The sequence below is a fragment of the Cupriavidus basilensis genome (assembly GCF_000876015.1).
Classification (GTDB): Bacteria; Pseudomonadota; Gammaproteobacteria; order Burkholderiales; family Burkholderiaceae; genus Cupriavidus; species Cupriavidus basilensis_B.
This window is the reverse complement of record NZ_BBQM01000020.1, coordinates 225931-282226: the sequence shown is the minus strand read 5'-3', so window position 1 is coordinate 282226 and position 56296 is coordinate 225931. Positions and strand designations below refer to the sequence as shown.

The following is a 56296-nucleotide window of genomic DNA, read 5'->3' as shown; positions in this document are numbered from 1 at the left end:
GCCGGGAACGTGCTGACAAGGACATAGTAGGCCAGGCCCGCCGGTAGTCAATCGCGCGGCCGCGCGCGCAGCGCGGCTATTTCGCGTCCTGCTGCGACACCTGCCGCGGTCCGTCGCCGGGCGCGTTGGCCACGGCCACGCTGGGCCACCCGCCGCCGAGCGCCTTGTAGAGGGTGACAGTGTCGGCGAGGATCTGTTGGTGATTGGCCAACAACTCGAGCTGCGCGCCGAGCAGCGAACGCTCGGCCTCGAACACGTCGAGCTGCGACACCACGCCCTCCTTGAGCTGCGCCTCGATCTGCGCCGAGACCACGCGCAACTGCGCCACCTGCTGCTGCAGTTCCACGCGCTGCTTCCTGTGCGCCTCCACGTTGACCAGCGCATTCTCCACTTCCTCGAACGCGGTGATGACGGTGCGGCCGTATTCGCTCTCGGCCACCTTGGTCTGCGCCTCGGAGGTCTTCACGCGGGCGCGCACGCCCGGGTCCAGCATCGGCAGGTTGATGCTCGGCATGAAGCCGAAGGTGAAGGACTTGAGCAGGTCGGTCAGCGCGAAGCTGGAGGTGCCGCCGCGCCCCGTGAGGCTCAGGCTGGGCAGTTGCGCCAGCCGCGCCTGGCCGACCAGGTTGTACGACTCGAGCACGCGGTACTCCGCCGCCACGATATCCGGGCGGCGCGACAGCAGCTGCGACGGCAGCCCGGCCGGCACCGGCGGCAGCTGCACGCGCTCCTGCAAGCGCCCGGCCGGCACCTTGAACACGCCCGCCGGCACGCCCACCAGCGTGCCCAGCGCGTTCTCGGAGAGATCGCGCCCGCGGCGCAGCTCCAGCAGGTCCTTGGTCAGGCGGTTGATCTCGGCCTGCTGCTGCATCACGCGGACCTGGGGAATCAGGCCGTTCTGGAACATGGCCTGGTAGGTGACGAGGATCTGCTTGTTGCGGGCCAGCGTGCGCGCCTGCTGCTCGCTCTGCTCGTCGAACTGCAGGATCTGGAAATAGGTGGTCGACACGGCCGACACCAGGGTGAGGTAGCCCGCACGCCAGTCCGCCTCGGTGGCGTTGAACTCCGCCTTCTGGGCCTGCACGCCCTTCTCGACCTTGCCCCAGATGTCGATGTCCCAGTTGACCTGGGTGCCGAGGTTGTAGGTCCGGCTCAGCGACTGCCCGGTGGTCTTGTCGAAACTCACGCCGGCGCCCACGTCGAAGACCGGCAGCGCGCCCGCCCTGACTTCGGCGATCTGCGCGCCCGCCACCTTGATGCGCGCGGCCAGCACCTTGATGTCGTAGTTGCCGGCGATGGCCTTGTCGACCAGGCCGTCGAGATACGGATCGCGGAAGGCCTGCCACCAGTTCGGCACGATGGTGTCCGCCGGCGACACCGTGATCGCGCCCTGGCGCGACCATTCGGGCTTGGCCGGGGTGTCGGGGCGCTGGTACACGGGCGGGCGGAAATCGGCGCAGCCGGCCAGCGCCAGTACCAGCCCCAGCGCCGTCAGCAGGGTGGCGCGCGCGGCGCGCGCGACGAACGGAGTAGGCAAGCAAGGCACGATCGTCTCCCGCGAGGAACCAGGCTGGTCTCGCCATACGCTGTGCATTCATTGTGTATCCGCCCGCGGCGCGATCCAACCCGAAATTGCAGGCTGGCGGCCTTGCCCGGCGGCGGCGCGAAACGCCTTGCGCGCGTCCCGCCCGACATGGCGGGCGGGACGCGGCGGCATTCAGCGATAGATGTTGTTGGTGGCGTTCTGGGTGCTGTCGACGTGCGAGCGGATGCCGTCGGCGAAGGCCGTGTTGTTGCCGTTCATGTTGACCACGTTCTGGGTCTGGCCGATCAGTTGCGAGGCATTGAAGGTCGAGTCGATCTTGACCGCGCTGAACACGGGCAGGACGGGCAGGAAGACCGTGCCGCCGCGCACCGGCGCGCATGGCGCGGGCATCGAGTTGTTCGGTGACGGACAGGTCCTTGATGGCGAGGGATGGTAGTCATGGCAGTGCTCCTGGGTTCGGTGAGAGTGCGTGCGCGTGGGCCGGGACTGGCTTAGCGGTAGATGTTGTTGGTGGCGTTCTGCGTGCTGTCGACATGCGAGCGGATGCCGTCGACGAAAGCGGCGTTGTTGCCGTTCATGTTGACCACGTTCTGGGTCTGGCCGATCAGTTGCGAGGCGTTGAAGGTGGAGTCGACCTTGACCGCGCTGAACACGGGCAGGAAGGGGACGAAGCCGCCGCGCACGGCGCGCATGGCGCGGGCGTCGAGTTGTTCGGTGACGGACAGGTCCTTGATGACGAGAGTGGTTTGCATGGTGGTTCTCCTGAGAGCGGTTGGCTGGTTGGGCCGTTGGTGATTGGGACTTCGGTTCGTTTGGTGTTGAGCATCGTTGCTGCGCTCGGGAGGTACAAACGCATGGAGTGTGCCAAGGCGGGCCGGGCCGATGCGGATTGCCCACAAAGCCAGGCAGCATGTGGGTTTGCGGTTCGGCGCCGCACATCGCGGGGGCTGGCACGCACTGCCGCGCTGACGGGTGCGGACCAACACCATCGCGCCACGGTGTCTGCCGCCGGCAGACAAGTGCGCGCGGCGCGCGCTTGCGCAAGAAGACAGGGGAAAAAGCGCGGGAGGAAAATGACGCCGCCGGACGCGGCGGTCCGGTCATGGCGCGCGCGGCGCGGGCCGCGCGCTCACTTCACGTAGATCGTGATCTTCCGGGAATAGATCGGCGGGTTGTGCGGGATGTGCTTGTCGTCGGCCATCAGCAACTGCAGCGTGTGCTTGCCCGGCGGCAGTTCGATCGTGGTCTCGGTCTCGCCCGCGCCGAAGTGCAGGTGGTTGCGGTCGTTGGGGATTTCCTTGTCCATCGGCGGCAGGTCGGTGTCGATCAGCAGGTGGTGATGGCCGCTGTTGGGAAACGTCACGCCGCGCGGCGCCACTCCCATGCCGCGCAGGCCGAACCACACCTTGATCGGCTTGCCGGCCGGCAGCACCTGGTTGTTGTTGGGGAAGCCGATGTACAGGTAGGCATTGGGCGGCGCCGGCGTGGGGCCCGCCGCCACCGCATGGCCCGGCATGCCGCCGTTCAGAAGCAGGCTGGCTGCGAGCGCCGCGCCCAGGATGAGCTTACGCATGGACTTTCTCCCGACTTTCTTCCGCCGTGTTCCGCCAGCGGCCTATCGGACGGTGATGGTGATCTTCTTCGAATACACCGGCGGATCGTGCGGCTTGTGGTTGGCATCGCCAAGCAGCAGTTGCAGCGTGTGCTTGCCCGGCGGCAGCTCGATGCGCGCCTCGGTCTCGCCCGCGCCGAAGTGCAGGTGGTTGCGGTCGTTGGGGATTTCCTTGTCCATCGGCGGCAGGTCGGTATCGATCAGCAGGTGATGATGGCCGACGTTCGGCATGTCCACGCCCTTGGGCGCGACGCCCATGTTGCGCAGCCCCATGCGCACCCAGAACTTGCCGCCGTCGATCACGGCGCCGTCGGGCGGCCAGATGATGTAGACCTCGGCATTGGGCGGGGCGGGCGTGGAGAAGGAGATCGAGGGCAGCGGAGCCAGCAGCGCTGCTGCCACGGTGCCGAGCACGGTTCGCCTGTGCATCTGAAAGCCCTCCCCTACGACGATCCGTGCCGCGTGTGCGGTGTGGATTTTTTTCTTGCTCCTGACCGGCGCCCGAGCATTTTCGTCCTCCAGCTTAGAACGGAAAAACGCAAAAAGATACTCGGCGCACCCGGCCGCGCGGCACGCGCGGCAAGCGGTGGGCTCGCGGCGCCACCCGGCGCTGCAAAGCACCTCCGGATTCACAATCGCTGTGCTATGGTGGATTGAGCCGGCCGGTGCCGCCCGCGCTGCATGCTGCCGTTGCGCCCGCAGCGCGGCCCCGCCGTACCGGCCGGGCATCATCGCGTTTCGCGCGGCACGGCCGGTACAACTGGCACAGCCGGCGCGCGGCGCGGCGATGACCTTCCGCGCGGTACGAACAAGGCCTGCATATGTGGCGAACCCTCCTTGTCGTGTGCCTGGTCGGCCTGGCCGCGGTCGTGCGCGCCGAAGCCGCGACCACGCAGATTCCCGGCGAGCCGGCGCGCGTGGCGCTGGTGATCGGCAACGCCGCCTATGCCGGCGCCCCGCTGCCGAACGCGCGCGGCGACGCGCGCGCGATGCGCGACACGCTGGCCGCGCTCGGCTTCGACGTCATGCTGCGCGAGGACCTCGACCACGCGGGCATGGCGCGCGCGCTGGCCGAGTTGCGCGGGCGGCTCGCGGGCGGCGGCGTGGGCCTGTTCTATTTCGCCGGGCACGGCCTCGCGGCCGGTGCCACGCCGGTGCTGCTGCCGGTCGATGCCGACGGCAGCGCGCCGCACCGCCTGCTGACGGCGGGCACGGCGCTGGACGCGGTGCTGGCCAGCATGCCGGCGGCGCGGCCCGGCGCGCGCAATGTGCTGATCCTCGACACCTGCCTGGACGATCCCTATCGTGGCGCCGCCGTCACGCCGCCCGCCGCGCCCGCGGGCACCGTGATCGCCTATGCCGCCGCGCCGGGCGCCACCGCCAGCGACGGCGCGCGGCATGGCGTCTTCACCGCGGCGCTGCTGCGCACGCTGGCCGCGCCCGGCGCCGACGCCGAGTCCGCGCTGCGCGAGGCCGGCCGCATCGTCGGCGCGCGGACCGCACACGCCCAGCAGCCGTGGATATCGTCGGCGCTGGCGGCGCCGTTGCCGCTCGGCGCGGCAACGCACGCAACCACCGGCGCGGCAGCCGGCCTTGCCGCGGCCGGCGCCGCCGAGCCGGCACGGGTCTCGCCGGCGCTGTACGCGCAGCGCGGCATCCTGCCCAAGGACAGCGACGAGCAATACGAGCTGACCTTCTGGGAATCGATCAAGAACAGCAATTTCGCCAGCGACTACGAGGCCTACCTGAAGGCCTATCCCAACGGCCGCTTCGCGCCGCTGGCGCGCGCGCGCATCGAGCGCCTGCGCGCCAGCGCGCCGAAGACCGATGCGGGGACTGCCGCCGAGCGGCCGCGCGCCGCGCCGGCGCCGTCCACCGCGCAGGGTACCGTCGCGCCGCCGCCGGCACGCGCGCAGAGCGGCAAGGTGCAGCCGGCGCCCGCCGCCGGCACATCCGCATCCGCATCCGCATCCGCATCCGCGCCCTCGTCCGCGTCCTCTGCGTCGTCCGCGTCAATCAGGCAGCGCGAAGTGGCCAGCGGCGCCGTCACGGTCGACGTCAAGCCCGGCGAGCTCAAGGACTGCCCGGCCTGCCCGGTGCTGCACAGCGTGCCGGCGGGCACCTTCACGATGGGCAGCAACGGCGGCGACCCGACCGAGAAGCCGCCCCATCACGTGGCCATCGGCCAGCCGTTCGCGATCGGCAAGTACGAGGTCACGGTCGAGCAATGGAATGCCTGCGCCGACGGCGGCGGCTGCCCGCGCATCGCCACCGTGGCCGGCGCGGCGCGCAACGCGCCCATGCGCGACGTCAGCTGGGACGATGCCCAGCAGTACGCGGCGTGGCTGAGCAAGGCCAGCGGCAAGCGCTACCGCCTGCCCACCGAGGCCGAATGGGAATACGCGGCGCGCGGCGGCACCGCCACGCTCTACTGGTGGGGCGACCAGATGCGCAAGGGCACCGCCAACTGCAAGGACTGCGGCGAGCCCTGGAGCGCCGACGCGCCGGCCAACGCCGGCTCGTTCGCCGCCAACGGCTTCGGCCTGCACGACGTGAACGGCAGCGTGTGGGAATGGGTGGCCGACTGCTGGCACGTCTCCTACAAGGGCGCGCCGGCCGACGGACGGGCCTGGGACGAGCCGGGCTGCAGCGTGCGCGTGATCCGCGGCGGCTCGTGGCAGGAGGGCGCCAGCTACATGCTGTCCTCCACCCGCTTCAAGTACAGCGCCAGCGTGCGCCAGTCGCAGAACGGCTTCCGCGTCGCGCGCGACCTGAAGTAGCCGCCGCGCGCGCTCAGCGCGCGTGCGTGGAGATCTGGGCCATGTCGGCGCCGATATGGTCCTCGCCGTACTTCGCGGCCATCGGCCCGAGCTGGCGGTCGAGCGCGCGCAGGTAGTCCTGCCGCGGCTCCGCCTCGGGCCGCAGCGTGTCGAACAGCGGCGCCGGCGTGGCGAGCAGCACGATCAGCTCCGTGCCGAACGGCCTGCCCACCACCCAGTCGCCCATGCTGCCCACGCTCGCGCTGTAGCCGGCCGGCGCCTGGTTGGCGCGCGAGCGGCTGCTCGGCACCATGTGCACGACGCGGCCGTCGGCCATGTAGTAGTCCACGTAGACGTAGGTGTCGAACGGCGGCGTGGTGATGTCCACCACCAGCGGCGTGCCTTCGCCGAGCTGCCCGTTGCGCGCGCGCGTGCGGATGGTGGCGAGCGCGTCGCCGGCGCGGCGCCCGGACCAGTACGGCGACACCAGCCGCGCCACGTCGCATTTGTCGTCGCCGAGCGGCTGCACGTCGAGGTTCACCGCCTGCACGCCGGGCACCGCGCCGAGGTCTTCCTGCAGCCGCCTGGTGCCGACGCGCTCGGCCACGAAACCGCGCACCTGCAGCGCGTGCTCGCCGCGCGCCGAGGCGGCCAGCAGCGAGCACGGCTGGCGCGCCAGCACCGCCGCCACCGCCTGCATCGACATGGCCCGCGGCGCCGGGGCCTGCGCTGGCGCCGCGGGCGCGCCGGCGGCGGCCTGCTCAGGCGGCGGCCGGGTGTCGGCGCCGCGCATGCGCCACGCGAAGTAGCCGAGGCCGCCGGCCACCAGCACGCCGGCGAGCGCCGCCGCGCCGACGCGCGCCAGCGGCGGCATGCCGCCGCGCGCGGCGCCGAGGTCAGCCAGGAAGCGCGCCACGGTGGGCGTGCGCGTGGCGCGGTCGAACGACAGCGCGGCGCGCAGCGCGCGCCACTGGCCGCGCGTGAGCAGTTTCGGCCGCTGCAGCTTGAGGCCGCCGCTGCGCGCCTGGTTGGCCGAGAGCCGCTCGTAGGGATGGCGCCCGGTGAGCAGTTCGTAGGTCACGCAGGCCAGCGCGTAGATGTCGTCGCGCGGGTCCGGCTCGCGGTGCTCGAACATCTCGGGGCTGGCATAGGCCGGCGTCATGCCGCCGAGCGTGCCGGGGTCGAACACGGTGGGATCGGCGTCGTCGGCCGGCTGCTGGAACACGCGCGCGATGCCGAAGTCGATCACCTTCACTTCGCCGGCATCGGTGATGAAGACGTTGGCGGGCTTGAAGTCGCAGTGGACGAAACCGCGCTCGTGCGCGTAGGACAGCGCGCGCGCCATGCCGGTGATGATGGGCAGCGCCTTGGCATAGGGCATGCCGGTGAAGTCCGGCGCGCGCAGGATGCGGTTGAGCGACTTGCCCTGCAGGTACTCCATCGTCAGGTAGACCACCGAGCCGTCGCGGTCGAAGTCGTAGACGGTGACGATGTTCCGGTGCGCCAGCGTCTGCGCCTTGCGCGCCTCGCGCTGCAGCGCGATCAGCGATTTGGGGTGGCCGCGGAACTGTACGTTGAGGACCTTGATGGCGATGTAGGGCCGGCGGTCGGAGGCTTCCAGCTTGCGCAGGTCGAGCGCCTTGTAGACCGTGCCCATGCCACCCACGCCGAGGCACTCCTCCAGCACGAAGCGGCCGTTGAGCGTATCGCCCACGCCCTTGGCCGGCTCGCCCGCGGGCAGCGCCTGGCCCGCGCCCTCGGCGGACGCCGGGGACGATGAAGGAGACGAAGGAGACGACGCGGGCGGGGACGACATGAAAGGCGCGCCCGCCGGCCCGGTCTCCATGCGGGTTTCTTCGCCGCCTTCCTCGAACTGCGTGGCGCCGCGGCGCTCGATGCGGCGCAGCACTTCCTCGTAGACGCCGGGCGGCAGCGGCACGCGCGTGTTTTCCTCGCTGAGCATGTCCGCCAACTGCCGCGCGCTGGCGTGGTCCGCGGCCAGGGTGCGGTCGATGCGGGCAAACAGCTCTTCGTGCGAAAGACCACCGCTCTGGAAGGTTCGTATCAGATCCGGAATGCTAGCCATCGGTGCAGCCGCGACGTGGTAGCGCGAAGTCGCGCATTGAGCGCCTACCCGCCGTCCGCCGGCGAGTACCTGCCCACGATGGATACTAGTGCGCACTCATGCCAATCGCAAACCTCGCGTGCATCGCCTGGGCGACGCACGGGCGACGCAGAGGCGGCACAAGCGCCGCGCGGCGCGCGCGGGCGTGGCGAGGTGTCGCGCGCCAACGAACACATGGCGCCGCGGTGTTGGCCGCAGCCCGCCAGCGGCCGGGGCCATCGCATCGCGCGGCCCCGCGCCGGATGTGCGGCGCCAAACCGCAAACCCGCATGCTGCCTGGCTTTGTGGGCAATCCGCATCGACCCGGCCCGCCTTGGCACACTCCATGCGTTTGTACCTCCCGAGCGCAGCAACGATGCTCAACACCAAACGAACCGAAGTCCCAATCACCAACGGCCCAACCAGCCAACCGCTCTCAGGAGAACCACCATGCAAACCACCCTCGTCATCAAGGACCTGTCCGTCACCGAACAACTCGACGCCCGCGCCATGCGCGCCGTGCGCGGCGGCTTCGTCCCCTTCCTGCCCGTGTTCAGCGCGGTCAAGGTCGACTCCACCTTCAACGCCTCGCAGCTGATCGGCCAGACCCAGAACGTGGTCAACATGAACGGCAACAACGCCGCTTTCGTCGACGGCATCCGCTCGCATGTCGACAGCACGCAGAACGCCACCAACAACATCTACCGCTAAGCCAGTCCCGGCCCACGCGCACGCACTCTCACCGAACCCAGGAGCACTGCCATGACTACCATCCTCGCCATCAAGGACCTGTCGTCACCGAACAACTCGATGCCCGCGCCATGCGCGCGGTGCGCGGCGGCACGGTCTTCCTGCCCGTCCTGCCCGTGTTCAGCGCGGTCAAGATCGACTCGACCTTCAATGCCTCGCAACTGATCGGCCAGACCCAGAACGTGGTCAACATGAACGGCAACAACACGGCCTTCGCCGACGGCATCCGCTCGCACGTCGACAGCACCCAGAACGCCACCAACAACATCTATCGCTGAACGGCGCCGCGCGGCGGGCCGGGGACACGCCCCGCCGCCGCGCCACCGGACACCACCACCATCAAGGAGCAAACATCATGTCATCCATCATCGTGCGCGACCTCGCGCTGACCCAGGATCTCGACGGCAAGTCCCTGGCCAGGGTGCGCGGCGGCGCCAACAACTGGCTGCAAGGACTGGGCCCGGTGGCCAACGTCAATGTCAACGTCAGCCAGAACATCGCCCAGCTGCAGAGCATCAACGTCAACACGCTCAACAACGTCGGCGTGATCGGCTCCGGCCTCGGACTGGCGATCAACGTCAATCCGGCGCAATGGGCGGCCACGCACGCCGCGGTCTGAGCGGCACACCAGCGGTCCCGGAGCATAGGCCCGTGACCTATACTGACCAGGGCGGCGCCGCGGCCACGCGGCCGCCCGTCAGGCGCATGCAGGAGGAAGTCATGGCCGTTATCGTCATCAAGGATTTGCCGGACAGCGTGGATCTCGACAGGGAAGCCATGACGGCGATCACCGGCGGCGCGAGGACCGGCGCCCGCCATGCATGGCCGTTGCGCAGGGCCGTCGCGGGCCTGCGCATCATCAGCTATCCGGAGGGCTTTCCAGGCCAGCCGCCGGCAGGCACGCGCGAGCGGCCGGCCGGGGACCTCAAGCGCGGGAAATAGAACCACAAGCACCACGACACGCGCGCGGCAGCGATAACCTGCCCTCCCGCCCGCTGCCCTTGCGACAGCGGGCGTCAACGTTTGCGCGCGATGCTCAGCGCGGCGCGTTGCGCTCGATCCAGCCGGCGAAGGTGTTCAGGTACTTGTCGAGAAAACCGCGCGTGGACTCGCTGGCGATGCCGCCGTGCTCGTCGAACAGCTTGTCGACGCCGCTGAGATAGGCCTCGGGCTGCTGCAGCACCGGGATGTTGAGGAACACCAGCGACTGGCGCAGGTGGTGGTTGGCGCCGAAGCCGCCGATCGCGGCCGGCGATGCACTGATGACGCCGCCCGGCTTGCCGTCCCACGCGCTCTGCCCGTAGGGGCGCGAGCCCACGTCGATGGCGTTCTTGAGCGCGGCCGGCACCGAGCGGTTGTATTCGGGCGTCACGAACAGCACCGCGTCGGCGCGGCGGATGCGGTCGCGGAACGCGACCCACGGCGCGGGCGGGCTGCCGTCTTCGTCCTGGTTGTACAGCGGCAGCTGGCCGATCTCCACGATCTCCAGCTTGAGGCCGGCGGGAGCCCGCGCGGCCAGCGCAAGCGCGAGCTTGCGGTTGAAGGATTCCTTGCGCAGGCTGCCTACCAGTACGGCTACGTCACGGGGATGGCTCATCGCGATTCCTTTCACGTTCACTGCAGGATGGATGTCGGAGTGATGCGGACCGGCCGCGGCCGGTCCAGCCGTCACTTTAATCCAATTGCGTGAAAGAAAACCGCGGGCACCGGGCGGGAACAGGCCCGCCCCATCCGGCCTACAGCGCCGCGAGCGGATGCTCGCCGTGCGCCCACGGGCTGTCGAAGAAGGCGCGCACGCGCTCGCGCGACACCTCGTCCAGGCGCGGCGGCTGCCACTTCGGCGCGTGGTCCTTGTCGACCGCCAGCGCGCGGATGCCTTCCACGCCGTCGCCGTGGCGGAACACGTAGTACATCATGTCGAGTTCCATGCGCAGCTCGTCCTCGAGCGTCATGGTGCGCGCGCGGCGGATCTGCTCGAGCGTGACGTTGAGCATCAGCGGCGAGCGCCCGCGCAGCATGGCGGCGGTCTGCGCGGCCCAGTCGGTGCCGGCGTCGCTGACCGCGGCCACGATGTCGGTCACGGTGGCGCCGGCGAACAGGCGGTCGATGTCGTCCCGCAGCGCGGCCAGCTGGCTTTGCGCGGGCACGCAGGCGCCGCGGTGCGCGGCGGTGGCGGCGTCGATGCAGGCCAGCACCGCGTCGCCGTCGGCGAACGCGCGCGAGCGCAGCGTGTCGACCAGTTCGGCCATCGCGTTGCCGGGCAGGTAGGCGTCGGCGAGGCCGGCGTGCAGCGCGTCGGCGGCATGGATCACGGCGCCGGTCAGGCCCAGGTACTCGCCGAGGCGGCCCGGCGTGCGCGACAGGAACCAGCCGCCGCCCACGTCGGGGAACAGGCCGATATTGGTTTCCGGCATGGCCATCCTGGTGCGGTCCGTCACCAGGCGGCGGCGCGCGCCCTGCGAGATGCCCATGCCGCCGCCCATCACCACGCCGTCCATCAGCGCGATGTAGGGCTTGGCGTAGCGGTGGATCAGGTGGTTGAGCGCGTATTCCTCGACGAAGAACTGGTCGAGCGTGGCGAGGTCGCCGGCCAGCGCGGCCTGGTGGAAGAAGCGGATGTCGCCGCCCGCGCAGAAGGCCTTGCCGCCGGCGCCGGCGACCACCACGGCCGCGACTTCGGGCGCCGCGGCCCAGTCGTTGAGCGTCTCGGTGATGGCGCGAATCATCTCGAGCGAGAGCGCGTTGAGCGCCTGCGGGCGGTTCAGCGTGAGGTAGCCGATACCGCCGTGGATCTCGCTGGTGACCAGGTCTGTCATTGTCTCTTTCTCCTCGGAAGCAGCCCTCGACTTTACACCAGCGGGACCGCGCGGCGGGCACCGCGGCGGCATGGCGCGGGCCGGCGCGCGTCTAGAGGGCGGCCTCCAGGCATGAACGCCGGAAACCGGCAACACTTGGCGCCATGACACAGTCGACCCTCGATCCCGGCCTGATCCTGCTGGCGTTCGCGCCGGTGTTCCTGCTCACCATCGGCGCGGAGGCGTGGTACTGGGCGCGCCGCGACCCGGGCGTGTACAGCCTGCGCGATTCGGCCTCGAACGCCGCGCTGGCGCTGATGCACCAGGCCTCGGACGCCTTCTTCCTGTGGCTGATGGTGCGCACCGTCTACGACTGGTGCTACCGGCACGGCTGGCAGGCGGTGCCGCAGGCGTGGTGGTCGTTCCTGCTCCTGCTGCTGTTGCAGGACTTCCTCTATTACTGGTTCCACCGCGCCAGCCATCGCGTGCGCTGGCTGTGGGCCTCGCACGTCACGCACCATTCGTCGGAGGGCATGAATTTCTCGACGGCGTTCCGCCAGAGCCTGACCTACCCGCTCTCGGGCATGTGGCTGTTCTGGATCCCACTGGCGCTGGCCGGCTTCACGCCGGACTGGGTGATCCTCGCGGTCGGCCTGAACCTGGCGTTCCAGTTTTTCGTGCATACGCGCCTGGGCAGGCGCTGGCGCCGCGTGGAATGGCTGTTCAACACGCCCTCGGTCCACCGCGTGCACCACGCCCGCAACCCGCGCTACATCGACCGCAACTACGCCGGCGTGCTGACCGTGTGGGACCGCCTGTTCGGCTCGTTCGTGCCGGAGCGGGAGGCGCCCGAGTACGGCATCACGCGCCGCATCGACAGCCACAACCCGCTCACCCTCACCTTCCACGAATGGCGCGACATGTTCGCCGACGCGTGGCGCCACCGCGACCCGCGCCACCTGTGGATGCCGCCGGAATGGCGCAGCCCGCGCGCGGCGGCGCCGGCGGCGGAGCGGATGCCGGACGCCTGACGGCGCCGCCGTGGCCCGGACGACAAAAAACCGCGCACGGGGCGCGGTTTTTCGTTGCTGCCGGACTGCGGCGAAAGGCGCTTACGCGTTTTCGCGCGAAGCGCGCTTGCGCTCGTGTTCCTTCAGGTGGCGCTTGCGCAGGCGGATGCTCTTCGGCGTGATTTCCACCAGTTCGTCGTCGGCGATGAATTCCACCGCGTATTCGAGCGACATCTGGATCGGCGGCACCAGGCGCACGGCTTCGTCGGTGCCCGAGGCGCGCACGTTGGTGAGCTGCTTGCCCTTGATCGGGTTGACAACGAGGTCGTTGTCGCGGCTGTGGATGCCGATGATCATGCCTTCGTACAGCGCATCGCCCGGCTTGACGAACATGCGGCCGCGGTCCTGCAGCTTCCACAGCGCGTAGGCCACGGCGTCGCCGTCGTCCTGCGAGATCAGCACGCCGTTGTGGCGCTCGCCCAGGCCGCCTTCGCGCAGCGGCGCGTAGTCGTCGAAGATGTGGCTGATCAGGCCGGTGCCGCGCGTCATGGTCAGGAACTCGCCCTGGAAGCCGATCAGGCCACGCGCCGGGACGCGGTATTCCAGGCGGGTGCGGCCCTTGCCGTCGGACGCCATGTCGAGCAGTTCGCCCTTGCGGCGGCCCAGCTCTTCCATCACGCCGCCCTGGTGGCCGTCTTCGACGTCCACGGTCAGCAGCTCGAACGGCTCGTGCTTGACGCCGTCGATTTCCTTGAACACCACGCGCGGGCGCGACACGGCCAGCTCGTAGCCTTCGCGGCGCATGTTTTCCAGCAGGATGGTCAGGTGCAGCTCGCCGCGGCCCGACACTTCGAAGATGGTGTCGTCGCCGGTCTCGGCCACGCGCAGCGCCACGTTCGACTTCAGTTCGCGGTCCAGGCGCTCGCGCAGCTGGCGGCTGGTCACGAACTTGCCTTCGCGGCCGGCCAGCGGCGAGGTGTTGACGCAGAAGTTCATCGTCAGCGTGGGCTCGTCCACCTTGAGCATCGGCAGCGCGTCCTGGGCGTCCGGCGCGCACACGGTGCAGCCGATGCCCAGTTCCTCGATGCCGTTGATCAGCACGATGTCGCCGGCTTCGGCTTCGGGCACGATCTCGCGCTCGAGGCCCTGGAACTTCAGCACCTGGTTGATGCGGCCCTTGATCGGGTTGCCTTCGGGGCCGAACTTGACCACCACGTCCTGCAGCGGGCGCGCGCGGCCGCGCGAAATGCGGCCGACGCCGATCTTGCCGACGTAGCTGGAGTAGTCCAGCGAGATGATCTGCAGTTGCAGCGGGCCGTCGGGGTTGTCGTCGCGCACCGGCACCTTGGCCAGCACGGTCTCGAACAGCGGCTTCATGTCGCCTTCGCGCACGTCGTCGGTCAGGCCGGCGTAGCCGTTCAGGCCGGAGGCGTAGATCACCGGGAAGTCGAGCTGCTCGTCGGTGGCGCCGAGCTTGTCGAACAGGTCGAAGGTCTGGTTGATCACCCATTCCGGACGCGCGCCGGGGCGGTCCACCTTGTTGATCACCACGATCGGCTTCAGGCCCAGCGCCAGCGCCTTGCGCGTGACGAAGCGGGTCTGCGGCATCGGGCCTTCGACGGCGTCGACCAGCAGCAGCACGCCGTCGACCATCGACAGCACGCGCTCCACTTCACCGCCGAAGTCGGCGTGGCCCGGGGTATCGACGATGTTGATATGGGTACCGTTGTATTCGACAGCGCAATTCTTCGCCAGGATGGTGATCCCGCGTTCCTTTTCGATGTCGTTCGAATCCATCACGCGCTCTACCACTTGCTGGTTGTCGCGGAAGGTCCCTGCCTGGCGCAGGAGTTGGTCGACCAGAGTGGTCTTGCCATGATCGACGTGGGCGATGATGGCGATATTGCGGATGGCGCGGGTCATTGCAGCGTCTCGCTTGTGGGGCTGAGCATCAAAAGATAACCCGACATTATAGCATGTTGCGGCGCAAAACCCGAAGCGCGACCGGAAGGCATGGCGACGGGCCGGGAACGGGTGGCCGGCGCGATCACCTTGCCGATCACAGTTATTCAATTATTGCGTATATCGCAATAGCAAGTTGCCGTCCTTGCGGATCTTCATTCGTGAACATATAGTTGCCACGGCAAACATTGCAGCGACAAGCACCTGACAAGCACCTGACAGACATGCCCGAGCAGCCCTCGCCCCAGCCGCACGACCCGTCCGCCTTCGACGACACCCATCCTTTCGACCCGGCCCAGTACCGCATGGGCGAAAGCGTGGGCTACCTGATGGCGCGCGCCAAGAACCTGCTGTCGCACGAGGTGGAGCTGGAAGTCAACGACCTGGACATCACCCATGCCCAGGCCACCTGCCTGATGATGCTGGCCGCGGGGCGCGGCAACACCGTGACCGACCTGGGCCGCGAGCTCAATACCGACATGGGCTCGGTCACGCGCCTGCTCGGCCGCATGGAAAAGCGCGGCCTGATCGAGCGCCAGCGCAGCGACGCGGACCGCCGCGTGGTGGACGTGTCGATCACCGCCGCCGGCCGCACGCTGCTCGAGGCGCTGCCGCGCATCTACTGCCGCGTGCTGAACCGGCATTTCCGCGGCTTCTCCGAGGCCGAGCTGCAGACGTTCCGCTCGATGCTGCACCGGATCATCGGCAACAACAGCGGATAGGCGCGACACCGGCCGGCAAGCCGGATCGATTGACGTTCTTCACCGATGACAAAAGCAACATTGACGCTCTCGCGCAGGGCACCGAGATGAACCAAGCTCCCAATTCCCAATCCGCACTGTCGCCGCGCGCCGGCGCGGCCGGCCGCCGTGCCGCCACGCTGGCGCTGAGCGCGCTGGCGGCCGCGGTGCTGGCCGGCTGCGCCGCCTTCGGCAACTCGCACAGCACGCAGACGGTGACCGACCCGGCCGCCCTGGCCAGCGCCAGGACCCTGCCCGGCGAGCATGGCCAGTGGCCCTCGCTCGACTGGGTCGACCAGTTCAACGACCCGCAGCTGCGCAGCCTCGTCGACGAGGCGGTCAAGGACAGCCCCGACCTGCAGGCCGCGTTCGCGCGCGTGGAAGCCTCGCGCGCGATGGCCGACATCACGCGCAGCGCGCTCTACCCGAGCGTGGACTTCGAGGGCAGCCTGGTGCGCCAGCGCTTTTCCTCGACCGACCTGTTCGCGGGCACGCCGCTGGCCGGCTCCTGGCAGAACCAGTCGCGACTGCAGGCCGGCCTGTCGTACGACTTCGACTTCTGGGGCAAGAACCGCGCCGCGCTCGAGGCCGCGCTGTCCGACGACCGCGCGATGGAGGCCGAGAGCCAGGCCTCGCGCCTGATCCTGACCACCGCCGTGGCGCGCACCTACGCCCGCCTGGCCGCGCTGTACGCGCAGCGCGACGTGGCCGAGCGCGCCATCGCCCAGCGCCGCGACCTGACCCAGCTGTCCAGCGACCGCCTGCGCGCGGGGCTCGACACGCAGGTGGAAACCACCCAGGCGCGCGGCACCGTGGCTTCGGCGCAGACCGACCTGCTGCGCGTGGACGAGGACATCCTGCTGGCGCGCAACCAGATCGCCGCGCTGCTGGGCAAGGGGCCGGACCGCGGCCAGGAAATCCAGCGCCCGACCGTGCTCGCGCACGACACGCCGCAGTTGCCCGACAACCTCACCATCGAGCTGCTCGGCCGCCGCCCCGACCTGGTGGCCGCGCGCTGGCGCGTGGAGGCTTCCGGCAAGGACATCGCGGTGGCCAAGGCCGAGTTCCTGCCCGCGATCAGCCTGACGGCCTTCGCCGGCGTGGCCTCGCTGGACACCTCCAACCTGCTGATGGGCATCAGCCGCACGTTCGGCGTCGGCCCGGCCGTGACCCTGCCGATCTTCGAAGGCGGCAAGCTGCGCGCCAACCTGCGCGGCAAGTACGCGCAGTACGACCTCGCCGTGGCCAACTACAACCAGGCACTGGTCGACGCCTTGCGCGAGACCGCCGACACCGTGACCAGCATCCGCAGCGTGGACACGCAGATCACCGCGCAGCGCGAGGCGCTGGCGCTGGCCGAGCGCGCCTACTCGCTCGCCACCATCCGCTACAAGGCCGGCCTCGGCACGCAGCTCACGGTGCTCAATGCCGAGAGCAACGTGCTGCAGCAGCGCCGCCTCGCCACCGACCTGCAGGCCCGCCGGCTGGACCTGCAGATGGGCCTGATGAAGGCGCTCGGCGGCGGCTACCAGGAACCGGCCGGCGGCGTGGCGGGGGAAAAGCCCGGCGGCGCGCAGGGCTGAGAGCGCCACGCACCAACGAGGCGGACGGCCGCGGCCGCCGCACAGCACCGAGACAGCATTCTTAAGACACCATCATGAGCGACAACAAGCAAGCGTCCCAGACCGCCGCCGCGCCCGCGCCCGCGGCCTCCGCCAACAACAACGGCAAGCGCAAGCGCCTGCTGCTTTCCCTGACCGCCGCGGTGGTGGTGGCGGGCGTGGCCTACGGCATCTACTGGGGCCTGTACGCGCGCCACTTCGAGAACACCGACGACGCCTACGTCGCCGGCAACGTGGTGCAGGTCACGCCGCTGGTCAGCGGCACCGTGATCTCGATCGCGGCCGACGACACCCAGCTGGTCACGGCCGGCCAGCCGCTGATCCAGCTCGACCGCGCCGACTCGCAGGTCAACCTGGAACAGGCCGAGGCGCAGCTCGCGCAGGCCGTGCGCGAAGTGCGCACGCTCTACGTCAACAACGGCTCGCTGGCCGCCAACGTGGCGATGCGCGAGGCCGACGTGGCCCGGGCGCGCGAAGACCTCCGGCGCCGCCAGGCCATCGCCGGCTCCGGCGCGGTCTCGGGCGAGGAAATCTCGCACGCGCAGACCGCGCTGCAGGCGGCGCTGTCGGCGCTCTCCTCCACGCGCGAGCAGCTCGCCTCCAACAAGGTGCTGACCGACCAGACCACGGTGGAGAAGCATCCCAACGTGCAGCGCGCCGCCGCCAACCTGCGCTCGGCCTATCTCGCCTTCGCGCGCTCCACGCTGCCGGCGCCGGTGACCGGCTACGTGGCCAAGCGCTCGGTGCAGGTGGGCCAGCGCGTGGCGCCGGGCACGCCGCTGATGGCGGTGGTGCCGCTGGAGCAGGTGTGGGTCGACGCCAACTTCAAGGAAGTGCAGATCACGCATATGCGCGTGGGCCAGCCGGTCAGGCTCGAAGCCGACGTGTACGGCTCCAAGGTGGCCTACGACGGCAAGGTGGAAGGGTTCTCGGCCGGCACCGGCTCCGCCTTCTCGCTGCTGCCGGCGCAGAACGCCACCGGCAACTGGATCAAGGTGGTGCAGCGCCTGCCGGTGCGCATCGCGCTGGACCCGCGGCAGCTCAAGGACCATCCGCTGCGCGTGGGGCTGTCGATGAACGTGACGGTCGACGTGCGCAAGGAGGAAGGCGCCTCGATGACCCAGACCACGGCGTCGCGCCCGATGCAGACCGACGTCTATGACAAGGTCGCGCAGGACGCCGACGCGCTGATCGCCCGCATCATCTCGCTGAACAACGGCGGGCGCCAGGCTGCCGAGCCGATGGCGGCTCCGATGGCGGCGCCGGTCGCGGCACCGGCGGCGAAACCGGCCAACACCTGAACATGGCGACCTCCCTTCCCGCGCGCGACGGCGCCGCGCCCGCCCCGCGCGCGCCGGCACCCCGCTCCGCCCTGCCGGTGCCGCTGAGCGGCGGCAAGCTGGTGGTCGGCACCATCGCGCTGTCGCTGGCCACGTTCATGAACGTGCTGGACTCGTCCATCGCCAACGTGTCGATCCCGGCCATCTCGGGCGACCTGGGCGTGGCGCCCAACCAGGGCACCTGGGTGATCACCTCGTTCGCGGTGGCCAACGCCATCTCGGTGCCGCTCACCGGCTGGATGACCACACGCTTCGGCGCGGTGCGGCTGTTCGTCACCTCGATCCTGCTGTTCGTGCTGTCGTCGTGGCTGTGCGGCGTGGCGCCCAACCTGGAGGTACTGCTGGCCGCGCGCGTGCTGCAGGGCGCGGTGGCCGGGCCGATGATCCCGCTGTCGCAGGCGCTGCTGCTGTCGAGCTACCCGCCGCAGAAAAGCACGATGGCGCTGGCGCTGTGGGGCATGACCACGCTGGTGGCGCCCATCATGGGCCCGCTGCTGGGCGGCTGGATCTCGGACAACATGACGTGGCCGTGGATCTTCTACATCAACATCCCGGTCGGGCTCGGCGCGGCCTATGCCACCTGGGCGATCTACCGCGAGCGCGAGACGCCCACCCGGATCCTGCCGATCGACCGCATCGGGCTGGCGCTGCTGGTGATCTGGGTCGGCTCGATGCAGCTGATGCTCGACAAGGGCAAGGAGCTGGACTGGTTCCACTCCACCGCGATCGTGGTGCTGGCCGTGGTGGCGGTGGTCGGGTTCCTGTTCTTCGTGGTGTGGGAGAACTACGAAAAGCACCCCGTGGTGGACATCCACCTGTTCAGGGGGCGCAACTTCAGCGCCGGCGTGGTGGCCATCTCGGTGGCCTACGGGCTCTTCTTCGGCAACCTGGTGATCCTGCCGCTGTGGCTGCAGACCATCGTCGGCTACACCGCGACCGACGCCGGCATCGTGATGGCGCCGGTGGGCATCTTCGCCATCCTGCTGTCGCCGCTGATCGGCAAGAACCTGCCGCGGATGGACGCGCGCTGGGTCGCCACGCTGGCCTTCGTCACCTTCGGCGTGGTCAGCCTGATGCGCTCGGGCTTCACGCTGCAGGTGGACAGCCGCACGCTGATGATCCCCACGCTGATCCAGGGCGCGGCGATGGCGATGTTCTTCATCCCGCTGACCTCGATCATCCTGTCGGGCCAGCCGCCGGAGAAGATGCCGTCGGCCTCGGGCGTGTCGAACTTCGTGCGGATCACCTTTGGCGCGATCGGCGCCTCGATCTCGACCACCGTGTGGGACAACCGCTCGGCGCTGCATCACGCGCAGCTGGTGGAGCAGGTCAACCCGTTCAACCCGGTCTATGTCGACCAGATCAACCACCTGATGCAGATGGGCATGACGCGCGCGCAGGCCGACGGCTTCATCGAGCGCGGCATCTCGCAGCAGGCGGCCATGCTCGGCGCCAACGACATCTTCTGGATCTCGGGGGTGCTGTTCTTCGTGCTGATCGTCTTCGTCTGGCTGACCAAGCCGAAGAAAGGCGGCGACATGGATGCGTCGGCGGCCGGGGCGCATTAGCGTCGTTCCAAGAAGGTCCTGGCGCCGTTGCGCGGCACGGCAAATGCCAGTTTCCTCTCGCGCTAACCGCGAGGCCGAAACATCACGGTCAATGCCGTGGCGCCCGGCCCCACCGCGGCCGAGTTGTTCTCAGTGGCCGCGCCGGCGGCAAGGCCAGTCACAACCATTCGTCGAGACATGGATACGTCTTCATTCATGGTGTTTCCCGGTAGTTTGCCGGCCGTGGTCGGCCGTGATTGATCATCTGGTGCCGGCATCCTGCGACGCCTTCCGTCCTTCTTCGTCTAGAGCGAGGAAATCTTCATCCGAAAGCGCTATCGCCGCGGCGGCAACGTTTTGCGCTAGATGCGTGACCTTCGACGTACCCGGGATCGGCAGCATGTTCTGGCTTCGCTTCAAGAGCCAAGCAAGCGCAAGTTGCCCGGGTGTAGCGTGGTACCGCCGAGCCAGGTTATCGAGCAAGGCGCCTGGCTTGGCGAGATCACCTGCGGCCAGCGGAAACCAAGGAATAAAGCCGATACCGAGGGAGGAGCAGTAATCAAGCACTTGCTCGCTGAAATGTGCCGGACTGTTCGGCACCCAAGGACGAACTAGCCATCCTCTTACTCCTTATCTAAAATGTCTCCGCGGCGCCGATTGCGCGCTGCGGAGTATTCATTGGGGTCAAGGCAGCAGTTATATCTAGCTATGGAATCAGGATTTCCATCTCGGCGCGCCGAATGCCGAGGCAACTTCTTAGCAACGGTCTGAGTCCAGAACTCACCAGTCGAAGCTGATCGCAATTTTTCCGAAGTGGCCGCCTTGCGCCATCAGCTCGTAAGCCTTCTTCAAGTCATCAAGGCCGAAAGTGCGGTCGATGACCGCCTCGATGCGATGCGCGGCCATCGCCGCCACCGCTCCCGCCAGGTCCGCCACCGAGCCGCCGTTGCTGCCTTGTACGCGCACCTCCCTGAAGATGACCGACAGCAAATCCAGCGGCGTGGCACCGCCGCCGAGGAAGCCGATGGCGGCCACGGTGCCGCCGTGCCGTGCAGCGGTCACGGAGCGGTTGAAGCCTTCGCCGCCGACCGGGTCGATGACCAGATCGGCACCGACGCCACCCGTGCGTTCCAGAACGGAAGCATCCCAGTTGGCATCCTGGCGATAGTTGAAGACCTCATCGGCGCCCAAGGCGCGAGCGCGGGCCAACTTCTCGTCGGACGAGGAGGTGATGATGACTCGCGCCCCGCGTGCCTTGGCCAGTTGCAGCGCAAAGATCGACACCCCGCCCGTGCCCAGCAGCGCGACGGTGGATGCCGGGCCGATCTGCGCCGATTCCAGCGCACGCCATGCCGTCATCGCCGCGATGGGGAGCGTGCCTGCGGCTTCCCAGCTCAAATGGTCCGGCAGCTTGACGACGCTGGCCGCATCGAGTTCGGCGATTTCGACCAGCGAGCCGGGCAGCGTCGCACCACGCATCGGATTGGCCAGTTCCGCGCTAGGCCGGCCAGCGATCCAGTGCGCCTTGACGTGGATGGCGACGCGATCGCCAACGGCAACTTGCCAGACATCTTCTCCGACAGCGATGACCTCCCCCGCACCGTCGGACAGGGGAATGTTGGGATACAAGGCACCGGGGTAATGGCCGGAAGCCACGGCGAGATCGGCGAAGTTGACGCTGCCAGCCTTCATGCGAACAAGGATGCGTCCCTTGCCAGGTTGAGTGGGTTCGGGCAGCTCTACCCGCCGGAATGCATCGAACGAAGGTGCGGTGATTTGAATGGATTGCACGAGTCTTTCTCCTAAAGGTATGTCACTTTAAATCGCGGCGTTTTTATGTAGAATACGGAGACGACGCATTTCATACCTGCGAAAAATGCAGCAATCTCTATTCTCCGATCTGAACGAGCTAGCGGCTTTCGTAGCTCTGGCCGATACAGGATCGTTCGCTGCGGCTGGCAGGCAGCTCGGACGGGATCCCACTGCGGTTTCTCGCCGCTTGAGTGCGATGGAAGCGCGCCTGGGTGTCCGGCTGGCCGAACGAAGCACGCGCAAGGTGGCTCTCACCGAGGCCGGTCGAACCTATCTCGACCGGATTCGGCCATTGCTGCACGACCTGCAGGCGGCCGGACGCGAAGCAGTCGCGTTCGCTGATGGCGAGGCGCGCGGCCATCTGCGCATCACCTTGCCGGGCAACTTCGGTCGCATGTGGTTGACACCGCTGATCGTGGAGTTCCTGCGTAAGCATCCGCGCGTCACCATCGAGGCGGACACCAGCAATCGCTTCGTTGACCTGATCGGGGAACGCTTCGACCTCGCCATCCGCTTGGGTGAGCTTCCCGACTCGCGCTTGGTCGCCCGCAAGGTTGCAGAGCGTCGTCGGATGATCTGCGCATCCCCGGATTTCATCGCCCGGCATCCGGCTATTCAGACGCCGCAAGACCTAGCCAACTATCCATGTCTTTGTTTCACCGGCCGACACGATCCCTACCGATGGAATTTCACCAAGCCCAGCGGGGGGACACTCGGCGTCACCGTGTCTGGCCCCCTGGCGTCGGATGACGCCGAACTGTTGATCGAAGCGGCTGTCAGCGGGCTAGGTATCCTGTACACGTCGGACTGGTATGCCTGCCGCGATCTGGCCGCGGGCAAGCTGGTCGAAGTCCTTCCTGACTGGGCACTGCTCGATCGCGGCGCCGTCTATGTGGTCACACCGGCAGCGGCCGGCACTCCGTCCAAGACTCGCGCCTTTTCCAACTGGATCACCGAAAAGCTGGCGGCTCCCCCCTGGGTTGTGCAACGAACGGCCACTTCCACGCAGACAGTAAAGCGGGCTGGCCGTTGAGGCGCAACTCCACGCTGCCGTCCCATATCCCACGACACACCGCCGCCGCGCACTGTCCAGGCCAGCGCAGCGAGGCCGATGGCGGCAAAGCCCCCCAGCACGATGCGAGCGCGCACGCTTTCGCACAACCTGCCGCGGCAAACTGGGGCGTAGCGCCACAAGCCTCGCCCATTGCGGCGGGGTGCCATCAAGATCTTGCCCGCGCTAGCGGGCGCCGATCCGAGTCAGCGATGCACACGCATGTATGCCTCGATTGATGCCACCGCAGCACGAACATGCGGTTGCTTTCGCAAATCGCGGTGATAAACGAGGTAGAAAGACTGGGACGGCCCATCCGTATCCGTTTCGACACGGATCAGGCCCGCGCTTCGTGGATCTCTTTCAAGGAATGCCGCAAGACCTACGCCGTAGCGAACGGCTTCTTCGATGGCATCCATTGAACTGGAGCGGAATGCAAATCGCGTCGCGCCCAGCGTCCGCATCCATTGCTCGTGCGGCAGCTCCTTCCATCGTTCATCAAGTCCGACGAATGAATGCGCCGCTGCCTCGCCCTTACTGAGCCGCCGCGTTGGAAGATGGCGTCGAACATAGTCCGCAGATGCGAACAGCGCGAACCGAAACGTCGCCAAGTGCTTTTCGACGAGCACATTGGAAGTGGAGCGCGCCAGACGAACGGCAATGTCCGCCTCACGCGCGGCCACATCCACCATCCGATTCTCTCCTACCAGCTCAAGATCAACGTCGGGGTACTCTTGGCAGAACGCGAGCAGCGATCGGGTCAGTGTTTGAGCCATTCCATCCGGCACACTGACCCGCAATGTCCCAGCAAGAACGGTTTGATCGCGGCGCAACGCATCCAGACCATGCTCAAGCCCTTCGGCTAGCTGCACCATGCGCAACGCCTCTGGTTTCAACTCAGTGCCCGACTGGCTGCGGTACACCAATTGCCGTCCTACGGCGGCCTCCAGGGCATCCAGACGCCGCGCGGTCGTGGAGGTTGAAAGGCCAAGTGCTTTGCCTGCACCCAGCAAGCTCCTGGCCCGATGCACAGCCAGAAGAATGCGCAGATCATCCCAAGAAAGTTTTTCCATATATGGGAACCAGATTACCGTAATTTTCCGTATCCGGGAATTTCCGTCGCGCCTAGACTGATTCCATGAAAATCATTCTGATTGGAACTGGTCGAATCGGCAGCGCCGTCGCCTTCTGTCTCGCCAAGGCTGGTCACGACATCACCGTCATGGCACGCGGCGCACGCTTCGACACGTTGAGCCGCGAGGGAGCCATTATTACCGTTGACGGGCAACGCATGCCGGTCAAGGTAGTGCAGACGCTTGATCCAGCCGCCCCCTACGATCTGGCTATCGTCACTGTTCCCGAACACCAAGTCGCGCCCCTATTGCCAGCGTTGTCGGCAAGCAGCGCGAGCACCATCCTTCTAATGTTCAATACGTTTCAAGGAACCGAACCCTATCGAGCAGCCATAGGCATCGAACGCTTCGCATTCGGGTTCCCGAAAATGTCGGCTTTTCTGGTGGACCAACGGCTGCGCTTTCGCGTGGATGGCCCCGGCATGGTGACAACGCTGACGAATCCGGCTCTCGCCACGTTGTTCAGGGAGGCGGGTATGCCAAGCGAAGTTGAAGACGATATGGATGCCTTCCTCCGAAGCCATGTCGCGTTCGTGGTGCCGTCATTCCTCGCCGCTCTGCTCACTTGGAAACGAGCTACTTCCCTCACATGGGCAGAGGCGAGACAGCTTGATGTTGCATGGGTGGAAGGGTTCGAACTGGTTCAAAGCCTGGGCCACGCACTGAAGCCTCGTCTGCTCGGGACGCTTGCAGGCCTGCCTTCGATCGTGCGTACGGGCCTGCTATGGATTCTGAGCCGTACGCGCCCCATCAAGGATCTCGGTGAGTTTGGCCCGACGGAAACGCGCGCGCTGATTGATGCGATGGCGGTAGCGGCCTCCGGAAATATTCCTCACTTATTGGCGCTTCGGCCTTAGCTTCCAAAGGGATATCTTGGGTTCGCAAAAGTCCATTGCGCGCGCTGCCGCCGCCTAGTCAAAGGTGGCGACGGGGCGATTTTCTGTGGGCATTGAAACCGGGCGCGGCAGACTTGCTGCGCCCGGTCTCATGTTTGCGTGGTGCGTTTGATAGCGAAAGCCGCGATTGTCAGCTCAATGTTGTCAGCTCAATGCATCCCGATGCCGTCAAGGAACATATCCACCAAGTGCGCGACTCGCGCTTTCCCGGCACGGCCTTGCTCGACGGCAAGGGAGATCGCCGTGACCATGCACAAGAGATCGTCGAGGGAAACATCCTTGCGAACGACTCCCGCTTTCTGCGCGCGCTGGAGCAGCCGCAATCCTTCTTCGCTCCCTGCGTGACAACCGGGAGTGCCACTCTGGAGTACCGCCCCCAGCGACGCCGCCAACCCGCGATAGTGGCTGGCGTGCATCACCAGTTCCCGGACGAAGGCGCGTATGGAGGCCTTCGGTTCGAGCGTGTCGTCCGCGGCCCGGCTCGCCGTAGCGAGCGACAGCAAGCGCTCATCGCTTAATGCAGCAAGCAGGGCCTCGCGCGTCGGAAAGCGGCGATAGAGCGTCCCGATGCCGACCTTGGCGCGCTTGGCGACATCGTCGAGCGAGGCATCGGCGCCACGTTCAAGAAACACCTCTTCCGCCGCTGCAAGGATGCGTTCCCTGTTGCGCGCAGCGTCGGCGCGCAGCGGCGCTTCGTCAGTTGCAGAATGCGCTTTCATCTTCGACCTCATTTACAAAGTGGATGATGCCTCCATATAATAAGTGGAGCAACACTCCACTTATAGATGAGGCACATATGAACAAGCGATTCGAGAACAAGGTTGTGGCGATCACCGGCGGCAGCGAGGGCATCGGCCTGGCGACTGCCAAGCTCTTTGCGGCCGAAGGCGCGCAGGTCTACGTCACCGGACGCAGACAGGATCGACTCGACGAAGCCGTGCGGGAAATCGGCAATGGCGCTATTGGCGTGCAGGGAGACGCCGCGAACCTCGCGGATCTTGATCGACTCTATGAGCGCATCCAGCGCGAGCACGGCAAGCTGGATGTCGTTTTTGCCAACGCCGGCATCGCCGAGGGCGAGCCGCGACCGCTGGGCACGATCGCCGCAGAGGACTTCGACCGCCTCTTCGGCCTGAATGTGCGTGGCCTGCTTTTCACTGTGCAGAAGGCCTTGCCACTGCTGACTGCGGGCGGCGCAGTAATCCTCAACGGCTCGGTCGCCGGCAGCAAAGGCTTTCCCGACCAGTCGCTCTACAACGCGAGCAAGGCGGCGGTGCGTTCGTTCGCGCGAAGCTGGACGACCGACCTGAAGGAGCGTGGCATCCGCGTGAACGTGGTCTCGCCGGGCGGCACCGAAACACGCCTGATGCGCAGCTACCTCGACACGCGTCCGGGAGTCGAAGACATGCTGAAGCAGATCGTGCCGCTCGGCCGCCTGGGGCAGCCGGACGAAGTCGCGCGCGCCGTGCTCTTCCTGGCATCCGGCGAGAGCAGCTACATCGCGGGCGTCGAACTCTTCGTGGACGGTGGCTCACTCGCTGTTTGAGCCTCGCTTCGCCCGAGATTTCCAGCAAGGAGCGCAACGCCACGACTACGGCAGCAGGCGATTCCGGCACGTGACCAGGCAGCGCAACTTGCGATGGAAGAACAGCAGATCGCCCACTTTGTGGGAGAGGAGAGCAAACCGTTGATGACGGAATGAACTTGGTCAGCCAGTTCCCCGCGTTGCGGACCGGCTCAAAGCCTGACCAGCCGCTCCGGCCGCAGCGCCCCTTCGCGCATGCGCGCCACGCCCAGCAGGCGTTGCGGCTCGCCGCCATAGACGCGCGCGAGTTCGCCCTCGGCCAGCGCGGTGCCCGCCGGCAGGTCGCGCTGCGCGATGCGCTGGCCCTGCAGGAAGCGGCCCGCCGCGGCTTCGTCCAGCGTCACCGGCGCGCAGCGCTGCAGCAGCGCGTCGACCGGCGCCAGCATCGCGGGGCGCGCGGCGTCGTCATGGGCGTCGATCTGTTCCAGCGTGACCGCGCCGTCCAGGCTCAGGTCGCCCACGGCCGTGCGGCGCAGGCCGGTGAGGTGCGCGCCGCAGCCCAGCGCTTCGCCGATGTCCTCGGCCAGCGTGCGGATATAGGTGCCCTTGCTGCAGGTCACGCGCATGGTGAAGGTGGGCGCCTGCGGCAGGCCGCAGTCGAGCAGCGCGATCTCGTGAATGGTCACGCGGCGCGCGGCGCGCTCCACGGTCTGGCCCGCGCGGGCGTATTCGTAGAGCGGCTTGCCGTCTTTCTTGAGCGCCGAGTGCATCGGCGGCACCTGCTCGATCTCGCCGGTGAAGCGCGCGATGGCCGTGCGCAGCGCGTCGGCGTCGCACGTCACCGCGCGCTCGGCGATCACCTCGCCTTCGGCGTCGCCGGTGGCGGTGCGGATGCCCAGGCGCACCGCGGCCTCGTAGGTCTTGTCGGCTTCGAGCAGGTCCTGCGAGAACTTGGTGGCCTCGCCGAAGCACAGCGGCAGCAGGCCGGTGGCGAGCGGGTCGAGCGTGCCGGTGTGGCCGGCCTTGAGCGCGCGCAGCATGCGCTTGGCGCGCACCAGCGCGTCGTTGGACGACAGGCCGAGCGGCTTGTCGAGCAGCAGCACGCCGTGCACCTCGCGGCGCGGCTGCCGGGGCGGGCGGTTGGTTTTCGGATCGGTCATGACGGGAGAGCGGGCGGAACGAACGAAGCGGATGAAGCGGATGAAGCGGATGACGCCGGCGCGGACGGAAAAACGGCCCGTTTCAACGGGCCGCCGGTTCAGTCTTCCTTCGCCCGCGTCGAATTGGCTTCGCTGATCAGCTTGGACATCTCGATGGCCTGCTCGACCGAGGTGTCGTGGTGGAAGTGCAGCGTCGGCACGGTGTGGATATGCAGCTGCTTGAACAGCAGCGAATGCAGGTAGCCGGCCTTTTCGTTGAGGATGCCTTCGGCCACCGCGGCATCGGCGCCCAGCACGGTGAAATACACCTTGGCGTGCGCGTAGTCGGGCGTCATCGTGACCGACTGCAGCGTGACGAGCCCCAGGCGGGGGTCGCGCAGCTCGCGCTGGATCATCGCGGCCAGGTCACGCTGGATCTGGTCGGAAATCCGGAGATTGCGGGAGGAGATATTGCCTTTCTTGGCCATTCAATAGGGTCTTGTCGAGACGGCCGCGGCGGACCCGCCCGTGAAGGGGGCCCGCCGCGCGCGCGGCGCCTTACAGCGTGCGCGCCACCTCGGTGATTTCATACACTTCGAGCTGGTCGCCTTCCTGAACGTCGTTGAAGTTCTTGATCGACAGGCCGCACTCGAAGCCTTGCTTGACTTCCTTGACGTCGTCCTTGAAGCGCTTGAGCGAATCGAGCTCGCCGGTATGGATGACCACGTTGTTGCGCAGCACCCGCACCAGGGAGGTCCGCTTGACCACGCCGTCGGTGACCATACAGCCGGCCACCGCACCGATCTTCGGCACGCGGAACACCTGGCGCACCTCGACCGTGCCGAGCGTGACCTCGCGCTTTTCCGGCGCCAGCATGCCCGACATCGCCGCCTTGATCTCGTCCACCGCATCGTAAATGATGTTGTAGTAGCGGATGTCGATGCCGTTGTTCTCGGCCAGCTTGCGCGCGCCGGCGTCGGCACGCACGTTGAAGCCGATGATGACCGCCTTCGAGGCCGTGGCCAGGTTGACGTCCGACTCCGAGATGCCGCCCACGCCGCCGTGCACGATCTGCACTCGCACTTCGTCGGTGGAGAGCTTCTGCAGCGACTGCACCAGCGCTTCCTGCGAACCCTGCACGTCGGCCTTGACGATCAGCGGCAGCGTCTGCACTTCGCCTTCGCTCATCTGCTCCAGCATGGTCTCCAGCTTGGCCGCCTGCTGCTTGGCCAGCTTGACGTCGCGGAACTTGCCCTGGCGGAACAGCGCGATTTCGCGCGCCTTGCGCTCGTCGGGCAGCACCAGCACTTCCTCGCCGGCGGCCGGCACTTCGGACAGGCCCTGGATCTCGACCGGAATCGAGGGACCGGCTTCCTTGGTCGGCTTGCCGGTTTCGTCCAGCATGGCGCGCACGCGGCCGTAGGCGCTGCCGGCCAGCACCACGTCGCCACGCTTGAGCGTGCCGCTGGTGACGAGGATGGTCGCGATCGGGCCCTTGCCCTTGTCGAGCTGGGCTTCCACCACCAGGCCCTTGGCCGGGGCGTCCACCGGCGCCTTCAGTTCCAGCACTTCGGCCTGCAGCAGCACCTGCTCGAGCAGCTCGTCGATGCCGGCGCCGGTCTTGGCGGACACCGGCACGAACGGCGAGTCGCCGCCGTATTCTTCCGGCAGCACCTGCTCGGCCACCAGTTCCTGCTTGACGCGGTCCGGGTTGGCTTCGGGCTTGTCGATCTTGTTGATCGCCACCACGATGGGCACGCCCGCCGCCTTGGCGTGGGCGATGGCTTCCTTGGTCTGCGGCATCACGCCGTCGTCGGCGGCCACCACCAGGATGACGATGTCGGTTGCCTTGGCACCGCGCGCACGCATGGCCGTGAAGGCCTCGTGACCCGGGGTGTCGAGGAAGGTGATCACGCCACGCTCGGTTTCCACGTGGTAGGCGCCGATGTGCTGCGTGATGCCGCCGGCTTCGCCCGCGGCGACCTTGGCGCGGCGGATGTAGTCCAGCAGCGAGGTCTTGCCGTGGTCGACGTGGCCCATCACGGTCACGACCGGCGGACGCGGCAGCTGCTCGGCGTCGGTGTGCTCCTCGCCATCCACCACCAGCAGCGCTTCCGGATCGTCGAGCTTGGCGGCGAACGCCTTGTGGCCCATTTCTTCCACCACGATCATGGCGGTTTCCTGGTCCAGCACCTGGTTGATGGTCACCATCTGGCCGAGCTTCATCATCTGCTTGATGACCTCGGATGCCTTGACGGCCATCTTGTGGGCGAGATCGGCCACCGAAATGGTTTCGGGGACGTGCACTTCGCGCACCACGGGTTCGGTCGGCGCCTGGAAGTTGGTGCCGCGGTCGTCCTGCTGGTGGCGGTTGCCACGGCCACGCGGACCACCGCGCCAGCCGCCCACGCCGCCCGACGAATCGCCGCGCGTCTTCAGGCCGCTGCCCTTCTTCTTCGAGCCTTCGTCCTGCCAGGTCGACGACGTGCCGGCCTTCACCACCTTGCCGGTCTTCTTGTCGACCGTGGTGGTGGCGGTGGCAGCCGTGGTGGCCGGCTTCTTCTCTTCCTTCTTGGTCTCGGTGCCAGGCGCCTTGACCGGCTTGTGCAGCGTGCCGGTCTGCTCGGCCTTCTTTTCCTCGGCCTTGCGTTCGGACGGCGCCTTGAGCACGCGCGCCGGCGCATTCAGCATCTGCTGGATGGCGCGGGCCTCGGCCTCGGCGGCTTCGCGGCGCTTGCGCGCGGCGTCCTGCTCGGCACGGGCCTTGTCGGCGGCTTCCTTGGCCTGGTCGGCGGCCTTCTGCGCGGCGGCGCGCTCGGCGGCAAGGCGAGCCTTGTCGTCCTCGGCCTTCTTGCGCGAATCGTCGTCCTCGGGCGCGGCCGTGGCAGCCGCGGCGCGCAGCGCGGCGGCTTCCTCTTCCGCCTTGCGGGCGGCGAGCTCGGCCTGGCGGCGTTCCTCGGCTTCGAGCGCTTCCTGCTTGGCGCGGCGTTCGGCTTCCTCGCGTTCGGCCGCTTCCTGGCGGGCCTTCAGCTCGGCTTCCTGGCGCGCCAGCTGCTCTGCCTGCAGACGGGCCTCCTCTTCCTGGCGCGCCTGTTCGGCGGCGTCGGCCTGCTGGTCGGCACCATCCTGGCCATCGGCGGCGCCCTCGGGCGAGGCCTCGTCACGCTTGATCAGGACGCGCTTCTTGCGCACCTCGACCTGTACCGTGCGCGTCTTGCCGGTCGAATCGGCCTGGCGGATCTCGGAAGTCTCGCGCTTGGTCAGCGTGATCTTCTTGCGCGCGCTGTCGTCGGCCTGCCCGTGCGAACGCTTGAGGTAGTCCAGCAACCTGGTCTTGTCGGATTCGGTGATGATGTCTTCAGGCGTCACCTTGCCCACCCCAGCTGCCTGCAATTGTTCCAGCAGGGCAGCTGCGCTGCGGCTCAGTTCTGCGGCCAGTTGGGCAACTGTTGTGCTTGCCATTCAAACCCTTTCAATGCTCGGTTTATACGTCGGGACAGTCGTGTGCGGAATACGCGCCCAGGCCGGTCGGTCCGGGCGTGTCCCTCAGTTAAACCAATGTTCCCGTGCTTTCATGATCAACGCGCGGGCCTCTTCTTCGCCCAGGCCGACCATCTCGACCAGTTCGTCGACTGCCAGTTCGGCGAGTTCGTCACGCGTGTGGATATTGCCTTCGGCCAGCTTGCCGATCAGTTCCGGGGTCAGGCCGTCGAGCGAGCGCAGATCCTGCGACACCGCTTCCACCTTTTCTTCCCGGGCCAGTTCCATCGTCAGGAGCGCATCGCGTGCGCGGTTGCGCAGCTCGTTGACGGTGTCTTCGTCGAAGGCATCGATCTCCAGCATCTCGCTGATGGGCACGTAGGCCACTTCTTCCAGCGTGGAGAATCCTTCGTCGATCAGGATGTCGGCCACTTCTTCGTCCACGTCCAGCTTGGCCATGAACAACTTGCGCACCACGTCGCTTTCCTCGGCCTGCTTCTGCGCCGATTCTTCCTGCGTCATGATGTTGATCTGCCAGCCGGTCAGTTCGGACGCCAGGCGCACGTTCTGCCCGCTGCGGCCGATGGCGACGGCGAGGTTTTCCTCGTCGACCACCACGTCCATGCTGTGCTTTTCCTCGTCCACCACGATGGACTGTACCTGTGCCGGGGCCAGCGCGCCGATCACGAACTGCGCCGGATCTTCCGACCACAGCACGATGTCGACAGCCTCGCCGCCGATCTCGTTGCGCACCGCCGTCACCCGCGTGCCGCGCACGCCGACGCAGGTGCCGATCGGGTCGATGCGCTTGTCATGCGCCACCACGGCGATCTTGGCGCGCACGCCGGGGTCGCGCGCGGCCGCCTTGATCTCCAGCAGGCCCTGCTCCATCTCCGGCACTTCGTTCTCGAACAGCTTGATCAGGAACTCGGGCGCGGTGCGCGAGAGCTCGATCTGCGGGCCGCGCGCGGTGCGGTCCACGTTCAGGATGTAGGCGCGCACGCGGTCGCCGGTGCGCAGGTTTTCCTTCGGGATGATCTGGTCGCGGGCCAGCAGCGCTTCCACGCGGCCGGACTCCACGATCAGGCCCTTCTTGTCGGCGCGCTTGACCGTGCCGGTCATGACCTTTTCGCCGCGGTCGAGGTAATCGTTGAGGATCTGCTCGCGCTCGGCGTCGCGGATCTTCTGCAGGATCACCTGCTTGGCGGCCTGCGCGCCGATGCGGCCGAACTCGACCGACTCGATCTGTTCCTCAATATAGTCGTCGAGCTGGATATCCGGGTTCTGCTCGCGCGCTTCGAACATCAGGATCTGCTTGTCCGGCTCCTGCAGGCCCTGTTCATCGGGGACCACGAGCCAGCGGCGGAACGTTTCATGCTCGCCGGATTCGCGATCGATGGCGACGCGGATGTCCACGTCTTCCTCGAAACGCTTCTTGGTTGCCGAAGCGAGTGCCGCTTCCAGCGCACCGAATACCACATCCTTGTCGACGTTCTTCTCACGCGCAAGCGCATCGACGAGCAACAGAACTTCGCGGCTCATTGCTTGTTCCCTTTTTTCTGATTTCCTTTGAAGTCGATCACCGGCACCAGGCGTGCGCGATCGACATCGGATATGGCGAATTCCAGCAGTGCCGTGCCGTCCTTGCCTTCGAACTCCAGGCCGACCTGCTCCGCCCCGGGCTCGCCGGTGGGCGCCTGCAGGATGCCGACGAAGTTCTTCTGACCGTTGACCGGCAGGCGCAGCGTGACCCTGGCCTCCTGGCCCGCGAAGCGGACGTAGTCAGCCAGTTTCTTGAGCGGCCGGTCCAGCCCCGGCGAGGACACCTCGAGGCGTTCGTAGTCGATGTTCTCGACCGTAAGCACGTGCGTCAGCTGACGGCTTACCTTTTCGCAATCCTCGATGACGATCCCGGTTTCAGGCTGATCGATATAGACGCGCATCAGTCCGCCCGGAGCGCGCTCGAGCTCAACCAGCTCGTACCCCATGCCGTTCAGGGTGGTTTCGATCAAATCTGCCAGATGCACTGTATTCCCGAATAATGGCCATCAATACCGTGGCAGACCCAGCCCACCGGCATCGCCGCCCTTCTTGCCGAAGGCGGCTTCGCAGCCTGCTTGCCTGCCCGTCACCCCGACCGGCGCGCCGTGCGAGGACGGCACGCATGCGGATTGGGCGAACCAAAAAAAAATGGGCGCAATGCCCATCATTCGCCCATCCTTTTTCAGGATGACTTTTGAATAGACTTGGATTATACGCCGTCGCGGTGCAAAAGGCAAAGAGATAGCCGGGAGAACCCGGACGGGCGAGCGGCACGCACCGCACTTCGCCCCATCCCGGCCTGCGCGCCGGCCATCCTGCACCAGAAGGCGTCAGCGGTTGCCGTCCCGGCCGCCGCCGCGCGGGCGGCGATTGCCGCCAGCCTTGCCGGCCTGCGGCATCACATTGCCGTTGACCTCGCCGCCGCCGCCGCGGCGCGGCCCGCGGCCCTGGCCGCCGCCCATGCCGCCGAGACCACCCATGCCGCCCATGCCACCGCTGCGGGCACCGCGGCCGCCCCGGCCGCCAGCCCCGCCGCCCATGCCACCCATGCCGCCGGGGCCGCGCGGCAGGCCTGCCGCGGCGCCGCCCAGCTTGGTGGTGTGCGAGGTCAGCAGGGTCGGGCCGCCGATGTAGCCCATCGAGGTCTGCATCGGGTCCGGCTGGCCGCGGCCGGCGCCGCTGCCGCGCGGGCCGTTGCTGCGGTTCACGCGCGGCAGGCCGTCCATGCCGGTCGGCATCGGCATGCCGGCGATGGCCGCCTCGGTGCGCGCCTTGCGCCCGGTGACCTTGCTGCTGCCGCCCTTGGGCTGGCCGTCGCCCTTCGCGGGCGCCTTCAGGCCGATCGAGGCCATCAGCGCGCGCACGTCGTCGGCGGCGAGCTCCTGCCAGCGGCCGCGCTTGAGGCCGCGCGGCAGCAGGAACTGGCCGTAGCGCGTGCGGATCAGGCGCGACACGGTCAGGCCCACGGCCTCGAACATGCGGCGCACTTCGCGGTTGCGGCCTTCGGTCAGCGCCACGTGATACCAGTGGTTGATGCCTTCGCCGCCGCCGTCGGCGATGCGCAGGAAATTGGCCTCGCCGTCGTCGAGCTTGATGCCGTGCAGCAGGCGCTGGCGGTCGGCCTCGGCCAGTTCGCCCAGCGTGCGCACCGCGTATTCGCGCTCCACGCCGTAGCGCGGGTGCATGAACTTGTTGGCGATGTCGCCGGAGGACGTGAAGATCAGCAGGCCTTCGGTGTTGAAGTCGAGGCGGCCCACGGCCACCCACTTGCCCGCCTTGATGCGCGGCAGGCTGTCGAACACGGTCGGACGGCCTTCCGGGTCCGACTGACTGACGATCTCGCCGGCCGGCTTGTGGTACAGCAGCACGCGCGGCGGCTTGGTCGACACGCGGCGGTGGATCAGCTTGCCGTTGACGCGGACCTGGTCGGCCGGCAGGATGCGCTGGCCGATGTGGGCCGGCAGGCCGTTGACCGAGACGCGCCCCTGCAGGATCAGTTCTTCCATCTCGCGGCGCGAGCCCAGGCCGCCCTCGGCGAGCACCTTGTGCAGCTTGGGCGCGTCGTCGTCGGCCGACAGTTCGCGCACCGGCTTGGCCTTGGCGCGCGCGCTGCCCGCGTCTTCCTGGTCGTACTGCCCGGAAATCACGAAGCGGAACAGGTCTTCGCCGCTGACCGCGGCGGCCGCCGGTGCCTTGTCGGCCGCGCCCGGGGCCTGGCGCTGCGCGCCGCCCTTGCCCTTGCCGCCCTTGCCACCCTGGCCCGCCGGGCGGGCACCGCCCTGTGGCTGGCCTTGCTGGCCCTCGGCGCCGCCGCGGCGGCCCGCGCCCTGCGCCTGCTGGCCCTGCTGCGGCTTGCGCTTGCGCGCGCCGTTCGGGTTGGCGCGGGCGCCGTCGCGCTGGCGTTCGCCGGCGGCCTCGCCGCCCGCATCGGTGCCGGCGGCATCCGCGCCGGGCGCGCGGCGGCCGCGCTGGGCCGGGCGCTCGCCCTGCTCGCCGGCCTGCGCCATCTCGCCGTCGGCGGGCTTGCGCTTGCCGCGGGTGCGGCCCTTGCGGACGCCGTCGCCGCGCGGCTGGCCATCGGCCGCGCCCGCCTCGGCGCCGGCCGCGGCCGGCTCGCCGTCCGCGGGACGGCCGCCCTCGCGGTCCTGCGCGGCCTGGCGGCGCGTGGCCACCAGATTGCGCAGGCCGCGGCGCAGGCCTTTGCGGCGCGGTGCGCCTTCGGTGCCATTGCCGGCATCGCCGGCATCGCCGGCCGGCGCATCCGCCGGGCGGACGTCTTGATCAACGGAATCGGACAAGGTATTCACATTCGGATGTTGCATGGTGTTCAGTTGGACACGCGCTCGTCGTGCTCATCGTGCTCGCTGGGGTGCGCCGGATCCGCCGGGTTCGTGCCCGGCGCATCCGGGGCTTCGGGCTCCTGCTCGCCGGAGGCCACTTGCACGTGGTAACCGTTGGCCGGGGCTCGCGCTTCCGTTTCTTCTTCCGCCTCGCCGCCGCTCGCGGCGGGCTCCGCCTCGGCAGCGGGTTCTGGTTCTGGTTCTGGTTCTGCTTTCGGGGCCGGCTGCGCCGCGCCGGCCGCCTCCGCTTCCGTTTCCGCCCCGGACACGGTCGGGAATTCGGGTTCGGAGATACCGGGTTCCTCATCGGCCGGCAGGGCATCCTGCACGGCCTCGGGGGCCGCCTCCGCCTGTTCAGCCACGGGTGCTTCGGCTTGTGCCTCTTCGCCGGCGGCATCCGCCTGCGCGGGCGCGGCTTCGTCGGGCTCCGCCTGCGCGAAGGCTTCCTCGTCGCTGCCGTCGGGCAGCGCGCCGAGCGCCTCGAAATCGATCGGGGCCTGGTTCAGCAGCGCTTCCTGCGACTGCGCCTGGATGTCTTCCAGCGGCGGCAGCTCATCCAGCGTGCGCAGGCCGAGGTCGTCCAGGAAGGCCTTGGTGGTGGCGTACAGCGCCGGGCGCCCGGGCACGTCGCGGTGGCCAATGACCTCGATCCAGCCGCGGTCCTCGAGCTTCTTCACCACTTCGGTGCTCACCGTGACACCGCGGATTTCCTCGATGTCGCCCCGCGTCACCGGCTGGCGGTAGGCAATGATCGCCAGCGTTTCCATCACCGCGCGCGAGTACTTGGGCGGCTTCTCGGGGTTGAGCCGGTCGAGATACTCGCGCATCGCGGGGCGGCTCTGGAAGCGCCAGCCGCTGGCCAGCGCCACCAGCTCCACGCCGCGCTGATCCCAGTCGCGGCGCAGCTCCTCGAGCAGGACGCGGATGGTATCGGCACCGACGTCGTCGGCAAACAGCCGCCGCATGTCATGGACGCGCAAGGGTTCCTGCGCACAGATCAGCGCGGTCTCGAGGACGATCTTCGCCTCTTGGGTATTCATGTTGATTGCGTGCAGCCTGTCTTTGCACCTGCGCCCCGGACTGGCCCGGACGCACTGGAGATTGCGGGTTCAGCGGTGGGGATTGCCACCGCCATCTGTCCGCGCAGCCAGCCGCATGCTCGCTTGCATGTCGGCCGTGCGCTTTCCTGTCTTGCATCGGATGCCGGACTGGACCGGCAGGAGATCGTCCGGCCACCGGCGTTGCCTGCCGGTCGACGGAGCCCTTGCGTCGCGCCTTTCCCCCTGATGTGGCGGACCTGTCCGGCGCGACGCAGGTCGCACCGGGTGCAAGAAAAAACGGATATCGGCCCTGCTTGGCCTACGCTGCTTGGCCTGATTCACCCCGCCCTGCCGAGGCTGGTCTTTTGAACCGAATCTTTTAAACCGGACGGCGGGTGGGGAACGGTCCCTGGCGGTCGTACTTGCCTGGGGAGTTCCTGGCATGCATCCCTGAGAGCGAATGCTAACCGGCGATGCCACGGTGAAATACGCTGCGCGATATCGCTGTTCTTGCGATTGTATGGCATTCCCAGCCAAACCTGCAACCGCTTCCCTTGCGCGGCCGCCGGCCCGGGTGCGCGGCACGCCACGGGACGGCCCGTCAGAACACCAGGCAGAAGCCGTGCGCCGCCAGCGATTCCGGCAAAAGCAACGCGCGCGCCACACCCGCCACGCCGAAGCCGATCACGGCGAAACCGGCCACGGCGCGCACCGCCGGACGGCGCGTCAATTGCCGCAGATAACCCGACAGACCCGAAATCACCAGCAGGTTGGGCAGCGTGCCGAGCCCGAACACGGCCATCACCAGCGCGCCCGAGGCGGCGTTGCCGGCCAGCAGCGACAGCGCCAGCGCGCCGTACACCATGCCGCACGGCACCAGCCCCCAGGCCAGGCCCATGCCGTAGCGCCGCGCCAGCCGCGCCTGCGGCAGCGCCATGCCGGACAGCCGTCCGGCCGCGCCCAGGCCGCGCAGCAGGCCGCCCGCGCCACGCGCCGCCAGCCGCTCCAGCCAGGCCGTGCCGAGCATGCGGCCGCGCAGCATCCACAGCCCCGACACCACCAGCATCGCGCTGCCGGCGCCGAACAGCCAGCGCTGCAGCGGCAGGTACTGGGCCTTCCAGACACCGGCGCCCAGCGCGCCGAGCAGCGCGCCGAGCAGCGCGTACATGCTGAGGCGCCCGGCATGCATGACCAGCAGTTCGAGCAGCCAGTGCCCGGGCCGGCGCAGGATGGTGGCCGGCACCCGGGCCACGCCGCCCTGCTCGGCCGCCAGCGCGATCCCGCCGCACATCGCCGCGCAGTGCACGCCACCCAGCAGAGCCAGGGTAAATACGCTGAAAAGCACGCCTATGGTCAACATCCACTCCCTGTCCGGCCGTTTGGCGCGGTAAAATGCGGTCGACGCGCCCCCGCAGATCCCAGAGGCGCTGTCGACTTCCAGTCCAGCGCCTGCGCCTGCGCGCGTGTTGCAGGCATGACGGCGAGCCGCCGCACAGCACCCCGCAGAGGGTGCGGATGCGCCAGGCCCGCGCGCCGGACTTGACGTCGCCAGTGTCTGTAACCGACGTCATCGACGTCAAGCTCTCGACGCCATGCGCCTGCTTCGCCGCGCTGGGTTGACTGCGTTAAACCGGACAGGCCCCAATTGCTCACCACCATTCCTATCTCCGAGATGTCGCCCCGCTGCTCCACGTGCTCGCTCGGCCAGCTTTGCCTGCCGGTCGGCATGACGCAGCACGACCTCGACAAAATGGACACCCTGGTGCAGGAACGGGTGCGGGTACGCAAGGGCGAAACCCTGTACCGCCTTGGCGATCCGCTCACCGCTGTCTTCGCGATCCGCTTCGGCACGCTCAAGACGCACCTGACGATGGAGGATGGCCGCTCGCAGATCACTGGTTTCCACCTGCCCGGCGAAGTCGTCGGGCTCGACGGCCTGGGCGAGATGCAGCACGCATCCGATGCCACCGCGCTCGAGGATACCGAAGTCTGCGTGGTCCGGTTCGGCGATCTCGAATCGCTCTCCGGCGCCCTGCCCTCGCTGCAGCACCAGTTCATGCGCCTGATGAGCCGCGAGATCTCGCAGGACCAGGTCATGCTGATCACGCTCGGCTCGATGCGCGCGGAAGAGCGCCTGGCGGCTTTCCTGATGAATTTGTCGGAGCGGCTGTCCGCGCGCGGCTACTCGTCCTCCGAGTTCGTGCTGCGCATGAGCCGCGAGGAGATCGGCAGCTATCTCGGGCTCAAGCTCGAGACGGTCAGCCGGCTGTTCTCGCGCTTCGCCGAGGCCGGCCTGATCCAGATCCGCCAGCGCCACGTCAAGCTGGTCGACATGCCCGGCATCAAGCAGATCGTCAACAAGTCCTGCTGACCGCCCTGCCGGGCCGCCGGCTCCGGCGTCCTCCGGGCGAGGCGTCCGCCGGGCGGCGCGGGCGCGCCGGTTCGCGCCGCTCATCTCGTCTATTCCCTGTCCGTTCCGCGCTTGTTGCGCTTGTTGCGCTTGTTGCGCTCATCGCGCCTGCCGCGCTCATCGCGTCCGTTGCGCCCATCCCGCACGCTCCGCGCCCGTTCCACGTCTATTCCAGCTCGTCCGTGTCGGCCAGCCGCGTCGGCATGGTGTACAGCGTGAGCCCGCTCGACAGCGAGCAGAGCACCCACGCGAACAGGAACCCCACCGTGTAGACCGCCTCGCGCGAGGCCTCCACCTGCTGCCCGAAGAAACGCAGCTCGCCCGGGTCGACCATCGAGAACACCAGCGCAGTCGCCAGCCCGCCCACCAGGAAGCCGGGCCACAACACCCACATCAGCCAGCGCAGCCTCATGGTCACCTCGCCTGCGCCGTGGCCGGCGCCGCGGGGTGCGCGGCGGCGGCGGTCTTCTCGACCACCAGCCCGTGCCGCGCCACGCCTTCCTCGATCGGCCGGTCGGGGTGCGACATCGCCAGCCAGATGGTGAACCCGCAGGCCACCATCGCCACCAGCGGGCCGCTCATCAGCAGCCACGGCCAGGGCTCTTTCCACCAGGGATTGCTTTGCTGCGTCATCTGGCCTCCTTTGGTTGTCTGTCCGATGCGGGCATCCGTCACGGCTGCCCGCATCACAGATTGCGCGGCACGATGAAGCTCGTGCTCTGGCTGATCTCCGCGCCGCGCGCGCCCGCGGCTTCGTCGCCGGCGGCGGTCACGGTCACGTGGATCTTGTGGGTACCCTGCCCCGCGGCGTCGATCGGCACGCGCACGCGCACCGGAATCAGGCGGTTCGACGTCGGATCGAGGTCGCCGGCGCTATGGTCGTATTCCACCGTCAGGCCCTTGAGCTCGTCGCTGTCCGCGCTGATCGCCACGCGCATCGGCGCCTCGGTGGTGTTGATCAGCTGCAGGCGGTACACGTTCTCGATCCAGCGGCCTTCCACTTCGCGGCCGAGCGCGCCGCGGTCGCGGATGATGTCGACCTTGAGCGGCGTGCGCATGGCCAGCGAGGCCATGAAGCCGCCCACCAGCGCCAGCCAGATCACCGAGTACACCACCGTGCGCGGACGCACCAGGCGCTTGCGCGCCACGGCTTCCGAGAGCGCGCGGCGCATGGCGTTTTCCGAGGTGTAGCGGATCAGCCCGCGCGGATACGCCATCTTGTCCATGACCTGGTTGCAGGCGTCGATGCAGGCGCCGCAGCCGATGCAATCGTACTGCAGCCCGTCGCGTATATCGATGCCGGTCGGGCACACCTGCACGCAGATGCTGCAATTGACGCATTCGCCCAGCCCCGAGGCCTTGTAGTCGGCCTTGCGCGAGCGGCTGCCGCGCGGCTCGCCGCGGCCCACGTCATACGTCACCACATAGGTGTCGCGGTCCACCATCACGCTCTGGAAGCGCGCATACGGGCACATGTACTTGCACACCTGCTCGCGCATGAAGCCCGCGTTGCCCCAGGTGGCGAACGCATAGAACAGCATCCAGAAGGTCTGCCACGGGCCCAGCGACAGGCTCAGCACCTGGCCGCCGAGCGCGCGGATCGGCGAGAAGTAGCCGACGAAGGTGAAGCCGGTCCACAGCGCGATCAGGATCCACAGCGAATGCTTGGTGGCCTTGAGGCGCAGCTTGCGCGCGCTCCAGGGATCGCCGTCGAGGCGGATGCGGGCGAAGCGGTCGCCTTCGACATGCCGCTCGATCCACATGAAGATCTCGGTATAGACCGTCTGCGGACACGCATAACCGCAGAACAGCCGCCCGGCGATGGCGGTGAACAGGAACAGCGACAGCGCCGAGATCACCAGCAGCACGGCGAGATAGATCACGTCCTGCGGCCACAGCACCAGGCCGAAGATGTAGAACTTGCGCGCGCCGAGATCGAACAGCATGGCCTGGCGGCCATTCCACTGCAGCCAGGGCATGCCGTAGAAGAACAACTGGGTCAGCACCACGACCCACACCCGCCAGCGCGAAAACGCGCCAGTCACCGAGCGCGGATAGATCTTGCGGCGGACTTCGTACAGGGTTTCGTCGGAGCTCTGCGCATCCGCCGTGGCGGATGCGGGCTCCCGCTGAGCCGCGGGCAAGGTACGGGACCTGGCAAGCGGCTCCGGTTCGGGGGCATTCATGGATTCTCATCTCCGCCTGCGCGGATACCGCGCAGGCATACTACGTCCAGACTCATTGCCCGCTCCCGGTACCTGCCCCACTGGTGTTGGACAGGCCCCAGACATAGGCGGTCAGCATGCGGATGCGCTCGGGCGTCAGGATTTCCTCGTGCGCGGGCATGTGGTTGTTGTGGCCCTTCTGGATGGCGTCGACGATGTTCGCCTCCGAGCTGCCGTACAGCCACACGTTGTCCGACAGGTTGGGCGCGCCCAGCGCCTGGTTGCCCTTGCCGGTGGCGCCGTGGCAGGCCGCGCAGGTCGACTTGAAGGTGCTCTCGCCGCGCGAGGCGCGGATCGGGTCGGACGCCAGGCCCGACAGCGAGCGCACGTACTGCGCCACGTCGCCGGACAGCTTGGCGTCGATGGCGGCGCCCAGCGGCGGCATCACGCCGTTGCGGCCCTTGGTGATGGTCTGGGTGATGGTGGCGGGGTCGCCGCCGTACAGCCAGTCGTTGTCGGTCAGGTTGGGAAAGCCGCGGCTGCCGCGCGCGTCCGAGCCGTGGCACTGCGCGCAGTAGTTGAGGAACAGCCGCTGGCCGATCTCGCGCGCCTGCGGGTCCGCCGCCACCTGGGTGACGTCCATCTTCATGTACTTGGCGTAGATCTCGTTCTGCACCTGCTCGGCGGCCTTGCGGTGCGCGGCCAGTTCGCCCTGCGTGGAGAACTTGAGCACGCCGGCGTACGAACCGAGGCCCGGGTACAGCACCAGGTAGATCAGGCCGAAGATGCACGCCAGCAGGAACATCCACATCCACCAGCGCGGCAGCGGGTTGTTCAGTTCGCGCAGGTCGCCGTCCCAGACGTGGCCGGTGTCCTGCGTGGCGTCCGCGACCTTGGCCACGCGGCGCTGCGAGAACAGCAGCCACACGCACCAGACGATGCCGACCAGCGCGATGGCGGCAATGTAGTAGCTCCAGAAATCCGTGAAGAAGTCGCTCATGACTCAGTGTTCCTGCTTGGTGTTGTTGGCGCCGGCGGGGCTGCGCTCATGGCGGGCAGCCAGCGGCTCGTCGGGCAGGGCGAACGGCAGCATGGCCGACTCCGCGTTGGCGGGCTGGCGTCCGGCCGACCAGGCCCACCAGCAGATCGCGAGGAACGCGGCCATCGAGATCACGGTGGCGCATGCAGTGATGATCGCCATGATTTACTCCTTGGCCGGCGCGGCCGGCGCCGCGGGAGCGGCCGCCGCCGTATCGACGCGGACGTTGCGCTTGCTGATGCCGAGTTCCTGCAGGTAGGCCACCAGCGCGTCTTCCTCGGTCTTGCCTTCGAGCGCGGCGGGCGCCTGCGCGATCTCGGCATCGGTGTAGGGCACGCCCAGGCGCCGGAGCGCGCGCATGCGGTCGCCGATGTCGCTGGTCTTCAGCGCGGCCTTCTCGAGCCACGGATACGACGGCATCACCGATTCGGGCACCACGTCGCGCGGGTTGCGCAGGTGGATGCGCTGCCAGTCCTCGGAGTAGCGTCCGCCCACGCGCGCCAGATCGGGACCGGTACGCTTGGAGCCCCACAGGAACGGGTGGTCGTAGACCGACTCGCCCGCGGTCGAGTAGTGGCCGTAGCGCTCGGTCTCCGCCTGCAGCGTGCGCACCTGCTGCGAGTGGCAGCCCACGCAGCCTTCGCGGATGTAGATATCGCGGCCCATCAGGCGCAGCGGCGAATACGGCTTGATGCCCGGATCCGGCTCGGTGGTGGAGTGCTGGAAGAACAGCGGCACGATCTGGACCAGCCCGGCGATGCTGACCACCAGGATGGTGCAGATGATCAGCCAGCCGATGTTCTTCTCCAGGGTCTCGTGCGAAAAGAAGCTTTGTTTCTGCGACATCGTTTCTGTCCTGGCGTAATCAGTGGGCGGAGGCGGCGGCGGTCGTCGCCGGGATCGGCGCGTCCACGGCAGGCTTGCCGATGATGGTCTTGGCCACGTTGTAGGCCATCAGCAGCATGCCGGAGAGGAAGCACAGGCCACCGAGCAGACGGATCAGGTAGAACGGATACTTGGCCTTGACCGCTTCCACGAAGGCGTAGGTGAGCGTGCCGTCAGGCTGCGTGGCGCGCCACATCAGGCCTTCCATCACGCCGGCGATCCACATCGAGGCGATGTACAGCACCACGCCGATGGTGGCGATCCAGAAGTGCAGCTCGATCAGGCGCACGCTGTACATCTCCTTCTCGCCGAACAGCCGCGGGATCAGATAGTAGAGCGAGCCGATCGAGATCATCGCGACCCAGCCCAGCGCGCCGGAGTGCACGTGGCCGATGGTCCAGTCCGTGTAGTGCGACAGCGCGTTGACGGTCTTGATCGACATCATCGAGCCCTCGAAGGTCGCCATGCCGTAGAACGACAGCGCCACCACCAGGAACTTGAGGATCGGGTCGGTGCGCAGCTTGTGCCAGGCGCCCGACAGGGTCATGATGCCGTTGATCATGCCGCCCCACGACGGCGCCAGCAGGATCAGCGAGAACACCATGCCCAGCGACTGCGCCCAGTCCGGCAGCGAGGTGTATTGCAGGTGGTGGGGACCGGCCCACATGTACGTGAAGTTGAGCGCCCAGAAGTGGACGATCGACAGGCGGTACGAGTAGATCGGGCGGCCGGCCTGCTTGGGAATGAAGTAGTACATCATCCCGAGGAAGCTGGTGGTCAGGAAGAAGCCCACCGCGTTGTGGCCGTACCACCACTGCACCATCGCGTCCTGCACGCCGGCGTAGGCCGAGTAGGACTTCCACATCGACACCGGCATCTCGATGTTGTTGACGATGTGGAGGATGGCGATGGTCAGGATGTAGGCGCCGAAGAACCAGTTGGCCACGTAGATATGGCGGGTCTTGCGCTTGACGATGGTGCCGAAGAACACGATCGCGTAGGCCACCCACACCAGCGTGATGAGGATGTCGATCGGCCATTCGAGCTCGGCGTATTCCTTCGAGCTGGTGATGCCCATCGGCAGCGTGATGGCCGCGGCTACGATCACCAGTTGCCAGCCCCAGAACGTGAAGGCCGCGAGCGGGCCGCAGAACAGGCGCGCCTGGCAGGTGCGCTGCACCACGTAGTAGGAGGTGGCGAACAGCGCGCTGCCGCCGAAGGCGAAGATCACCGCGTTAGTGTGCAGCGGGCGCAGGCGCCCGAACGACAGCCACGGCGTGTTGAAGTTGAGCTCAGGCCAGATCAGCTGTGCTGCGAGCAGCACGCCGACGGCCATGCCCACGATCCCCCATACGACAGTCATGACGGCAAATTGCCGCACGACGCCGTAATTGAAGGTGTCGGCGCGAGAATGCGCGGCGGTGACATCCATTCAGACCCCCAGATTGTAAAAACAAATTTGATGATGTGACTGTAGAAAAACGCGGCCCTGGGTGCGTTGATCTGTATCAAGCGCATCGGAAAGCCGGGGAACTCGCCCCGCGGCGCCCGCTGCACGACCGTGCCGGAGCACGGTTCAGGGCTTGTCGTTGTCCAGCAGGATGGCCTCGGCGGGACGGTCGAGATCGTCGTACTGGCCGGCGTGCAGTGCCCACCAGAGCGCGCCGGCGATCACCGCCACCAGCACCAGGCTCATCGGCACCAGCAGGTAAAGCATGTCCATGCGTCAGTCTCCGGTTCCGGTCTTGCCCGTGCGCAGCAGGCGCCAGGCGTTGGCCACCACCAGCAGCGACGACACCGACATGCCGATGCCCGCCATCCAGGCGGTGACGTGGCCGGTGGCCGCCAGCGGGATGGCGATGACGTTGTAGGCGAAGGCCCAGACAAGGTTCTGCCGCACCACGCGGCGCGTGCGGCGCGCGGTGCGCAGCGCCTGCGCGATCTCGGCGATGCGCCCGTGGGCGAGCACCGCGTCGGCGCCGGCCTGGGCCAGCGGCGCGCCGCTGCCGATGGCGATGGAGACCTGCGCCTGCGCCAGCACCGGCGCGTCGTTGATGCCGTCGCCGACGGCCAGCACCACCGCGCCGGCACGCTGCAGGCTCGCCACGTATTCGCGCTTGCCCTCGGGTGTGACGCCGCCCTCGCGGCGCGCGATGCCGAGATGGTCGGCCCACCAGTTCACCGCCGCCGGCGTGTCGCCGGACACCAGGTGCGTGGTCACGCCGAGCCGGCGCAACTGCGCCAGCAGCGTGGCCGCCTGCGCGCGCGCGGTATCGGCCAGCGCGAACACGGCCAGCATGCCGCCGGCGTCGCCGAGCCAGACCAGGGTCGCGCCGCGGCGGTCGCTGGTGGCCAGCGTGGCGGCGATGGCGTCCGCGTGGTCGGTGCCGCTGCCGCGGCTGCCCGCCAGCGCGGCTACGAACTCGCGCCGCCCCAGCCGCAGGCGCCGGCCATCCACTTCGGCCTCCAGCCCCTGCCCCGGCACGTTGCGCACCGCGCCGACCGTGTGCGCGTCGCCGGCCAGTCCCCGCGCCTGCGCCGCCTCGACGATGCCGCGCGCGAGCGGGTGCTCGCCGGAGCGCTCGATGGCGGCGGCCAGGCCCAGGCTGGCGGCCACGTCGGCCGCGCCGAACGCATGGGTCTGGACCAGCGCGAAGCGGCCTTCGGTCAGCGTGCCGGTCTTGTCGAGCATGACGTCGGTGACGCCGGCCAGCGCTTCGAGCGCATGGCCGCGCGTGAGCAGCACGCCGCGCCGCGACAGCGCCGCGCCCGCCGCGGCCAGCGCCGCCGGCGTGGCCAGCGAGAGCGCGCACGGGCAACTCACCACCAGCACCGCCACCGTCACCAGCAGCGCGCGCGCGGGATCGATCCACGCCCACCAGACCACGCCGGCCAGCGCGGCCAGCACCAGCAGCACGGCCACGAACCAGCCCGCCACGCGGTCGGCCAGCGCGGCCAAGCGCGGCTTCTCGGCCAGCGCGCGGTCCAGCACGGCGACGATCTCGGCCAGCCGCGTCGCCGCGCCCACCTTGACCACGCGCAGCTCGAGCGGGCTGGCGGTGTTGAAGCAGCCGGCCAGCACCGTGTCGCCGGCGGCGCGCGCCACCGGGCGGCTCTCGCCGGTCAGCATCGATTCGTCGAGCTCGCTGGCGCCGGCCACCACGGTGGCGTCGGCGGGCACCACCTCGCCGGCCTTGACCCGGATCAGGTCGCCCGCGCGCAGGCGCGCCACCGGCACGCGCTCGCCCGTGCCACCCTCGTCCCGCAGGCGCTCGCAGGTGGACGGCAGCTGGCGCGCCAGCATCTCGGCGCCGCTGCGCGACGCCTGGCGCACGCGCAACTCCAGGTAGCGCGCCAGCAGCAGGAAGGCCACGAACATCGTGACCGAATCGAAATACACCTCGCCGCTGCCGCGCAGCGTGGCCACAGTGCTGGCGAGGAAGCCCGCGCCGACGCCGATGGCCACCGGCACGTCCATGCCGAGGTGCCGCCGGCGCAGCCCGCGCCACGCGCCGGCGAAGATCGGCGAGGCCGAGTACAGCACCACCGGCAGGGTCAGCACCAGGCTGGCCCAGCGCATCAGCTGCAGCTGGCCGGGCTCGATGGTGGCTTCATGGGTATAGATCGGCCATGCGTACATCATCACCTGCATCATGCCGAGCATGGCCACCGCCATGCGCATCAGCAGGCCGCGGCGCGCGTGGCGGTCCTGACGGTCCGAGCGCGACACCTCGAACGGCCACGCGAGGTAGCCGATCCCGGCCAGCGCGGCCAGCAGCGCGGACACCGGCTGCTCGGCGGCGCGCCAGCGCACCACCACGCGGCGCGTGGCCACGTTGGCGATCACGGATTCCACGCCGGGCAGGCTGCCCAGGTGCTGCTCGATCAGCCAGGCGCAGGCGGCACAGCGGATGTTCTCGGGAGCCAGCGTGATCTCGGCGCGCGCGGCGTCGAGCGGCCGCACGAACTGGGTGCGCAATTCCTCGGTGTCGTAGGCGGCCCAGACCGGCTCGGCCTCGCGCCGGGCGGCATCGTCGATGGGGCGCGCGAAGCGCGCCTGGTCGCCGTACAGGTGGCCGAAGCCGGCGGCATGGAGGGTCTGCGCCAGCGCCTGGCAGCCGCCGCAGCAGAAGGCCTGGTCCTCGCCGCCGATGACGGCATGCAGCACCGGCTCGCCAGCGACGAAGGCCTGCCCGCAATGGAAGCAGCCGCCCCGCGCGCCAGCGGCCGGCGCGGCGGCGCTGGCCGGCGGCGTGGTCGCGATGGAAGCGGACAGGGATGCGGCGGCGGAAGGGGGCATTGGGACTCTTTTTTTACCATTGGCATGGTATGAGCCCCCCGGGCAAGCCGCCTTGATACAGATCAAGCGGGTGGATCAGGCGCGCCGCGCGGCGGCGCGCCGGTGTGGCCAGCGCCTCGGATCGGCGCTCAGATCGGCGCCTCAGGTCAGCGAGGTATCCACGGTGCGACGCGGCGATTCCAGGTATTCGCGCGACTGCATCTCGATGATGCGCGACACGGTACGGTGGAATTCGTTGGACATCTGACCCTCGGTGTAGAGCTCGTCGGCCGGCACCTCGGCCGAGATCAGCAACTTGACCTTGTGGTCGTAGAAGACGTCGATCAGCCACGTGAAGCGGCGTGCCTCGGACGACATGCGCGGCGTCATCTTCGGCACGTCGGACAGCACCACGGTGTGGAACTGCGTGGCCAGCTCGAGGTAGTCGTTCTGCGAGCGCGGCCCGCCGCACAGCGTGGCGAAATCGAACCACACCGCCCCGCCGGCCTTGCGCAGCGCGCGCAGCTCGCGGTGCTCGATGTGGAGGATCGGCGCTTCGTCGGGCACGCCGGCGATGCTGGTGAAGGCGTGGCGCAGCGCGGCGCTGGCTTCGGGCCCCAGCGGCGTGTGGTAGGCCTGCACCTGCTCGAGCGCGCGCTTGCGGTAGTCGATGCCGGCGTCGACGTTGAGCACGTCGAGCTTGTGCTGCAGCAGCGCGATGGCCGGCAGCACGCGGTCGCGGTGCAGGCCGTCCGGGTAGAGCAGGTCCGGGCGGTAGTTGGAGGTCATGACGAACTGCACGCCGTTCTCGAACAGCTGCTGGAGCAGGCGGTGCAGGATCATGGCGTCGGCCACGTCGTTGACGTGGAACTCGTCGAAGCAGATCAGGCGGAAGCGCCGCGCGATGCGCCTGGCGAGCTCGTCGAGCGGGTCCGGGCGGCCGCGCAGTTCCTCGAGCTGGCGATGGACCTCGCGCATGAACTCGTGGAAGTGCAGGCGTGTCTTGCGCACCACCGGCACGCAGGTATAGAAGCTGTCCATCAGGAAGGACTTGCCGCGCCCCACCCCGCCCCACAGGTACACGCCCTTGGGCACTTCCGGGTGGACCAGCAGCTTCTTGAGCGTGCTGTTGCGGCGGCTCTTGTACGCGACCCACTCGTCGTAGCACTGCTGCAGCCGCGCGACGGCGCGCAACTGCGCCTCGTCCGAGGTGTAGCCGCGTTGCTTCAGTTCCTGCTCGTAGTACTCACGGACGTTCATGCTGACTGCTTGCGCTGGTGCCGGCACGGATGGCGACGGGCCGGGCTGGAAATGGAACGGGGATCGGGAGACCGGAGGATCAGGGAGCGGGACCCGCGGCGACGGCGCCTGCGCGCCCTGCCGCCCCGAAAGCGAAAACGGCGCGCCGCTGGAGCGGCGCGCCGGTACTCAACGACACGCTGGCCGATAGGCAGGCATGCGCCTTACATATTGAGCTGGCGCTTGTCCACGGCGAGGGCGGCTTCGCGCATGACTTCCGACATCGACGGATGCGGATGGCAGGTGCGGCCGATGTCCTCGCTGGCGGCCTTGAACTCCATCGCCACCACGGCTTCGGCGATCAGGTCCGAAGCGTTCGCGGCAACCACGTGCACGCCCAGGATCTCGTCGGTCTTGGCGTCGGCCAGCATCTTGACGAAGCCTTCCGGATGGCCCATGCCCAGCGCGCGGCCGTTGGCCAGGAACGGGAACTGGCCGGACTTGTACTCGCGGCCCTCGGCCTTGAGCTGCTGCTCGGTCTTGCCCACCCAGGCGATTTCCGGGAAGGTGTAGATCACCCACGGAATGCAGTTGTAGTCGATGTGCGGCTTCTGGCCGACGATGCGCTCGGCCACGGCCACGCCTTCGTCTTCCGCCTTGTGCGCGAGCATCGGGCCGCGCACCACGTCGCCGATGGCCCACAGGCCCGGCACCTTGGTGGCGCAGTGGTCGTCCACCTCGATGAAGCCGCGCTGGTCGGTGGCCAGGCCGATGGCGTCCAGGCCCAGGTTGTCGGTGTTGGGCACGCGGCCGACCGACACGATCAGGCGGTCCACTTCCAGGGTCTGGGCGGCGCCGTCCTTGTCGGTGTAGCTGACGGTGACGCCGTCGGCGCCGGTCTTGACCGCGTCGACCTTCACGCCGAGGCTGAACTTCAGGCCCTGCTTGGTCAGCAGCTTCTGCGCTTCCTTGGCCACGCCTTCGTCGGCGGCGCCCAGGAACGACGGCAGCGCTTCGAGCACGGTCACGTCCGCGCCCAGGCGGCGCCACACCGAGCCCAGCTCGAGGCCGATCACGCCGGCGCCGATCACGCCCAGCTTCTTCGGCACGCTGTCGAACTTGAGCGCGCCTTCGTTGTCGCTGACCAGCTTGTTGTCGACGGTGATGCCCGGCAGGTGGCGCGCCTTGGAACCGGTGGCGACGATGACCTGCTTGGCGGTCACGACCTCGGTGCCGGCCTTGCCGGCGATCTCGACCTGGAAGCCCTCGGCGGTCTTGCCGGTGAACTTGCCGTAGCCCTTGAGCAGCGTGACCTTGTTCTTGCGGAACAGGAACTCGATGCCCTTGGTCATCTTGCCGACCACGTCGTCCTTGCGCTTGAGCATCTTGGCGATGTCGACCTTGACGTCGCCCACGGTGATGCCGTGGTCGCCCAGGTGGTGCTGCACGTTCTCGAATTCTTCCGAGGAGGCCAGCAGCGCCTTGGAGGGGATGCAGCCCACGTTCAGGCAGGTGCCGCCCAGGCGCACTTCGTCCTTGGGATCGTCATAGGCATTGCCTTCGCAGCAGGCCACGTTCAGGCCGAGCTGGCCGGCGCGGATGGCGGCGATGTAGCCGCCGGGGCCGGCGCCGATCACCAGTACGTCGAATTGTTTGCTCATGGATTTCCTTTTGCGGCCCTGGCGGGGCAACGTCGCCCGCCGGGCCGCCATCAACTCTTCGGTCCGCCCTGCCCGCCCGCGCCACGCGGATGGCGGGCGCGGCGGGCACGGCTTCGGTCACTGCGGTTGCAGCAAAGGCTTACAGGTCCAGCAGCAGGCGTGCCGGATCTTCCAGCGCGTCCTTCATCGCGACCAGGCCCAGCACGGCTTCGCGGCCGTCGATGATGCGGTGGTCGTAGGACATCGCCAGGTAGTTCATCGGGCGGATCACGATCTGGCCGTCTTCCACCACCGGGCGGTCCTTGGTGGCGTGCACGCCCAGGATGGCCGACTGCGGCGGGTTGATGATCGGGGTCGACAGCATCGAGCCGAACACGCCGCCGTTGGAGATCGAGAACGTGCCGCCGGTCATTTCCTCGATCGACAGCTTGCCGTCCTTGGCCTTCTGGCCGAATTCGGCGATCTTCTTCTCGATGTCGGCCAGGCTGAGCTGGTCGGCGTTGCGCAGGATCGGCACCACCAGGCCGCGCGGCGAACCGACCGCGATGCCGATGTCGAAGTAGCCGTGGTAGACGATGTCGTTGCCGTCGATCGAGGCGTTGATCAGCGGGAACTTCTTCAGCGCGTGGACCGCGGCCTTGACGAAGAACGACATGAAGCCCAGCTTGACGCCGTGCTCCTTCTCGAAGCGGTCCTTGTACTTGTTGCGCAGGTCCATCACCGGCTTCATGTTCACTTCATTGAAGGTGGTGAGGATGGCGTTGGTGGCTTGCGATTGCAGCAGGCGCTCGGCGATGCGCGCGCGCAGGCGGCTCATCGGCACGCGCTCTTCCGGACGGTCGCCGAGGGCGGCGAAGTCGACCGGCGCGGCCACTTGCTGCAGCGCGGGCTTGGCGGCGGCGGGTGCCGGGGCGGCCTTGGCGGCCGGCGCGGCGGCGGCGCCCAGCACGTCGCCCTTGGTGATGCGGCCATCGCGGCCGGTGCCGGCGACCTGGCTGGCCGACAGGCCGCCTTCGGCCATCAGCTTGGCGGCCGAGGGCATGGCCACGGCGCCGGCAGCGGCGGGCGCGGCGGCCGGCGCGGCAGCGGGTGCCGGGGCGGCGGCCGGGGCGGGAGCGGCGGCGGCGGGCGCGGCGGCGCCGGCGGTGGCTTCGGTGTCGATCTTGGCGATCACTTCGTCGGCGACCACGGTGTCGCCGTCGTTGCGGATGATCTGCGACAGCACGCCGGCCGACGGGGCCGGCACTTCGAGCACGACCTTGTCGGTCTCGATTTCGATCAGGATTTCGTCCTGGGCAACGGCTTCGCCCGGCTTCTTCTTCCAGTTCAGCATGGTTGCTTCCGCAACCGATTCAGAAAGTTGGGGGACCTTGACGTCAACAATAGCCATGGTTTTTTATTTCCTTTGGTATTCGTATGTGCTTCACGCGTGCGGCAAAAACAAGGCGGCGCGCGCCCGATGCGCGCACCGCCATTCAGGCCACGATCATTTGGTCAGGACAAAGCCCTTGAGCTTGACGAAAGCGGCTTCGAGCAGTGCCTTCTGTTGCTCGTTGTGCTTGGCGTAGTAGCCCACTGCCGGCGAGGCCGAGGCCGGACGGCCGGCGTAGCCGAGCTTCTGGCCATCGGTCATGTTTTCCATGATGTAGTGCTGCACGAAGAACCAGGCGCCCTGGTTCTGCGGTTCGTCCTGGCACCACACGATCTCGTTGGCGTTGGGGTACTTCTTCAGCTCGGCGGCCACGGCCTTGTGCGGGAACGGATAGAGCTGTTCCAGGCGGATGATGGCCGTGTCGCTGGCGCCGCGTTCCTTGCGCGCGTTGACCAGGTCGTAGTAGACCTTGCCCGAGCACATGACGATGCGCTTGACCTTGCTGGCGTTGAGTTCTTCGTGGTCGGGGATGACCGTCTCGAAGTGACCCTTGGCCAGGTCGGACAGCGGCGAAACCGCATCCTTGTTACGCAGCAGCGACTTCGGCGTCATGATCACCAGCGGCTTGCGGAACAGACGGATCATCTGGCGGCGCAGCAGGTGGAAGATCTGGGCCGGGGTGGTCGGCTGGCAGACCTGCATGTTGTGGTCCGCGCACAGCTGCAGGAAGCGCTCGATGCGCGCCGAGCTGTGTTCCGGACCCTGGCCTTCGTAGCCGTGCGGCAGCATCAGCGTCAGGCCCGAGGCGCGGCCCCACTTCACTTCGCCGGACGAGATGAACTGGTCGATCACGACCTGGGCGCCGTTGACGAAGTCGCCGAACTGGGCTTCCCAGATCACCAGCGCGTTCGGCTCGGCGGTCGAGAAGCCGTATTCGAAGCCGAGCACGGCTTCTTCGGACAGCACCGAGTCGATCACCGTGAACGGTGCCTGGTTTTCCGACACGTTCTGCAGCGGCACGTAGCTGCCGGCATCCCAGCGCTCGCGGTTCTGGTCATGCAACACGGCGTGGCGGTGGGTGAAGGTGCCGCGGCCGGCGTCCTGGCCGGTGATGCGCACCGGGTAGCCCGAGGCCACCAGCGAGGCGAAAGCCAGGTGCTCGCCCATGCCCCAGTCCAGCGACTGGTCGCCGCGGCCCATGTTGGCGCGGTCCTTGACGACCTTCTCGACCAGCGTGTGCAGCTTGAAGTGCTCGGGGATGGTGGTGATGCGTTCGGCCAGGCGCTTGAGCTCGGTCACCGGCACGGCGGTGTCGGCGGCGTCGGTCCACTTGCGGTTCAGGAACGGCATCCAGTCCACCGCGAACTTGTTCTTGAAGTTCGACAGGACCGGATCGACCGTGTGCTTGCCCGCGTCCATCGCGGCGCGGTATTCCTTGACCAGCTCGTCGCCGAAGTCGGCGCCGACCAGGTTCTGCGCGGCCAGCTTGTCGGCGTACAGCTTGCGCGTGCCCGGATGCTGGCTGATCTTCTTGTACATCAGCGGCTGGGTGACGGCCGGGGTGTCCTGCTCGTTGTGGCCCAGCTTGCGGAAGCAGATGATGTCGACCACGACGTCGCGCTTGAACTCCATGCGGAAGTCCACGGCGAGCTGCATGGCGAACACCACGGCTTCGGGATCGTCGCCGTTGACGTGCAGCACCGGCGCTTCGATCATCTTGACCACGTCCGTGCAGTACAGCGTCGAACGCGCGTCGCGCGGGTCGGAGGTGGTGAAGCCGATCTGGTTGTTGATCACGATATGCATCGTGCCGCCCGTGCCGTAGCCGCGGGTCTGCGCCAGGTTCAGCGTTTCCATCACCACGCCCTGGCCGGCGAAGGCCGCGTCGCCGTGCACCTGCACCGGCAGCACCTCGGCATGGCCGGCGGGCTCGCCGCGGCGTTCCTGGCGGGCCTTGACCGAGCCTTCCACGACCGGGTTGACGATTTCCAGGTGCGACGGGTTGAACGCCAGCGACAGGTGGACCGGGCCGCCTTCGGTGGAGACGTCGCTGGAGAAGCCCTTGTGGTACTTCACGTCGCCGGCCGGCAGGTCGTCGACGTGCTTGCCTTCGAACTCGGCGAACAGGTCCGCCGGCATCTTGCCCAGCGTGTTGACCAGCACGTTCAGGCGGCCGCGGTGGGCCATGCCGATGACGATTTCCTGCACGCCCTTGCTGCCGGCGCGCTGGATCAGCTCGTCCATCGCGGCGATGAACGATTCGCCGCCTTCCAGCGAGAAGCGCTTCTGGCCGACGAACTTGGTATGGAGGAAGCGTTCCAGGCCCTCGGCCGCGGTCAGGCGGTCAAGCACGTGCTTCTTCTTCTCGAGCGTGAACACCGGCTTGGAGCGCGTCGTTTCCAGGCGCTCCTGCCACCAGCGCTTCTGCGCCTGGTCGCTGATGTACATGAACTCGGCGCCGATGCTGCTGCAGTACGTTTCGCGCAGGTTGTTGAGCAGCTCGCGCAGGCTCATCGATTCCTTGCCGAAATAGGTATTGCTGGCGTTGAAGACGATGTCGAGGTCGCTTTCGGAGAAGCCGTAGAAAGCGGGGTCGAGATCCGGCAGGGGCGGACGCTCCTGGCGCTTGAGCGGGTCGAGGTCGGCCCAGTGCGAACCGATGTTGCGGTAGGCGGCGATCAGCTGCGTGGCAGCGACGCGCTTGCGCCCCATGTCCGAATCGGCGGACGCGACGATGGTCCTGATGGGACCGGCCTTGGCGCGCTCGGCGAACGAGGCGACGATCGGCGCATGCGGAATGTCGCGCGCGCTGGAGCCGTCGACGGCAGGCACGTTCTGCATCGCGTCGAAATACGCGCGCCAGTTGTCGGGGACCGAGGTGGGATTCTGGAGGTAGGCCTCGTACAGCTCTTCCACATAGGGCGCGTTGCCGCCGAAGAGGTACGAATTGCTTTGATACTGCTGCATCATGGGGCGCTCACTATTCTCCGGGAATGCCGGAGTAAAGCGGGTTCATCAACCTTCCGCGACACGGCTTGACCGGTTAGCGGATTGCAAACAACTCTTCAGGTCAACCGGAACACCTTATGCAAACGGCACCGCGATGGGTGCCGGTTCTTTCAGCGCTGCGATTGCCCTGCAAGGGCAAGTTGTGCGGGGAAGGACCTAAGTCTTCACTGCGCATAAGAATAGCACGTTTGCCGGAAGCCGCCGGGGTCTTTTCGTATTGCGGAACGCATTTGCAACAACGCCCGCGCCGGGGCCGGCGCGGGCGCATTGGCGCGCTTCGCGGGGCCGCGCGCGCGATGCGCCGGCCCCCGCCGCGGCGGGCGCCAGGGCGCATCGCGCCGCATCAAGTCGCATCAGGCCGGGTCGGGCGCGATCCGGTCGACCGCGTCGGTGATCAGCGAATCGAGCCCCCAGCCCAGCAGCTCGGCCGCGCGCGCCGGATCGTTGACCGTGTAGCAGGCCACGCGAAATCCGGCCGCGTGCGCCGTCTCAATCACTTCCGCGGTGAGCTCGCGATGGTTCGCATCGAGCGCCACGCAGTCCAGCCGGCGCAGCCGCGCCAGCCAGTCGGGCGGCAGCTTGTCCAGCAGCAGCGCGCGCGGCAGCGCCGGCGCGGCTTCGCGGGCGGCTTCCAGCGCGGTCTCGGAGAACGACGACAGCAGCGGCGGCACCTCGCTGCCGGCCCACAGCGCCAGCGCGTCCAGCGCCACCGCCGCGCCGGTGCGCCATTCCACGCCGGGCACCGGCTTGATCTCGATGTTGGCGTGCAGGCCGTTGGCGCGCGTATAGCGCGCGATGGCGGCCAGCGTGGGAATCGGCTCGCCGGCGTACACCGGGCTGTGCCAGCTGCCGGCGTCGAGCGTGGCCAGCTCGCCCAGCGTGAGCGCGTCGATGCGGCCGTGGCCGCTGGTGGTGCGCTCGAGCATGGCGTCGTGCAGCAGCACGGCGCGGCCGTCGCCGGACAGCTTCACGTCGAACTCGAACATGCGGTAGCCGAACCCGGCGCCGTGGCGGAATGCCGCCAGCGTGTTCTCGGGCGCCAGCTTGCCGGCGCCGCGGTGGGCGACGTGGCGCGGATAGGGCCAGGCGGCGAGGGCTGCGGACGCGGGCGTGGTCTGGGTCATGGCGCGGGCTCCTTCAGGCGTCGATGCGCTTGCCGGTCTCGGTATCGAAGAAATGCAGGTGATCGGCCGAGGCCGTGACCGGCAGGCGGTCGCCGCCGCGCACCTGCATGCTGCTGTCCAGCCGCACCACCACCGGCTGGCCGCCGAGCGTGCCGTAGGCGAACGAGTCCGCGCCGAGCGCCTCGACCAGGCGCACGTCGATCTCGGCGATGGCCTCGGCCGCCGCGCACGGCTCGATGTGCTCCGGGCGCAGGCCCAGCAGCGCGCGCTGCGGCAGGTGCAGGCCCATCGGCAGATGGCCGAGCGTGGCCTCGGGCTGCGCCGGGGCGCCCTCCTTCGGCTCCACGCGCATCTGCGCCTCGCCGCCGCCGTTGAGGCGCGCCACCGGCACCAGGTTCATCGGCGGCGAGCCGATGAAGCCCGCCACGAAGGTGCTGGCCGGGCGCGCGTAGACTTCCAGCGGCGTGCCGATCTGCTCCACGCGGCCGCCGTTGAGCACCATCATGCGGTCGGCCAGCGTCATGGCCTCGACCTGGTCGTGCGTCACGTACATGCTGGTGGTGCGCAGGCGGCGGTGCAGCTCCTTGAGCTCCAGCCGCATCTGCACGCGCAGCTTGGCGTCGAGGTTGGAGAGCGGCTCGTCGAACAGGAACACCGCCGGCTCGCGCACGATGGCGCGGCCCATCGCCACGCGCTGGCGCTGGCCGCCCGACAACTGGCGCGGCTTGCGCTCGAGCAGCGGCGCCAGCTCCAGGATGCCGGCGGCATGGCGCACGCGCTGCTCGATCTCGGCCTTGGCCATGCCGCGGATCTTGAGCCCGTAGGCCATGTTGTCGTAGACGCTCATGTGCGGATAGAGCGCGTAGTT

51 protein-coding genes (1 of these 51 cut by a window edge) are annotated in these 56296 nt (G+C 68.1%); 14 read left to right on the top strand and 37 right to left on the bottom strand.

From position 1 onward, the window contains the following. Positions 1-76 precede the first annotated feature (76 nt). From KF708C_RS23100 to KF708C_RS23080, 5 genes are all read right to left on the bottom strand, one after another. The gene (locus KF708C_RS23100; protein ID WP_059413397.1) at positions 77-1594 is read right to left on the bottom strand and encodes an efflux transporter outer membrane subunit; all 1518 of its coding nucleotides are present in this window, start codon (positions 1592-1594) and stop codon (positions 77-79) included. A 123-nt stretch (positions 1595-1717) separates the two neighbouring features. Next, positions 1718-1936, bottom strand: coding sequence for a hypothetical protein (locus KF708C_RS23095; RefSeq protein ID WP_231586558.1), 219 nt, complete (start codon positions 1934-1936; stop codon positions 1718-1720). A gap of 101 nt (positions 1937-2037) precedes the next feature. Next, complete coding sequence (locus KF708C_RS23090; RefSeq protein ID WP_059413392.1) at positions 2038-2298, bottom strand: hypothetical protein; 261 nt, start codon at positions 2296-2298, stop codon at positions 2038-2040. Positions 2299-2675: 377 nt separating this feature from the next. Next, positions 2676-3119 carry a DUF4399 domain-containing protein gene (locus KF708C_RS23085; RefSeq protein WP_059413396.1) on the bottom strand — a complete coding sequence of 148 codons (444 nt, stop codon included), beginning with the start codon at positions 3117-3119 and terminating at the stop codon, positions 2676-2678. Between the two features lie 42 nt (positions 3120-3161). Next, the gene (locus KF708C_RS23080; protein WP_059413395.1) at positions 3162-3587 is read right to left on the bottom strand and encodes a DUF4399 domain-containing protein; all 426 of its coding nucleotides are present in this window, start codon (positions 3585-3587) and stop codon (positions 3162-3164) included. A gap of 392 nt (positions 3588-3979) precedes the next feature. On the opposite strand from KF708C_RS23080, the gene KF708C_RS23075 reads away from it, so the two are divergent. Further along, on the top strand, positions 3980-5938 hold the full coding sequence (locus KF708C_RS23075) for an SUMF1/EgtB/PvdO family nonheme iron enzyme (RefSeq protein WP_059413394.1): 1959 nt from the start codon (positions 3980-3982) through the stop codon (positions 5936-5938). Positions 5939-5951: 13 nt separating this feature from the next. On the opposite strand, the gene KF708C_RS23070 is transcribed toward KF708C_RS23075, so the two are convergent. After that, complete coding sequence (locus tag KF708C_RS23070) at positions 5952-8003, bottom strand: serine/threonine-protein kinase (protein WP_059413393.1); 2052 nt, start codon at positions 8001-8003, stop codon at positions 5952-5954. Between the two features lie 468 nt (positions 8004-8471). Here KF708C_RS23070 and KF708C_RS23065 point away from each other — a divergent pair, with 468 nt between their 5' ends. The 4 genes from KF708C_RS23065 (at position 8472) to KF708C_RS23050 (ending at position 9713) form a co-directional block, all read left to right on the top strand. Next, a complete protein-coding gene (locus KF708C_RS23065; protein WP_059413392.1) occupies positions 8472-8732 on the top strand; it encodes a hypothetical protein in 261 nt (86 codons plus the stop codon). A gap of 110 nt (positions 8733-8842) precedes the next feature. Then, a complete protein-coding gene (locus tag KF708C_RS23060) occupies positions 8843-9049 on the top strand; it encodes a hypothetical protein (RefSeq protein ID WP_197090412.1) in 207 nt (68 codons plus the stop codon). Positions 9050-9126: 77 nt separating this feature from the next. After that, entirely contained in the window at positions 9127-9390 is a 264-nt protein-coding gene (locus tag KF708C_RS23055; protein WP_020205905.1) for a hypothetical protein, read from the top strand. 101 nt (positions 9391-9491) lie between these two features. Beyond that, the gene (locus tag KF708C_RS23050) at positions 9492-9713 is read left to right on the top strand and encodes a hypothetical protein (protein ID WP_029044223.1); all 222 of its coding nucleotides are present in this window, start codon (positions 9492-9494) and stop codon (positions 9711-9713) included. A 94-nt stretch (positions 9714-9807) separates the two neighbouring features. On the opposite strand, the gene KF708C_RS23045 is transcribed toward KF708C_RS23050, so the two are convergent. Next, positions 9808-10368, bottom strand: coding sequence for an NADPH-dependent FMN reductase (locus KF708C_RS23045; protein WP_059413391.1), 561 nt, complete (start codon positions 10366-10368; stop codon positions 9808-9810). 139 nt (positions 10369-10507) lie between these two features. Beyond that, positions 10508-11587, bottom strand: coding sequence for an enoyl-CoA hydratase/isomerase family protein (locus tag KF708C_RS23040; RefSeq protein ID WP_059413390.1), 1080 nt, complete (start codon positions 11585-11587; stop codon positions 10508-10510). 143 nt (positions 11588-11730) lie between these two features. Between KF708C_RS23040 and KF708C_RS23035 the strand changes: the two genes are divergently transcribed. Beyond that, positions 11731-12597 carry a sterol desaturase family protein gene (locus KF708C_RS23035; RefSeq protein WP_059413389.1) on the top strand — a complete coding sequence of 289 codons (867 nt, stop codon included), beginning with the start codon at positions 11731-11733 and terminating at the stop codon, positions 12595-12597. Positions 12598-12678: 81 nt separating this feature from the next. On the opposite strand, the gene typA is transcribed toward KF708C_RS23035, so the two are convergent. Next, positions 12679-14499: a translational GTPase TypA gene (gene typA, locus KF708C_RS23030; RefSeq protein ID WP_020205910.1), complete on the bottom strand. Its 1821-nt coding sequence runs from the start codon at positions 14497-14499 to the stop codon at positions 12679-12681. 263 nt (positions 14500-14762) lie between these two features. Here typA and KF708C_RS23025 point away from each other — a divergent pair, with 263 nt between their 5' ends. The 4 genes from KF708C_RS23025 (at position 14763) to KF708C_RS23010 (ending at position 19808) form a co-directional block, all read left to right on the top strand. Continuing rightward, positions 14763-15260, top strand: a complete 498-nt coding sequence (locus tag KF708C_RS23025; protein ID WP_020205911.1) for a MarR family winged helix-turn-helix transcriptional regulator — start codon at positions 14763-14765, stop codon at positions 15258-15260. Positions 15261-15346: 86 nt separating this feature from the next. Continuing rightward, positions 15347-16861: an AdeC/AdeK/OprM family multidrug efflux complex outer membrane factor gene (locus KF708C_RS23020; RefSeq protein WP_059413425.1), complete on the top strand. Its 1515-nt coding sequence runs from the start codon at positions 15347-15349 to the stop codon at positions 16859-16861. 74 nt (positions 16862-16935) lie between these two features. Beyond that, a complete protein-coding gene (locus tag KF708C_RS23015; RefSeq protein WP_059413388.1) occupies positions 16936-18201 on the top strand; it encodes an HlyD family secretion protein in 1266 nt (421 codons plus the stop codon). Between the two features lie 2 nt (positions 18202-18203). After that, positions 18204-19808, top strand: coding sequence for a DHA2 family efflux MFS transporter permease subunit (locus KF708C_RS23010; RefSeq protein WP_029044225.1), 1605 nt, complete (start codon positions 18204-18206; stop codon positions 19806-19808). Between the two features lie 240 nt (positions 19809-20048). Here the strand turns inward: KF708C_RS23010 and KF708C_RS34790 are convergent, their stop codons facing one another. Both KF708C_RS34790 and KF708C_RS23005 read right to left on the bottom strand, forming a co-directional pair. Then, positions 20049-20387, bottom strand: a complete 339-nt coding sequence (locus KF708C_RS34790) for an aldo/keto reductase (RefSeq protein WP_082079712.1) — start codon at positions 20385-20387, stop codon at positions 20049-20051. A 180-nt stretch (positions 20388-20567) separates the two neighbouring features. After that, the gene (locus KF708C_RS23005; RefSeq protein ID WP_059413387.1) at positions 20568-21578 is read right to left on the bottom strand and encodes a zinc-dependent alcohol dehydrogenase family protein; all 1011 of its coding nucleotides are present in this window, start codon (positions 21576-21578) and stop codon (positions 20568-20570) included. An 85-nt stretch (positions 21579-21663) separates the two neighbouring features. On the opposite strand from KF708C_RS23005, the gene KF708C_RS23000 reads away from it, so the two are divergent. Beyond that, positions 21664-22632 carry a LysR family transcriptional regulator gene (locus tag KF708C_RS23000; RefSeq protein WP_059413386.1) on the top strand — a complete coding sequence of 323 codons (969 nt, stop codon included), beginning with the start codon at positions 21664-21666 and terminating at the stop codon, positions 22630-22632. Positions 22633-22856: 224 nt separating this feature from the next. Here the strand turns inward: KF708C_RS23000 and KF708C_RS34785 are convergent, their stop codons facing one another. Beyond that, the gene (locus tag KF708C_RS34785; RefSeq protein ID WP_082079710.1) at positions 22857-23723 is read right to left on the bottom strand and encodes a LysR family transcriptional regulator; all 867 of its coding nucleotides are present in this window, start codon (positions 23721-23723) and stop codon (positions 22857-22859) included. Positions 23724-23788: 65 nt separating this feature from the next. Here KF708C_RS34785 and KF708C_RS22990 point away from each other — a divergent pair, with 65 nt between their 5' ends. Next, positions 23789-24640, top strand: coding sequence for a ketopantoate reductase family protein (locus tag KF708C_RS22990; RefSeq protein WP_059413384.1), 852 nt, complete (start codon positions 23789-23791; stop codon positions 24638-24640). Between the two features lie 188 nt (positions 24641-24828). Here the strand turns inward: KF708C_RS22990 and KF708C_RS22985 are convergent, their stop codons facing one another. Beyond that, entirely contained in the window at positions 24829-25398 is a 570-nt protein-coding gene (locus KF708C_RS22985; RefSeq protein ID WP_020205920.1) for a TetR/AcrR family transcriptional regulator, read from the bottom strand. 77 nt (positions 25399-25475) lie between these two features. Between KF708C_RS22985 and KF708C_RS22980 the strand changes: the two genes are divergently transcribed. Next, entirely contained in the window at positions 25476-26225 is a 750-nt protein-coding gene (locus KF708C_RS22980) for an SDR family NAD(P)-dependent oxidoreductase (protein ID WP_059413383.1), read from the top strand. A 191-nt stretch (positions 26226-26416) separates the two neighbouring features. Here the strand turns inward: KF708C_RS22980 and truB are convergent, their stop codons facing one another. From truB to KF708C_RS22940, 9 genes are all read right to left on the bottom strand, one after another. Next, entirely contained in the window at positions 26417-27364 is a 948-nt protein-coding gene (gene truB, locus KF708C_RS22975) for a tRNA pseudouridine(55) synthase TruB (protein ID WP_059413382.1), read from the bottom strand. A gap of 98 nt (positions 27365-27462) precedes the next feature. Then, a complete protein-coding gene (gene rbfA, locus KF708C_RS22970; protein WP_020205923.1) occupies positions 27463-27831 on the bottom strand; it encodes a 30S ribosome-binding factor RbfA in 369 nt (122 codons plus the stop codon). A 70-nt stretch (positions 27832-27901) separates the two neighbouring features. Next, complete coding sequence (infB, locus tag KF708C_RS22965) at positions 27902-30805, bottom strand: translation initiation factor IF-2 (RefSeq protein ID WP_059413381.1); 2904 nt, start codon at positions 30803-30805, stop codon at positions 27902-27904. Between the two features lie 84 nt (positions 30806-30889). Further along, positions 30890-32365: a transcription termination factor NusA gene (nusA, locus tag KF708C_RS22960; RefSeq protein ID WP_020205926.1), complete on the bottom strand. Its 1476-nt coding sequence runs from the start codon at positions 32363-32365 to the stop codon at positions 30890-30892. Beyond that, positions 32362-32850: a ribosome maturation factor RimP gene (gene rimP, locus KF708C_RS22955; RefSeq protein WP_059413380.1), complete on the bottom strand. Its 489-nt coding sequence runs from the start codon at positions 32848-32850 to the stop codon at positions 32362-32364. The genes nusA and rimP overlap by 4 nt, the downstream gene beginning before the upstream one ends. 21 nt (positions 32851-32871) lie before the next feature. Further along, positions 32872-33033, bottom strand: coding sequence for a hypothetical protein (locus tag KF708C_RS35835; protein ID WP_155888316.1), 162 nt, complete (start codon positions 33031-33033; stop codon positions 32872-32874). A gap of 162 nt (positions 33034-33195) precedes the next feature. Further along, entirely contained in the window at positions 33196-35187 is a 1992-nt protein-coding gene (gene rluB, locus KF708C_RS22950; RefSeq protein WP_059413379.1) for a 23S rRNA pseudouridine(2605) synthase RluB, read from the bottom strand. Between the two features lie 5 nt (positions 35188-35192). Next, positions 35193-36245: an SMC-Scp complex subunit ScpB gene (gene scpB / locus KF708C_RS22945; protein WP_059413378.1), complete on the bottom strand. Its 1053-nt coding sequence runs from the start codon at positions 36243-36245 to the stop codon at positions 35193-35195. 601 nt (positions 36246-36846) lie between these two features. Next, entirely contained in the window at positions 36847-37602 is a 756-nt protein-coding gene (locus KF708C_RS22940; protein ID WP_059413424.1) for a sulfite exporter TauE/SafE family protein, read from the bottom strand. A gap of 288 nt (positions 37603-37890) precedes the next feature. Between KF708C_RS22940 and fnr the strand changes: the two genes are divergently transcribed. Beyond that, positions 37891-38616, top strand: coding sequence for a fumarate/nitrate reduction transcriptional regulator Fnr (gene fnr, locus KF708C_RS22935; protein WP_020424013.1), 726 nt, complete (start codon positions 37891-37893; stop codon positions 38614-38616). Positions 38617-38821: 205 nt separating this feature from the next. Here the strand turns inward: fnr and KF708C_RS22930 are convergent, their stop codons facing one another. The 15 genes from KF708C_RS22930 to KF708C_RS22860 form a co-directional block, all read right to left on the bottom strand. Then, a complete protein-coding gene (locus KF708C_RS22930; RefSeq protein WP_020206629.1) occupies positions 38822-39067 on the bottom strand; it encodes a hypothetical protein in 246 nt (81 codons plus the stop codon). Positions 39068-39069: 2 nt separating this feature from the next. Next, on the bottom strand, positions 39070-39288 hold the full coding sequence (locus tag KF708C_RS22925) for a FixH family protein (RefSeq protein WP_059413377.1): 219 nt from the start codon (positions 39286-39288) through the stop codon (positions 39070-39072). Positions 39289-39341: 53 nt separating this feature from the next. Then, a complete protein-coding gene (ccoG, locus tag KF708C_RS22920; protein WP_029044379.1) occupies positions 39342-40841 on the bottom strand; it encodes a cytochrome c oxidase accessory protein CcoG in 1500 nt (499 codons plus the stop codon). Positions 40842-40893: 52 nt separating this feature from the next. Next, positions 40894-41820 (bottom strand): cytochrome-c oxidase, cbb3-type subunit III, encoded by a 927-nt coding sequence (gene ccoP / locus KF708C_RS22915; protein ID WP_020206632.1) that lies wholly within the window; start codon positions 41818-41820, stop codon positions 40894-40896. A 3-nt stretch (positions 41821-41823) separates the two neighbouring features. Further along, positions 41824-42021, bottom strand: coding sequence for a cbb3-type cytochrome oxidase subunit 3 (locus KF708C_RS22910; protein WP_020206633.1), 198 nt, complete (start codon positions 42019-42021; stop codon positions 41824-41826). Positions 42022-42024: 3 nt separating this feature from the next. Further along, positions 42025-42705 (bottom strand): cytochrome-c oxidase, cbb3-type subunit II, encoded by a 681-nt coding sequence (gene ccoO, locus KF708C_RS22905; protein WP_059413376.1) that lies wholly within the window; start codon positions 42703-42705, stop codon positions 42025-42027. A gap of 19 nt (positions 42706-42724) precedes the next feature. Then, on the bottom strand, positions 42725-44176 hold the full coding sequence (gene ccoN, locus KF708C_RS22900) for a cytochrome-c oxidase, cbb3-type subunit I (RefSeq protein ID WP_020206635.1): 1452 nt from the start codon (positions 44174-44176) through the stop codon (positions 42725-42727). Positions 44177-44320: 144 nt separating this feature from the next. Continuing rightward, the gene (ccoS, locus tag KF708C_RS22895; protein ID WP_020206636.1) at positions 44321-44467 is read right to left on the bottom strand and encodes a cbb3-type cytochrome oxidase assembly protein CcoS; all 147 of its coding nucleotides are present in this window, start codon (positions 44465-44467) and stop codon (positions 44321-44323) included. Positions 44468-44470: 3 nt separating this feature from the next. Then, complete coding sequence (locus tag KF708C_RS22890) at positions 44471-47044, bottom strand: heavy metal translocating P-type ATPase (protein WP_059413375.1); 2574 nt, start codon at positions 47042-47044, stop codon at positions 44471-44473. Positions 47045-47185: 141 nt separating this feature from the next. Continuing rightward, the gene (gene zapE, locus KF708C_RS22885; protein ID WP_059413374.1) at positions 47186-48283 is read right to left on the bottom strand and encodes a cell division protein ZapE; all 1098 of its coding nucleotides are present in this window, start codon (positions 48281-48283) and stop codon (positions 47186-47188) included. 203 nt (positions 48284-48486) lie between these two features. Then, positions 48487-49923 carry a dihydrolipoyl dehydrogenase gene (gene lpdA, locus KF708C_RS22880; RefSeq protein ID WP_059413373.1) on the bottom strand — a complete coding sequence of 479 codons (1437 nt, stop codon included), beginning with the start codon at positions 49921-49923 and terminating at the stop codon, positions 48487-48489. Positions 49924-50062: 139 nt separating this feature from the next. Continuing rightward, positions 50063-51313: a 2-oxoglutarate dehydrogenase complex dihydrolipoyllysine-residue succinyltransferase gene (gene odhB, locus KF708C_RS22875; protein ID WP_059413372.1), complete on the bottom strand. Its 1251-nt coding sequence runs from the start codon at positions 51311-51313 to the stop codon at positions 50063-50065. Between the two features lie 96 nt (positions 51314-51409). Further along, positions 51410-54265, bottom strand: coding sequence for a 2-oxoglutarate dehydrogenase E1 component (locus KF708C_RS22870; protein WP_020206342.1), 2856 nt, complete (start codon positions 54263-54265; stop codon positions 51410-51412). A gap of 392 nt (positions 54266-54657) precedes the next feature. Further along, positions 54658-55428, bottom strand: a complete 771-nt coding sequence (ugpQ, locus tag KF708C_RS22865; protein ID WP_059413371.1) for a glycerophosphodiester phosphodiesterase — start codon at positions 55426-55428, stop codon at positions 54658-54660. A 13-nt stretch (positions 55429-55441) separates the two neighbouring features. Further along, positions 55442-56296 carry the 3' portion of a sn-glycerol-3-phosphate import ATP-binding protein UgpC gene (locus KF708C_RS22860; protein ID WP_020206344.1) on the bottom strand. It continues 249 nt past the right edge of the window, so 855 of the gene's 1104 nt are visible here — the last part of the coding sequence; its start codon lies beyond the right edge, outside the window; its stop codon occupies positions 55442-55444.

Coding starts and splice junctions, on each gene's coding strand:
- KF708C_RS23100 (WP_059413397.1), bottom strand. CDS start 1,594: ATGCACAGCGTATGGCGAGACCAGCCTGGTTCCTCGCGGGAGACGATC.
- KF708C_RS23095 (WP_231586558.1), bottom strand. CDS start 1,936: ATGCCCGCGCCATGCGCGCCGGTGCGCGGCGGCACGGTCTTCCTGCCC.
- KF708C_RS23090 (WP_059413392.1), bottom strand. CDS start 2,298: ATGCAAACCACTCTCGTCATCAAGGACCTGTCCGTCACCGAACAACTC.
- KF708C_RS23085 (WP_059413396.1), bottom strand. CDS start 3,119: ATGCGTAAGCTCATCCTGGGCGCGGCGCTCGCAGCCAGCCTGCTTCTG.
- KF708C_RS23080 (WP_059413395.1), bottom strand. CDS start 3,587: ATGCACAGGCGAACCGTGCTCGGCACCGTGGCAGCAGCGCTGCTGGCT.
- KF708C_RS23075 (WP_059413394.1), top strand. CDS start 3,980: ATGTGGCGAACCCTCCTTGTCGTGTGCCTGGTCGGCCTGGCCGCGGTC.
- KF708C_RS23070 (WP_059413393.1), bottom strand. CDS start 8,003: ATGGCTAGCATTCCGGATCTGATACGAACCTTCCAGAGCGGTGGTCTT.
- KF708C_RS23065 (WP_059413392.1), top strand. CDS start 8,472: ATGCAAACCACCCTCGTCATCAAGGACCTGTCCGTCACCGAACAACTC.
- KF708C_RS23060 (WP_197090412.1), top strand. CDS start 8,843: ATGCGCGCGGTGCGCGGCGGCACGGTCTTCCTGCCCGTCCTGCCCGTG.
- KF708C_RS23055 (WP_020205905.1), top strand. CDS start 9,127: ATGTCATCCATCATCGTGCGCGACCTCGCGCTGACCCAGGATCTCGAC.
- KF708C_RS23050 (WP_029044223.1), top strand. CDS start 9,492: ATGGCCGTTATCGTCATCAAGGATTTGCCGGACAGCGTGGATCTCGAC.
- KF708C_RS23045 (WP_059413391.1), bottom strand. CDS start 10,368: ATGAGCCATCCCCGTGACGTAGCCGTACTGGTAGGCAGCCTGCGCAAG.
- KF708C_RS23040 (WP_059413390.1), bottom strand. CDS start 11,587: ATGACAGACCTGGTCACCAGCGAGATCCACGGCGGTATCGGCTACCTC.
- KF708C_RS23035 (WP_059413389.1), top strand. CDS start 11,731: ATGACACAGTCGACCCTCGATCCCGGCCTGATCCTGCTGGCGTTCGCG.
- typA (WP_020205910.1), bottom strand. CDS start 14,499: ATGACCCGCGCCATCCGCAATATCGCCATCATCGCCCACGTCGATCAT.
- KF708C_RS23025 (WP_020205911.1), top strand. CDS start 14,763: ATGCCCGAGCAGCCCTCGCCCCAGCCGCACGACCCGTCCGCCTTCGAC.
- KF708C_RS23020 (WP_059413425.1), top strand. CDS start 15,347: ATGAACCAAGCTCCCAATTCCCAATCCGCACTGTCGCCGCGCGCCGGC.
- KF708C_RS23015 (WP_059413388.1), top strand. CDS start 16,936: ATGAGCGACAACAAGCAAGCGTCCCAGACCGCCGCCGCGCCCGCGCCC.
- KF708C_RS23010 (WP_029044225.1), top strand. CDS start 18,204: ATGGCGACCTCCCTTCCCGCGCGCGACGGCGCCGCGCCCGCCCCGCGC.
- KF708C_RS23000 (WP_059413386.1), top strand. CDS start 21,664: ATGCAGCAATCTCTATTCTCCGATCTGAACGAGCTAGCGGCTTTCGTA.
- KF708C_RS34785 (WP_082079710.1), bottom strand. CDS start 23,723: ATGGAAAAACTTTCTTGGGATGATCTGCGCATTCTTCTGGCTGTGCAT.
- KF708C_RS22990 (WP_059413384.1), top strand. CDS start 23,789: ATGAAAATCATTCTGATTGGAACTGGTCGAATCGGCAGCGCCGTCGCC.
- KF708C_RS22985 (WP_020205920.1), bottom strand. CDS start 25,398: ATGAAAGCGCATTCTGCAACTGACGAAGCGCCGCTGCGCGCCGACGCT.
- KF708C_RS22980 (WP_059413383.1), top strand. CDS start 25,476: ATGAACAAGCGATTCGAGAACAAGGTTGTGGCGATCACCGGCGGCAGC.
- truB (WP_059413382.1), bottom strand. CDS start 27,364: ATGACCGATCCGAAAACCAACCGCCCGCCCCGGCAGCCGCGCCGCGAG.
- rbfA (WP_020205923.1), bottom strand. CDS start 27,831: ATGGCCAAGAAAGGCAATATCTCCTCCCGCAATCTCCGGATTTCCGAC.
- infB (WP_059413381.1), bottom strand. CDS start 30,805: ATGGCAAGCACAACAGTTGCCCAACTGGCCGCAGAACTGAGCCGCAGC.
- nusA (WP_020205926.1), bottom strand. CDS start 32,365: ATGAGCCGCGAAGTTCTGTTGCTCGTCGATGCGCTTGCGCGTGAGAAG.
- KF708C_RS35835 (WP_155888316.1), bottom strand. CDS start 33,033: ATGATGGGCATTGCGCCCATTTTTTTTTGGTTCGCCCAATCCGCATGC.
- rluB (WP_059413379.1), bottom strand. CDS start 35,187: ATGCAACATCCGAATGTGAATACCTTGTCCGATTCCGTTGATCAAGAC.
- scpB (WP_059413378.1), bottom strand. CDS start 36,245: ATGAATACCCAAGAGGCGAAGATCGTCCTCGAGACCGCGCTGATCTGT.
- KF708C_RS22930 (WP_020206629.1), bottom strand. CDS start 39,067: ATGAGGCTGCGCTGGCTGATGTGGGTGTTGTGGCCCGGCTTCCTGGTG.
- KF708C_RS22925 (WP_059413377.1), bottom strand. CDS start 39,288: ATGACGCAGCAAAGCAATCCCTGGTGGAAAGAGCCCTGGCCGTGGCTG.
- ccoG (WP_029044379.1), bottom strand. CDS start 40,841: ATGAATGCCCCCGAACCGGAGCCGCTTGCCAGGTCCCGTACCTTGCCC.
- ccoP (WP_020206632.1), bottom strand. CDS start 41,820: ATGAGCGACTTCTTCACGGATTTCTGGAGCTACTACATTGCCGCCATC.
- KF708C_RS22910 (WP_020206633.1), bottom strand. CDS start 42,021: ATGGCGATCATCACTGCATGCGCCACCGTGATCTCGATGGCCGCGTTC.
- ccoO (WP_059413376.1), bottom strand. CDS start 42,705: ATGTCGCAGAAACAAAGCTTCTTTTCGCACGAGACCCTGGAGAAGAAC.
- ccoN (WP_020206635.1), bottom strand. CDS start 44,176: ATGGATGTCACCGCCGCGCATTCTCGCGCCGACACCTTCAATTACGGC.
- ccoS (WP_020206636.1), bottom strand. CDS start 44,467: ATGGACATGCTTTACCTGCTGGTGCCGATGAGCCTGGTGCTGGTGGCG.
- KF708C_RS22890 (WP_059413375.1), bottom strand. CDS start 47,044: ATGCCCCCTTCCGCCGCCGCATCCCTGTCCGCTTCCATCGCGACCACG.
- zapE (WP_059413374.1), bottom strand. CDS start 48,283: ATGAACGTCCGTGAGTACTACGAGCAGGAACTGAAGCAACGCGGCTAC.
- lpdA (WP_059413373.1), bottom strand. CDS start 49,923: ATGAGCAAACAATTCGACGTACTGGTGATCGGCGCCGGCCCCGGCGGC.
- odhB (WP_059413372.1), bottom strand. CDS start 51,313: ATGGCTATTGTTGACGTCAAGGTCCCCCAACTTTCTGAATCGGTTGCG.
- KF708C_RS22870 (WP_020206342.1), bottom strand. CDS start 54,265: ATGATGCAGCAGTATCAAAGCAATTCGTACCTCTTCGGCGGCAACGCG.
- ugpQ (WP_059413371.1), bottom strand. CDS start 55,428: ATGACCCAGACCACGCCCGCGTCCGCAGCCCTCGCCGCCTGGCCCTAT.